The organism is Streptomyces turgidiscabies Car8, assembly GCF_000331005.1.
Lineage (GTDB): Bacteria > Actinomycetota > Actinomycetes > Streptomycetales > Streptomycetaceae > Streptomyces > Streptomyces turgidiscabies.
In genome coordinates, this window is the sequence record NZ_AEJB01000006.1 from 1 (window position 1) to 57369 (window position 57369).

At 71.5% G+C, this 57369-nt stretch carries 45 protein-coding genes and 3 pseudogenes (1 of these 48 only partly in view); 20 read left to right on the top strand and 28 right to left on the bottom strand.

Features of this window, described 5'->3' with window-relative positions; all coding sequences use genetic code 11:
• Positions 1–55 precede the first annotated feature (55 nt).
• Together STRTUCAR8_RS00165 and STRTUCAR8_RS00170 are read right to left on the bottom strand one after the other, a co-directional pair.
• A complete protein-coding gene (locus tag STRTUCAR8_RS00165; RefSeq protein WP_006373337.1) occupies positions 56–259 on the bottom strand; it encodes a cold-shock protein in 204 nt (67 codons plus the stop codon).
• 161 nt (positions 260–420) lie between these two features.
• Positions 421–1329: a sugar kinase gene (locus tag STRTUCAR8_RS00170; RefSeq protein WP_006373336.1), complete on the bottom strand. Its 909-nt coding sequence runs from the start codon at positions 1327–1329 to the stop codon at positions 421–423.
• Here STRTUCAR8_RS00170 and STRTUCAR8_RS00175 point away from each other — a divergent pair.
• Positions 1307–1558 (top strand): IclR family transcriptional regulator C-terminal domain-containing protein, encoded by a 252-nt coding sequence (locus STRTUCAR8_RS00175; RefSeq protein ID WP_006373359.1) that lies wholly within the window; start codon positions 1307–1309, stop codon positions 1556–1558. The two genes, STRTUCAR8_RS00170 and STRTUCAR8_RS00175, sit on opposite strands and share 23 nt — an antisense overlap.
• A gap of 180 nt (positions 1559–1738) precedes the next feature.
• Here STRTUCAR8_RS00175 and STRTUCAR8_RS00180 read toward each other — a convergent pair whose 3' ends face one another.
• The gene (locus tag STRTUCAR8_RS00180) at positions 1739–1936 is read right to left on the bottom strand and encodes a hypothetical protein (RefSeq protein WP_006373365.1); all 198 of its coding nucleotides are present in this window, start codon (positions 1934–1936) and stop codon (positions 1739–1741) included.
• 223 nt (positions 1937–2159) lie between these two features.
• On the opposite strand from STRTUCAR8_RS00180, the pseudogene STRTUCAR8_RS00185 reads away from it, so the two are divergent.
• Positions 2160–2855: pseudogene (locus STRTUCAR8_RS00185) on the top strand (DUF4142 domain-containing protein).
• Positions 2856–2865: 10 nt separating this feature from the next.
• Here STRTUCAR8_RS00185 and STRTUCAR8_RS00190 read toward each other — a convergent pair.
• Positions 2866–4557: a glycoside hydrolase family 13 protein gene (locus STRTUCAR8_RS00190; protein ID WP_006373350.1), complete on the bottom strand. Its 1692-nt coding sequence runs from the start codon at positions 4555–4557 to the stop codon at positions 2866–2868.
• Between the two features lie 357 nt (positions 4558–4914).
• On the opposite strand from STRTUCAR8_RS00190, the gene STRTUCAR8_RS00195 reads away from it, so the two are divergent.
• Entirely contained in the window at positions 4915–5862 is a 948-nt protein-coding gene (locus tag STRTUCAR8_RS00195; RefSeq protein WP_006373338.1) for an LAETG motif-containing sortase-dependent surface protein, read from the top strand.
• A 106-nt stretch (positions 5863–5968) separates the two neighbouring features.
• Here the strand turns inward: STRTUCAR8_RS00195 and STRTUCAR8_RS00200 are convergent, their stop codons facing one another.
• Both STRTUCAR8_RS00200 and STRTUCAR8_RS00205 read right to left on the bottom strand, forming a co-directional pair.
• On the bottom strand, positions 5969–6919 hold the full coding sequence (locus STRTUCAR8_RS00200) for a nucleoside hydrolase (RefSeq protein ID WP_044471372.1): 951 nt from the start codon (positions 6917–6919) through the stop codon (positions 5969–5971).
• 309 nt (positions 6920–7228) lie between these two features.
• Positions 7229–8860, bottom strand: a pseudogene (locus STRTUCAR8_RS00205) (nuclease/transposase family protein).
• A 79-nt stretch (positions 8861–8939) separates the two neighbouring features.
• Here STRTUCAR8_RS00205 and STRTUCAR8_RS00210 point away from each other — a divergent pair.
• Positions 8940–9995: a hypothetical protein gene (locus tag STRTUCAR8_RS00210; protein WP_006373352.1), complete on the top strand. Its 1056-nt coding sequence runs from the start codon at positions 8940–8942 to the stop codon at positions 9993–9995.
• Positions 9996–10049: 54 nt separating this feature from the next.
• Here STRTUCAR8_RS00210 and STRTUCAR8_RS00215 read toward each other — a convergent pair whose 3' ends face one another.
• The gene (locus STRTUCAR8_RS00215; protein WP_006373332.1) at positions 10050–10772 is read right to left on the bottom strand and encodes a GAF and ANTAR domain-containing protein; all 723 of its coding nucleotides are present in this window, start codon (positions 10770–10772) and stop codon (positions 10050–10052) included.
• Positions 10773–11049: 277 nt separating this feature from the next.
• Between STRTUCAR8_RS00215 and STRTUCAR8_RS00220 the strand changes: the two genes are divergently transcribed.
• Positions 11050–11685 (top strand): hypothetical protein, encoded by a 636-nt coding sequence (locus STRTUCAR8_RS00220; protein WP_044471383.1) that lies wholly within the window; start codon positions 11050–11052, stop codon positions 11683–11685.
• Positions 11686–11787: 102 nt separating this feature from the next.
• Here the strand turns inward: STRTUCAR8_RS00220 and STRTUCAR8_RS00225 are convergent, their stop codons facing one another.
• From STRTUCAR8_RS00225 to STRTUCAR8_RS00255, 7 genes are all read right to left on the bottom strand, one after another.
• The gene (locus tag STRTUCAR8_RS00225; protein ID WP_006373318.1) at positions 11788–12447 is read right to left on the bottom strand and encodes a hypothetical protein; all 660 of its coding nucleotides are present in this window, start codon (positions 12445–12447) and stop codon (positions 11788–11790) included.
• Complete coding sequence (locus STRTUCAR8_RS00230; RefSeq protein ID WP_234372490.1) at positions 12444–13067, bottom strand: RNA polymerase sigma factor; 624 nt, start codon at positions 13065–13067, stop codon at positions 12444–12446. Before STRTUCAR8_RS00230 ends, STRTUCAR8_RS00225 begins: the two co-directional genes overlap by 4 nt.
• 68 nt (positions 13068–13135) lie before the next feature.
• Positions 13136–13900 (bottom strand): TIGR03943 family putative permease subunit, encoded by a 765-nt coding sequence (locus tag STRTUCAR8_RS00235; protein WP_006373320.1) that lies wholly within the window; start codon positions 13898–13900, stop codon positions 13136–13138.
• Entirely contained in the window at positions 13897–14943 is a 1047-nt protein-coding gene (locus STRTUCAR8_RS00240; protein WP_006373329.1) for a permease, read from the bottom strand. The genes STRTUCAR8_RS00235 and STRTUCAR8_RS00240 overlap by 4 nt, the downstream gene beginning before the upstream one ends.
• Before the next feature lie 103 nt (positions 14944–15046).
• Positions 15047–16390, bottom strand: coding sequence for a helix-turn-helix domain-containing protein (locus tag STRTUCAR8_RS00245; protein WP_044471374.1), 1344 nt, complete (start codon positions 16388–16390; stop codon positions 15047–15049).
• A 315-nt stretch (positions 16391–16705) separates the two neighbouring features.
• Positions 16706–17365 carry a Uma2 family endonuclease gene (locus STRTUCAR8_RS00250; RefSeq protein WP_006373362.1) on the bottom strand — a complete coding sequence of 220 codons (660 nt, stop codon included), beginning with the start codon at positions 17363–17365 and terminating at the stop codon, positions 16706–16708.
• Between the two features lie 116 nt (positions 17366–17481).
• Positions 17482–18975 carry an NCS1 family nucleobase:cation symporter-1 gene (locus tag STRTUCAR8_RS00255; protein WP_006373368.1) on the bottom strand — a complete coding sequence of 498 codons (1494 nt, stop codon included), beginning with the start codon at positions 18973–18975 and terminating at the stop codon, positions 17482–17484.
• Between the two features lie 239 nt (positions 18976–19214).
• On the opposite strand from STRTUCAR8_RS00255, the gene STRTUCAR8_RS00260 reads away from it, so the two are divergent.
• The 3 genes and pseudogenes from STRTUCAR8_RS00260 to helR all read left to right on the top strand — a co-directional run bounded on the left by STRTUCAR8_RS00260 (position 19215) and on the right by helR (position 23157).
• Positions 19215–19463: a hypothetical protein gene (locus STRTUCAR8_RS00260; protein WP_006373360.1), complete on the top strand. Its 249-nt coding sequence runs from the start codon at positions 19215–19217 to the stop codon at positions 19461–19463.
• 190 nt (positions 19464–19653) lie between these two features.
• Positions 19654–20843, top strand: a pseudogene (locus STRTUCAR8_RS00265) (glycosyltransferase).
• Between the two features lie 97 nt (positions 20844–20940).
• On the top strand, positions 20941–23157 hold the full coding sequence (helR, locus tag STRTUCAR8_RS00270; protein ID WP_006373317.1) for an RNA polymerase recycling motor ATPase HelR: 2217 nt from the start codon (positions 20941–20943) through the stop codon (positions 23155–23157).
• Positions 23158–23170: 13 nt separating this feature from the next.
• Here helR and STRTUCAR8_RS00275 read toward each other — a convergent pair whose 3' ends face one another.
• Positions 23171–23536: a VOC family protein gene (locus tag STRTUCAR8_RS00275; protein WP_006373340.1), complete on the bottom strand. Its 366-nt coding sequence runs from the start codon at positions 23534–23536 to the stop codon at positions 23171–23173.
• Between the two features lie 103 nt (positions 23537–23639).
• Here STRTUCAR8_RS00275 and STRTUCAR8_RS00280 point away from each other — a divergent pair, with 103 nt between their 5' ends.
• Both STRTUCAR8_RS00280 and STRTUCAR8_RS00285 read left to right on the top strand, forming a co-directional pair.
• Positions 23640–24605 carry a helix-turn-helix transcriptional regulator gene (locus STRTUCAR8_RS00280; RefSeq protein ID WP_006373354.1) on the top strand — a complete coding sequence of 322 codons (966 nt, stop codon included), beginning with the start codon at positions 23640–23642 and terminating at the stop codon, positions 24603–24605.
• A gap of 74 nt (positions 24606–24679) precedes the next feature.
• Positions 24680–25927, top strand: coding sequence for an MFS transporter (locus STRTUCAR8_RS00285; protein WP_006373355.1), 1248 nt, complete (start codon positions 24680–24682; stop codon positions 25925–25927).
• Between the two features lie 66 nt (positions 25928–25993).
• Here STRTUCAR8_RS00285 and STRTUCAR8_RS00290 read toward each other — a convergent pair whose 3' ends face one another.
• The gene (locus STRTUCAR8_RS00290; RefSeq protein ID WP_006373363.1) at positions 25994–27220 is read right to left on the bottom strand and encodes a helix-turn-helix domain-containing protein; all 1227 of its coding nucleotides are present in this window, start codon (positions 27218–27220) and stop codon (positions 25994–25996) included.
• A gap of 167 nt (positions 27221–27387) precedes the next feature.
• Here STRTUCAR8_RS00290 and STRTUCAR8_RS00295 point away from each other — a divergent pair, with 167 nt between their 5' ends.
• Positions 27388–27993: a hypothetical protein gene (locus STRTUCAR8_RS00295; RefSeq protein WP_006373348.1), complete on the top strand. Its 606-nt coding sequence runs from the start codon at positions 27388–27390 to the stop codon at positions 27991–27993.
• A gap of 987 nt (positions 27994–28980) precedes the next feature.
• On the opposite strand, the gene STRTUCAR8_RS00300 is transcribed toward STRTUCAR8_RS00295, so the two are convergent.
• From STRTUCAR8_RS00300 to STRTUCAR8_RS00320, 5 genes are all read right to left on the bottom strand, one after another.
• Positions 28981–29730 (bottom strand): phosphoribosyltransferase, encoded by a 750-nt coding sequence (locus STRTUCAR8_RS00300; protein WP_006373321.1) that lies wholly within the window; start codon positions 29728–29730, stop codon positions 28981–28983.
• Between the two features lie 13 nt (positions 29731–29743).
• Positions 29744–30628 (bottom strand): DNA-processing protein DprA, encoded by an 885-nt coding sequence (locus STRTUCAR8_RS00305; protein WP_006373356.1) that lies wholly within the window; start codon positions 30626–30628, stop codon positions 29744–29746.
• Between the two features lie 168 nt (positions 30629–30796).
• Positions 30797–31117 (bottom strand): transcriptional regulator, encoded by a 321-nt coding sequence (locus STRTUCAR8_RS00310; protein WP_006373343.1) that lies wholly within the window; start codon positions 31115–31117, stop codon positions 30797–30799.
• A complete protein-coding gene (locus STRTUCAR8_RS00315; RefSeq protein WP_044471375.1) occupies positions 31114–31605 on the bottom strand; it encodes a hypothetical protein in 492 nt (163 codons plus the stop codon). The genes STRTUCAR8_RS00310 and STRTUCAR8_RS00315 overlap by 4 nt, the downstream gene beginning before the upstream one ends.
• A gap of 117 nt (positions 31606–31722) precedes the next feature.
• Positions 31723–35550, bottom strand: a complete 3828-nt coding sequence (locus tag STRTUCAR8_RS00320) for a WD40 repeat domain-containing protein (protein WP_044471376.1) — start codon at positions 35548–35550, stop codon at positions 31723–31725.
• A gap of 204 nt (positions 35551–35754) precedes the next feature.
• Here STRTUCAR8_RS00320 and STRTUCAR8_RS00325 point away from each other — a divergent pair, with 204 nt between their 5' ends.
• On the top strand, positions 35755–36978 hold the full coding sequence (locus STRTUCAR8_RS00325; RefSeq protein WP_044471377.1) for a glycoside hydrolase family 64 protein: 1224 nt from the start codon (positions 35755–35757) through the stop codon (positions 36976–36978).
• Here the strand turns inward: STRTUCAR8_RS00325 and STRTUCAR8_RS00330 are convergent.
• On the bottom strand, positions 36971–40747 hold the full coding sequence (locus tag STRTUCAR8_RS00330; RefSeq protein WP_044471385.1) for an nSTAND1 domain-containing NTPase: 3777 nt from the start codon (positions 40745–40747) through the stop codon (positions 36971–36973). The genes STRTUCAR8_RS00325 and STRTUCAR8_RS00330 overlap by 8 nt on opposite strands.
• Before the next feature lie 246 nt (positions 40748–40993).
• Here STRTUCAR8_RS00330 and STRTUCAR8_RS00335 point away from each other — a divergent pair, with 246 nt between their 5' ends.
• Positions 40994–41791, top strand: a complete 798-nt coding sequence (locus STRTUCAR8_RS00335) for an NPP1 family protein (protein WP_006373319.1) — start codon at positions 40994–40996, stop codon at positions 41789–41791.
• A 143-nt stretch (positions 41792–41934) separates the two neighbouring features.
• The gene (locus STRTUCAR8_RS00340; protein WP_006373326.1) at positions 41935–43179 is read left to right on the top strand and encodes an amidohydrolase; all 1245 of its coding nucleotides are present in this window, start codon (positions 41935–41937) and stop codon (positions 43177–43179) included.
• Between the two features lie 40 nt (positions 43180–43219).
• On the opposite strand, the gene STRTUCAR8_RS00345 is transcribed toward STRTUCAR8_RS00340, so the two are convergent.
• Entirely contained in the window at positions 43220–44656 is a 1437-nt protein-coding gene (locus STRTUCAR8_RS00345) for a hypothetical protein (RefSeq protein ID WP_006373325.1), read from the bottom strand.
• 108 nt (positions 44657–44764) lie between these two features.
• On the bottom strand, positions 44765–46048 hold the full coding sequence (locus tag STRTUCAR8_RS00350) for a PP2C family protein-serine/threonine phosphatase (RefSeq protein WP_006373346.1): 1284 nt from the start codon (positions 46046–46048) through the stop codon (positions 44765–44767).
• Positions 46049–46169: 121 nt separating this feature from the next.
• On the opposite strand from STRTUCAR8_RS00350, the gene STRTUCAR8_RS00355 reads away from it, so the two are divergent.
• Entirely contained in the window at positions 46170–46601 is a 432-nt protein-coding gene (locus STRTUCAR8_RS00355) for a hypothetical protein (protein WP_006373342.1), read from the top strand.
• Positions 46602–46656: 55 nt separating this feature from the next.
• Here the strand turns inward: STRTUCAR8_RS00355 and STRTUCAR8_RS00360 are convergent, their stop codons facing one another.
• Entirely contained in the window at positions 46657–47103 is a 447-nt protein-coding gene (locus STRTUCAR8_RS00360; RefSeq protein ID WP_006373347.1) for a hypothetical protein, read from the bottom strand.
• Between the two features lie 178 nt (positions 47104–47281).
• Between STRTUCAR8_RS00360 and STRTUCAR8_RS00365 the strand changes: the two genes are divergently transcribed.
• Positions 47282–48220, top strand: coding sequence for a hypothetical protein (locus tag STRTUCAR8_RS00365; protein WP_006373361.1), 939 nt, complete (start codon positions 47282–47284; stop codon positions 48218–48220).
• Between the two features lie 227 nt (positions 48221–48447).
• Here the strand turns inward: STRTUCAR8_RS00365 and STRTUCAR8_RS00370 are convergent, their stop codons facing one another.
• Positions 48448–49815 carry an aminotransferase-like domain-containing protein gene (locus STRTUCAR8_RS00370; protein ID WP_006373330.1) on the bottom strand — a complete coding sequence of 456 codons (1368 nt, stop codon included), beginning with the start codon at positions 49813–49815 and terminating at the stop codon, positions 48448–48450.
• A 194-nt stretch (positions 49816–50009) separates the two neighbouring features.
• Here STRTUCAR8_RS00370 and STRTUCAR8_RS00375 point away from each other — a divergent pair, with 194 nt between their 5' ends.
• Entirely contained in the window at positions 50010–50711 is a 702-nt protein-coding gene (locus STRTUCAR8_RS00375; RefSeq protein ID WP_234372501.1) for an alpha/beta fold hydrolase, read from the top strand.
• 24 nt (positions 50712–50735) lie between these two features.
• Positions 50736–52682: an FUSC family protein gene (locus STRTUCAR8_RS00380; protein WP_006373353.1), complete on the top strand. Its 1947-nt coding sequence runs from the start codon at positions 50736–50738 to the stop codon at positions 52680–52682.
• A gap of 131 nt (positions 52683–52813) precedes the next feature.
• Here STRTUCAR8_RS00380 and snpA read toward each other — a convergent pair whose 3' ends face one another.
• Positions 52814–53479, bottom strand: a complete 666-nt coding sequence (snpA, locus tag STRTUCAR8_RS00385) for a snapalysin (RefSeq protein ID WP_006373334.1) — start codon at positions 53477–53479, stop codon at positions 52814–52816.
• 212 nt (positions 53480–53691) lie between these two features.
• On the opposite strand from snpA, the gene STRTUCAR8_RS00390 reads away from it, so the two are divergent.
• Complete coding sequence (locus tag STRTUCAR8_RS00390; protein WP_044471379.1) at positions 53692–54633, top strand: LysR family transcriptional regulator; 942 nt, start codon at positions 53692–53694, stop codon at positions 54631–54633.
• Positions 54634–54664: 31 nt separating this feature from the next.
• Here STRTUCAR8_RS00390 and STRTUCAR8_RS00395 read toward each other — a convergent pair whose 3' ends face one another.
• A complete protein-coding gene (locus tag STRTUCAR8_RS00395) occupies positions 54665–56764 on the bottom strand; it encodes a PhoX family protein (protein WP_006373344.1) in 2100 nt (699 codons plus the stop codon).
• 333 nt (positions 56765–57097) lie between these two features.
• Between STRTUCAR8_RS00395 and STRTUCAR8_RS00400 the strand changes: the two genes are divergently transcribed.
• On the top strand, positions 57098–57369 hold the start of the coding sequence (locus tag STRTUCAR8_RS00400) for a VWA domain-containing protein (RefSeq protein WP_006373323.1). Its footprint extends 1453 nt past the window's final position; the window shows 272 of its 1725 coding nt (coding positions 1–272); it begins with the start codon at positions 57098–57100; the stop codon falls past the right edge of the window.

The window sequence follows — 57369 nt, forward strand, 5'->3', positions numbered from 1 at the left end:
CGGCCACAATCACGTGGTTTGCCGGTCCACTAGTGGACCGCCAGGTTCACGCGGATCAGGCGGGGAGGATGTTCTCCGCCTGCGGGCCCTTCTGACCCTGCGTGACGTCGAACGTCACCTTCTGGCCCTCGTGGAGCTCACGGAAGCCCTGGGTGGCGATGTTCGAGTAGTGGGCGAAGACGTCGGCGCCGCCGCCGTCCTGCTCGATGAAGCCGAAGCCCTTTTCCGCGTTGAACCACTTCACGGTACCGGTGGCCATGTCAAATCTCCTTGGGGCATGCTCGGGGGCCCGCACCGTGCGGACCCCGCGTCGCCGCAATGATCGCCCCGCCGGAACTAACACCGGAAATCTTTGGGAACCACAACTGCAACTGAAAACTACGCTAGCACAGAACCTGGCCCCACGGACGTGCGGCAATGTCACACGTCCGGCGGGAATAGCCGCGCAAGCTCACCCAGGTCAGGGGCCATGGGGACGTCCTCGCGGGTGCCAAGGGTGAGCGCGGCCATCCGGTGCCCCAGTCGTAGCCCCGCCGTGGCGTCCCGATCTTCGAGGAGGGCGGCGAGGTATCCGGCTGCGAAGGCGTCGCCCGCGCCGACCCGCTCGACGACGCGGGAGACGGGGGTGGGTACGAAGGTCTCCGTGCCGTCCTCCCCGTACGACGTCGCTCCGTGTCCGGCGTCCTTGACGACCATCACGCGGGCCGGGCGCAGCAGGTCCCGGATCTCCTCGGGTTTGCCGGTGTCCCAGAGCGTCTCGGCCTCGTCGCGGCCGACGAAGACGATGTCCGCGGCGCGGGCCGGCTCCAGCAGGGCGGCGGGGGCCGCGTCGGCGGGGCGGTGGCGCCAGAGGGCGGGGCGGTGGTTGACGTCGAAGGAGAAGAGGGGGCCGGGTGCCGCCCGCCGGACGACGAGGGCGGTGAGCAGTTCGGCGCAACTGTCGGAGAGGGCGGCGGTGATGCCGGAGAGGTGCAGCAGCCGGGCCGAGGCCAGCAGGGGGAGGCGGGCCAGGCCGGGGCCCATGAGGGTGGCGGCGGAGTCGCGGCGGTAGTAGTAGGAGCGGGTGCCGTCGGCGGTGGGGTCCTTGAAGTAGACGCCGGTGGCCCGGTCGGGGTCGATCTCGGCGGCGGACACGTCGACGCCCCGGCCGGCGAGGTCGTCGAGGACGCGCCGCCCGAACGGGTCCGACCCGACCCGGCCCACCCAGGCCGCCCGCTGCCCGAGGGCCACGAGCCCACAGGCCACGTTGGACTCGGCCCCACCGACGCCCAGGGAGAGATACGTCTGTTGGTCGAGCGGCGCCGAAATGCACGAGGAACTGGCCCGCATCCGGGCCGACGGCTACGCCGTCGACGACGTCGAGAACGAGCAGGACATCCGCTGCGTGGCGGCCCCCGTGTACGACCACAAGGGCGAGGTCTCGATCGCCGTGAGCATCTCGGGCCCGGCGGCCCGCGTCACCCGCGACCGCCTCCCCGAACTGGGCGCGCTGCTGTCGGCGGCCACCGGGACGATCACGGAGAGCCTGGGCGGGGCGGTGCGAGCAGCGGAGGCGTGAGAGTACCGCGGGGCGGGGACCGGGGAGGGGCAGGATCTTCCCGGCCGGTGCTTCAGGGCGAGGCCCGGTGCGAGTCAGGTCGTGTTTCCCACCTGTCGACCGGTCTCGGGCCCACGGATCTCGGGCGGTTCGCCGGACGTCCTTGCGCCTCCCGGTGCAGGGAGCGGGGCGACAATCCCGTCAGGAACCGTCGTCCCCGGAGTCCTGCCCGCTCGAATTACGGCTGGAACGGGACGACTTGCGCAGCACCTCACCCGCCGTCAACGTCACCTGGGCCACCCCCCGCACCCAGCGCGGCCCGCCCCGCGACGCCCACACGACACACACGCATCCGCCGGCGACCAGCACGAGAATGCCGATCAGTACGAGTATCTCCACGTTCTTCCCCCGCTCCAGGGCCCTCGGTGTCCGGGCCCGCGACACCCGACATCCTGTCAGTTCATGACACCGACGGGATCCGGCTTCATGGCACACCTTTTGCGCAGGCCATACGGAGACGAAAGGTTCCGGCCGCCGCTCCTCGCCGTATAACTCCTCGACGACTCCCGTCGCTTCAGGAGGCAAGGTGCGATTCACCCGGAGATCGACCGGCACCCTTTTCGTGGGTGGCGCGCTGGGTCTGACCCTGGCCGCGCTCGCCTATCCCGCGATGCTCGGTGTCCAGACCGTGTCCAGTTCTCCCACCCGGATCATCGCGCAGACCTCGGCCGGCCCGTTGACGGAGGCCGATCGCGACTTCGTGGTGAAGGTGCGGGCGGCCGGGCTCTGGGAGTACCCGGTCGGGCAGATGGCGATCGCGAAGGGGACCTCACCCGCGGTCATCACCGCCGGGCAGCATCTCGTCTCCGGGCACGCGGCGCTCGACGCGACAGTGCGGCGGATCGCTCCGCAGCTCGGGATCACCATTCCCAACCTGCCCAGTCCGCAGCAGCAGGGGTTCATCGCCACGCTGACCGGTGACAGCAAGGGAACGCAGTTCGACAGCGACTTCGCCAACATCCTGCGCATCACCCACGGGTCGATCTTCAACACCGTCGCCAAGATCCGGTCGACCACCGAGAACACCCTGGTCCGCGCCCTCGCCGATCAGGCCAACGTCACCGTCTCGACCACATCACGGTCATGGAGAAGACGGGGCTCGTCAATTCAACACGGTGCTCTTCCAGGAGACCACCCCGCCGAAGCTGCCCGCTCAGACGTCACCCCGCCCGTCCCCGTGCCGGGCGCCCCGACCGTCGTCCTCACCCCGCCGCCGGACGTCGCCGGTTATCCGGCGCCCAGTCCCACGGCGGGATGAGCGCGGTCGACTAGAACAGATCCTGGCGGCCGCCGAGCCAGACCGTGGTGTCCGGGCCCAGCCGGCCGTCCGGCTCCAGTGGCGCGCTGCTCAACAGGACGTCCCCGGGCGGTAGTTCGACCGGCGTCGCCGTCAGGTTCGTCACGCAGCGCCAGTCGTCCGTGCGAGTCAGGTCGAGGACACCGGGGGCCGATTCCGCGGCCCAGGTCAGGGCCTCGCCGTCCAGCAGACGGCGGCGCAGGGCGAGGGCCGTGCGGTACAGCTCCAGGGTCGAGCCCTCGGCCCCGTCCTGTGCCTCGACGGCGTACGACGCGAAGACCGGCGGCTGCGGCAGCCAGGCGCCGCCCGCGCCGAACCCGTACGACGGGCCGGTCGTCGTCCACGGCAGCGGCACCCGGCAGCCGTCGCGGCCCTTGCTCGTGTGCGCCGTCTGTTCCCAGATCGGGTCCTGGAGGGCCGCGGCGGGCAGGTCGGCCACCTCGGGGAGGCCCAGTTCCTCGCCCTGGTAGACGTACGACGAACCCGGCAGCGCCAGCATCAGCAGCGTCGCCGCCCGGGCCCGGCGCAGGGCGGCGGCCTCGTCGACCGGCGGGGCGGCGCCGTCCGACAGGAGCCAGGCGTTCAGGTCGGTGCCCGCCGGGAGCGCGAGGCGGGAGGCGTGGCGTACGACGTCGTGGTTGGAGAGGACCCAGGTGGCCGAGGCGCCCGCCGAGCGGGCCGTGGCGAGGGAGTCCGTGATGACCCGGCGCAGTTCCTCGGCGTCCCAACCCGCCTGCAGGTACTCGAAGTTGAAGGCCTGGCCGAGTTCGTCCGGGCGGGCGTACAGGGCGCGGCGGGCGCCCGGGACCCAGGCCTCGGCGACCGCCATGCGGGGCGGGCTGTAGGCGTCGAGGATCTTGCGCCAGTCGCGGTAGATCTCGTGGACCTCGTCGCGGTCGAAGAAGGGGTGGGTGCCGGGCGGGAGAGCGGCGAGGGCCTGCTCGCCGCTCAGTTCCGGGGCGCCGAGATCCCGTAGCGGCATGTCGAGGTCCTTGGCGAGGGCATGGGCGACGTCGATGCGGAAGCCGTCCACACCCCGGTCGGACCAGAAGCGGAGCGTGGTGCGGAAGTCGGCGCGGATCTCCTCGTTGGCCCAGTTGAGGTCGGGCTGTTCGGGTGTGAAGAGGTGCAGGTACCACTGGCCGTCGGGCGCCTGGTCCCCGGTCACCCGCTGCCATGCGCTGCCGCCGAACACGGACTGCCAGTCGGTGGGCGGCAGCTCGCCGTGCTCACCGCGCCCGTCCCGGAAGACGTAGCGGTCGCGGGCCGGGGAGCCGGGCGCCGAGCGCAGTGCCTCCTCGAACCACACATGCCGCCGGGAGGTGTGGTTGGGGACGATGTCGACCATCACCTTGAGGGCGAGACGGTGCGCCTCGGTGACCATCGCGTCGAAGTCGTCGAGGGTGCCGAGCCGGGGGTCGACGTCACGGTAGTCGGCGACGTCGTAGCCGCCGTCGGCCAGTTCGGAGGGGTAGAAGGGGGAGAGCCAGAGGGCGTCCACGCCCAGCGCGCTCAGATGCGTCAGACGCTGGGTGACGCCCTTCAGGTCGCCCAGTCCGTCGCCGTCGGCGTCGGCGAAGCTGCGCGGGTACACCTGGTAGAAGACGGCCTGACGCCACCAGTCGGGGTCCCGGGAGGAAAGGTCAAGAGTCGGTTCGGGCACTCGTCGTCTCCTAGCTGTGGCTCTTCTCCGACGGACCTCCAGCGGATCCCCGACGGAGATCCGGCGGAGATCCGTCGGACGACAAACCCAAACTGTCCACTTCGCCGGGAACGTGAACCCACGCGCCCCCGGAACACACCCTTCCTTGTGTGGCGAAATGGTGATTAAGCGCGAACATCCTTTGCATTCCACCAAGTTGACACCCCGGTCCGCACGATTCACGATGTGCAAACGCTGTGGCGCATGTGACCAATGGGCCTGGCGTTCCTTCGACCACACTCCCCCGGTACTGCCCGGCAGCAACGCGCTGCCCTCCCGCCGTACCCGGGTTCTCGCACACGCGAAGATGGGATCCGCATGTCCATACTGAGTCGTGTCACCGCCCTCCACCTCCTGGGAACGGGCGCGGCCACACTCGCCCTCTGCGCGGCCTCCGCCTCGGGGGCCTGGGCCACCGGCACGCCCGGCGGTGACGGCTGGGGCTCCAAGACCGGCGGCTACAAGCCCGGCGCCGGCGCGGGCACGAAGACCGAGACCGACCGCTGCCAGTTCTCCCTCGACGGGAAGAACTTCTTCGACTCGGTCCGCGTCGACGACCAGAACCTCAAGCCCACCGAGGACGGCAAGATCCACGTCCAGGTGCGCACCGCCGGTGACGCCAGCACCTGCACCGCCTCCCTCGCCTCCTACATCGCCCACGGTCCCACCTTCGCCACCTCCGGCCTCCAGGTGTTCGTCGACTTCGACACCGTCACGGTCATGCAGGGCCAGACCGACTCGCTCGACATCGCGGTGCCGGACGCGGGCTGCTTCGCGCAGATCGACCTCTACCGCGGCAAGGTCAAGTTCGACGGCGACCTCGACGCCAACGACGGCTTCGAGCACGGCGACCTGCCCAAGGGTCCGGACCGCCCGGTCATCAAGGACAAGCTGATCGCCGCCTGGAACGGCGGTACGAAGGACTGCACGACCACGCCTCCGCCGGCCGAGGAGACCCCGGGCACCCCGACCCCGACGCCTCCGGTCGAGGAGACCCCCGGTACGCCGACTCCCTCCGAGCCGGTGTCCGAGACGACCCCGCCCGCCTCCGAGACGCCGTCGACCCCGACGCCGTCCGAGTCGTCCCCGGAGTCCACCCCGCCGGCCACGCCGGCCAGCCCGGACAGCAGCCAGCCCCCGCTGGCCGAGACCGGCGGCGGCAGCGCCACCGGCCCGATCGCGGGCGGCGCCGCGGCGCTGCTGATCGGCGGCGCGGCGATCGTGATGGCGACGAAGCGACGCAAGGCTGGTCGCGCCGGTTCGTGATCACCCCTACAGGCACGCGTGCCTGTAGACCCGTAGGCCCGTAGGTGTACGTCCGCCCCGGTGTCGCTCCTCGCGAGCGGTACCGGGGCGGCGTCGTTTCCCATGCCTAGCGGATCTCCACCGTCTTCAGATACAGCTCCACGTACCGGTCCACGTCGATGTCCAGCGCCACGTCCACCAGCGGTCGCGCACGGACGCCGTGGTGGATCTCGGACTCGCCGGGGCGCGGTCTGCGGTCGACGATCGTCTGTCCCCGGGCCGGGCCTGGGGCGAGGGAGACCTCGACCGGCAGCAGGCTGGTGGTCAGCCCGGCCGGGTCGGCGACGGCGCAGACGGCGCCCGCGTCGCCGAGGCCGCCGGTGGGCGTGGGGTCACCGGTGACGGCCGGGTCGCGGTGGGCGAGCAGCTCACCGGCGAGCCGCGCCCCCGGTTCCGCGCTCCCGCGCAGCCGCTGGACATCGGCCCACGGCACGACGACGCGCCGGAAGACGTCCAGGCCGTACATCGTGATCGGCACCCCGGCGGTGAGGAGCACGGCGGCGGCCTCCGGGTCGTGCCACACGTTGAACTCGGCGACGGGAGTGGCGTTCCCGACCTCCACCGCGCCGCCCATGAAGACGATCCGCTCGATGTTGGCCGTCACCTCGGGGTGCGTACGCAGGAGCAGGGCGATGTTGGTGAGCGGGGCCATCGGAATCAGCGTGACCGGGCGCTGCGAGCCGAGGATCTCGCGGCGCAGCAGGGTCACCGCGTCCACGTCGACGGGCCTGCGGGTGGTGGGCGCGGTCAGGCCGAGGTCGCCCAGGCCGTCCCGTCCGTGCACATGGGCGGCGGGCCGCGCGGGCTCGATCAACGGCCGCTCGGCCCCGCGCGCGACGGGCACATCGGGGGCGCCGGCCTGGTCGAGGACGGTGAGGGTGTTGCGTACGACCTGGTCGACGTCCGTGTTCCCGGCGACACAGGTGACGGCGCGGAGGTCGATTCCCGGGTGCCGTACGGCGAACAGCAGGGCCAGGGCGTCGTCGACGCCGGTGTCGCAGTCGATGATGACGGGCACGGGGAGATCTGCACTCCCTTGCGCGGCAAGGGCATGGGGCTCGGTGTGGGTGTGGGTCGTGGGTTCCGCAGTCGTCACGGTGAGGGCTCCTTTCCCGGCTGCACAGGTTCGCAGAGTTCGGGCCGTTCGCCGCCTCGTTCCGCGCCCCCGGAAGATCGTCGTCGCCATGGGCGGACAGCGCCTGGGCCGCCGGACTCCGCAACCCGGCCATCCGCTCACCCGTACGGCCCGGCTCACTGGCGGTACCGCGCGCGCAATGGTGCCGTCGGGGGGAGACCTGATGTACCGGCACCTCTGGAGGAACCGTTGCTAAAGACTGAGCGGGAGTGAGTCCTGTTGCCAGATCTCATGCTCGGCCGAACGCCCCGGACGGTGTTGGGCGTTCTGGTTGCCCGCGTTCGCTCCGCGTCCGGGCGGCACGGATCGTGTCCGTGGTCCGGGAATGCGGGGGCGGGTTCCCTCACGCCCAGGAACACCTGGTCCGGCCTGGACGGTCCGATGCCCCACCGCATCACTCCGGTGCTGTGGGGGCGGTGTCGTCCGTCGCAGGATCGGGTGTCCCTGGGCGCGCCTTCCGATCGCCACGGCAGCAGCATCATGGCGAGTCGTCTTACGGGTGGTCGTGGTGAGGGGTTTCTGCCAGTGCTGGGCACCCCACCGGCTGGTGTAGGCGGGGTCGACGGCGATGACCGCGATACCCGTCTGGTCGGCCATCGAGGCCAGCCGGGCACGCAGTTTCCCGGTGGGCATGCCGGAGATCAACTGCCGGAAGCGCTTCCTGCGCCCGTGCTTCTCCCGGGTCTTCTCCGCCGTGAAGTCCAGATCCTCGACCGCGATCGCCTTCACACCACACGTGCGGGCCCAGTACAGGAGACCGGTGAGGGCGTGGCGGACCTGCGCGTCCCGATGCTCGGCGGTACCGGACAGGTCGTAGAAGAAACGGCGCGGGCTGCCGGTCGGGTTGCCATGGGTGTCGAGGCGCCAGGCGGCGAGGTGATCGGCGTTCATGTCGACACCGATCACGCCGTGGGCGAGCGCGGCCTCCATCGGCACGGTCGGGGTGGGCGGGATCTGCCAGGACGCGGTCAGGTACCAGCGGTCCCGGCCGGTATCCAGGTGGATGCGGTAGGCGATCGCCCGGTTCGCCGCGACACGGTCCGCCCACTCGCCGCCCCGGTGCGCGAACGTGACCCGGCAGGCCAGGACGTACCGGCCGCGCGGGGCGTTGGCCAGATGTGCGAGCGGCGCGGGGAGTTTGATGCTCACCTCGCCGTCGGGGCTGATATGGATCGTCTCGTTGCCGTAGCGCTTGCCGGACTCCCCGTCCGCCTGACAGAACCAGCGCTCCGCCTCCCAATCCGTGCGCCACTCCTCCTCGGCGAGCTGGGCGGTGTCCAGGTGGTGTCGGCTGCGGGCCAGTCGCTTGCCGCCGCGCACGACGTGCACGACTCCGGCCTCGCGGTCGGCGCGGGCAGCGGCCAGCCGGTCTTCCAACACACGCAGCCGCCGGGACTTCGCATGCCACTCCCGCCGCGACCGGTAGCCGCCCGGGGCGTGTTTCATTCCCTTCTGCCCGATCGGCAGCGACAGCCGGTGCCCGATGATGCGGACGCCCGCTTCCAGAGTCTGGAGGTGGGCCAGCTGGCTGCGGCGGGCCAGCGCCCACTGATCGTGCGTGCCCTTGGTGATACTGCCCGCCCACCGCGACGACGAGAACGGCGTCAACTCCCGCTTACGCACCGCCCACGCCTCACCGGAATGCTCCAGGCCATTCCGACAGCGGGCGTTGAGGTCCTTCGAAGCCAGCGACCCCAGATGCGCGCCGACCAGGCGCAGCACCTGGTCATCGTCCGGAGTCAGGTCCTTGAGGCGGGTTCGGACTGCCACGCCACTCGGACCGGACACGACGAACGGCGCCGCCATACTCCTCAGCTCAGCCATCCCGCCACCCCCGCCCAAAACCCACCCGCCGATCCCGTCGATATGGGAACGAGCACCACTCGCAAAGGTCACGCATTCGATGAAAGAACGTCAGTTCCCCACTTCATTCGCGGTACGTCTGCTCGCCTCGGCCCTCGGAATGGGCACCCTCCTGACGATGGCCGCGTGCACGCACGACGGGTCCCACGCCGGGGGCGGCACGGGACTCAGGCAGGCCAGAGCCGCCGCCTCGCCCACCCCCGCGCAGCACGCCTCCGCCTCCCCGACCGCCCCGCAGGCCCTCACCGACGCCCAGGCCCGGGGCGCCCTTCTCACCGACGCCGACCTCGGGGCGCCGTGGACTCCCAGCGAGGGCGCCGCGCTCTGGCGGGACGCGCTGCTCAAGGCGACGGCTGACAACGCCGACTGCGGACGTCTCCTCGACGCCGTGTACACGGAGGAACTGGTGGGCGAACCGGCCGGCGCCCGTGCCGTCGCCGGGTTCGACGACTACGACGAGGGCTCCCAGCTCCGCTACCAGGTCAGCGCCGCCCACCGCGCCGACGTCGACGAGCGGCTCGCCTGGCTGAGGACGATGCCGCAGAAATGCGCCCGCTTCACGGCGGTCGGCCCGCGCGGCGCCCGCCAGGAGGTGCGGGTGAAGGAGGTCCGGCTGCCCGATGCGGGGGACGCCAGGCAGGGGCTGCGGCTGTCGACGAGGGGCGAACTGGACGGCGCCCCGGCCACGCTCACCCTGGATCTCGCCGCCGTACGGGTCGGCGACGACGCGATCGTCCTCACCAACGGCGGCCTGGCGGAGCCCCGCACGAAGTACACGGCCCGCGCCCTCCAGGTCGGCGCCGAACGCCTGAAGCAGACCAGGAAGGACACCCCGGTCCCGCCACAGACACCGGTGCGGGACGAGAGCCAGAGCCCCGGTCCCAGCCAGAGTCCGACGCCGACGCCGAGCCAGAGCCCGACGCGGGGGCCGGTCCAGCCCGCGCCCCGGCCTCAGCCCCAGGAGCGGCAGAGCGAGGGCAACGGGCAGGGACAGGACTCGGGGCAGGCACAGGAGCAGGAGCAGGAGCAGGAGCAGGGCCAGAATCAGGATCTGGATCTGGACCAGGGGCAGGAGACGGACGAGGACCTGTACTGACCCGCGCCGCGGACGCCGACGCCCCCCCACCTCGCCCCACACCACCCCTGCGGCCTACCCCCTGTCGAGCCGCCTCCGTCGTCCCACCACCTCCCGCGCCACCGCGAGCACCGTGCGGCCGTGGGAGTAGGCGTGCGCGCGAAGACGCGCCAAGGCCTCGCCGGCGTCGACGCCGAGCTGGACCATGATCATCCCGGTGGCCTGGTGGATCTCGTCATGGTCCGCGACCAGGCCGCCCAACCGGGCCGTCCTGAACAGGTCCGTCAGCGACACCGTCACGATCCTCGCCACACGACCGGCCGTCCCCAGCTCGCCGGGTGTCAGCTCCCCGACGGTGTCGCGGTAGAGGTCCAGCGTGCCCACGCAGATCCGGCCACTGCCGAGGGGCAGCGCGTACACCGCGCACACGCCCAGTTTGCTCGCCTCCTGGGCGAAGACCGGCCAGCGGCGCACGTCCCGGCCGGACGTCAGATCGGACGCGAGCACGGGAACGCCGGAGGAACCGGCACGCTGGCAGGGCCCGTCGCCCAAGGTCGCCTGTATCTCGGCCAGTTGGGCAGCCCGCGCGTCGGTCTCGGTCAGCCGTACGGGCACGCCGTCGGCGCGCAGGGACACACTCGCGCCGGTCACCGGCAGCAGTTCGACGGCGACATCACACAGGCGCCGGGGAATGTCGCCGGGTCGGGAGCCCCGTACCCGCTCGACGATCGCGTCAGCCGTCCGCCCAAGATGCCGGTCATGCCCGTCGTGCCGACCGTCCCCGAACCGCACGGTCATCGCCTCCCGTCGCCCTTCGAGTCCGTCAGGCGTCCCGGGTACCCACGGCAGCTTCTTTACGCATGCACACGCTGTTGTAAATGGATCACCCTCCATCCCGCAGGGGGTGGGAAGGGGCGGCGGGGTGTACGTAACACCACCCCACATCGGCCGCTCAGGCCCAGGGACGAAGCGCGCCGCGACCGGCACGATCCCTTACATGAACGAGACGACGAAGACACAGCAGTCAACCCAGCAGACCGCGCGGCAGACCACGGGCACGCCCCACGCGACCGGCATGAGCGAGCGGACCGCGCGTCGCCTGACCGGCGTCGCGGGTATCGCCACCGCCGTCGCCCTGATCGTCGAAGTGCCCCTGTACTTCGTCTACTCGGGCCCACCCCCGGACGCGAACGTCCTGGCCCGCCTCCTGGTCGGGATCATCGCGCTGGCGTTCCTGATCGTCTTCGTGACGAGCTTCCGCGAACTGGTGAGGAGGGTGAACCCGGCCTACGAGTGGGCGGCCTCGCTGGCCTACTCGACGGGCCTCGTCTACGCGACGATCACCCTGGTCTCCATGGGCCTGGAAGCCGGCGCGGTGATCGCCACCGACCACTCGATCGACCCGACGATCGAGGTGAACGGCACCTACATCCTCTACGGCTCGATCAGCCGCCTCCTGCTCGCTCTCTTCCTGGCGGCGACCGGATACACGATCGCCCGCACGAACCTCCTCCCCCGCTGGACCACCCGCTCGGCGTACGTCCTGGCAGGCATCAACCTGGCCTTCGTACCGTCCCTGTTCTTCGGCAACACCCCGGCCCACTTCTACGCGGCGAACGGCTGGGGCACGACAGCCCTGATGGGCGCGATCCTCAGCTACTGGCTGCTCGCCCTGGGTATCTCGACATACCGCAGCGGCGCGAAGCGCTGAGACTGGGGTTCTTGGACTGAGACTCCCTCAACTGCCTTGCCCCGTAAGGACATCGCGGCGCCCGCCTCCCTGGCAGGGCGCCGCGGCACGTACGGGCGTGCGTCAGTTCGCAGGGGCCCCGAAAGCCTGCTGGAACATGGTCCTCGTCTCGGCCGTGGCCACGCTCGTGCCGCCGCAGATCGGGACGGCGCCGTCGTCCGCGGTCACCAGGTACTGGGTGCCGACCTCGAAGATCGTGGCCTCCGCGTTTCCCTCGTCGCTGGTGAGGCGGACCTCGTCGGGGCGGTCGGCGGTGCCGGTGGTGGCGCGGTACCAGTGGTCGACCGTCAGATCGACGCGGTCGCCGCGCTTGGCGGTCACGGTGCCCTCGAAGGCGAGTTGGTGGCTGAGCAGGAACTGCAGCGTGGGTGCCGCGCACTTGGCCGAACCGCTGTCCGCCAGCGTGAGCGTCAGGGGCTGGGACCGGGTCCGGGGCGCGGCCGTCACCGTCCCTGAGCCGGTCGTGTCCCTCGTCGCGTCTCCGCCGTTCGCGGCGACGCCCCAGGTGACACCGCCTCCCACCACCAGCAGTGCGGCGAACGCCAGCGCCGGGACGAGCCGGCGGCGCGGCCCTGCGCCCGCCGTGCTCGTACGCGTGTCCGTAGATGCGGTGTCGGTGTTCATCGTGGCCTCCACAAGACGGGTGACGTCGGGTCGCGGAGCCTTCGAGGTCAGTGCCGGGTCCGTGGCCTTCAGGTGGGCCAGCAACTCGTCGTCGTTCATCGACTGCTCCTTCCGGGTCCGTTTCCGGTACCGGTTCCTTGTCCTTCGTCCGTCTCATGTCCGGGGTGCGGGCGGGTCTTTCGCTCCAGCTGGACCGCCAGTCTCTTCTTCGCCCGGTGCAGCCTGATGCTCACGGCGTTCGCGCTCAGACCGGTCACCTCGGCGATCCGGCTCGGTGTCAGTTCCTCGTACGCCCACAGGAGGACCACCTCCCGGTCCAGCGCGCGGAGTTGGGCGAGCGCCGCGTGCAGAGCGGTGTGGTCGGCGTCCCCCGTCTCCACCGTCTCCCGCGCCGTGCCCGCCGCCGTCCACGTCAGGCGTTCCAGGAGGGAGCGTCTACGCCGGTCCGCGCGGCGGGCGTTGGCCAGGCAGCCGCGGGCCACGCCGTAGCACCAGGGCAGTACGGCGTCGGAGTCGGGGACGCGCCCCGACGCCTCCAGACCCGGTACGTCCTCGATACGGCGCCACAGCACCAGCAGAGTCTCCGAGAGGACGTCGTCGACCTGGTCGGGCTCCGCGCGCCGCAGCAGATAGCGGTGCAACGGCTCCGTCACGACGTGCGCCAGCGCCTCGAAGCGGGCCCGCTGATCCCGGGTGGCCCTCTGTTCCGTCTCCGTCATGGATTCCACGACCTGCCTTGTCCGGCACCCGTGGAATCCTTTCACCACGGCTCAGTCCCGCGCCGCGGTCATCGTTTCTCGTACGGATTCGACGGCTCCGCGACCGTCCGTACCGACCCCGCGTCCAGCACCGGTGGCCAGGCCGCGTCCGAGCCCAGCTTCCCCTTGGGCACCCAGGTTCCGGTGACCGTGACCCAGGTGTCCGTCACCGGGGCGTCGGCGTCGCGTATCTCGACCTTGCCCGTCGAGGCGTCGGCCGCGCAGCAGGAGACGAGGAGGCGGGTGACGTACCAGGTGCCGTCGTCCCCGTGGGTGACGAAGCCGGTCAGCCGGACGGTACGGCCCTTCAGGGACCGCCCGCTGTCGAAGATCGCGCGTGAACCGAACTCGCCGACCGTCAGCTCCAGCGGATCCCCGGCGGGCAGCGCGGGGAACGTACCCACGCCCTGCGCGGCCCGCTGAGCCGCCTCGCGGTCGGCGCTGTACGAGCCCAGGGCGGGCGGCGGGAAGAGGAGCAGCGCGAGGGCGGGAAGCGTGAGCAGCCAGGCGACCCGGGGGCCGTGTCCATGCCGGTGACCATGACCGTCGTGATCCCGGCCGTCATCGTCACCGTCGTGCTCGTCGTGTGCGTCGCGCTCGGGATCCTCCGTCTCGCCCCGCCCCCGTGCCACGGCGGCCACCACCCCCAGCACCACCAGCGCCACCCCGGACACCACCAGGTACGGCCGCAGCCCCTCCTGCACGTATCGCAGATACAGCTCGCTGAACAGCGAGATCCGCAGCACCGCGCCGCCCGTCAGCAGCAACAGCACGGCACCCCCGTACCGCCTCACCACAACCACCACCCGACGACGACACTGCTGCTCACCGCGACCACCCACGTCACCGACGAGAACCGGACGGCGAAGGACCGGCCGAAGGTGCCCGCCTGGAGGGCGATCAGCTTCAGGTCGACCATCGGGCCGACCACCATGAAGGCGAGCCGGGCCGTGGGGGAGAAGCCGCTCAGGGAGGCCGCCACGAAGGCGTCGGCCTCGCTGCACACGCACAGGACGACGGCCAGTACGGCGAGCAGCAGCACGGCGAGCCACGCCGAGCCGGTGAACACGTCGAGCACGGACCTCGGGACGACGATGTTGAAGGTCGCCGCGGCCCCCGCGCCCAGTACGAGGAAGCCGCCCGCGTGCAGGAAGTCGTGCTGGAGGCCGGCCGAGAACCCGCGCCAGCCGGAGGGCTCGGAGGCCGACGACCCGCCCACCGGTGTGGGCTTCCGCAGCCACTCGTCCCGCCCGAACCTCGCCCACAGCCAGCCCATGACCACCGCCGTGACCAGGGAGGCCACCAGCCGCCCGAGCACCATCCTCGGCTGCCCGGGGAACGCGATCGACGTCGCGACCAGCACCACGGGGTTGATCGCCGGCGCGGAGAGCAGGAACGCGAGCGCGGCGGCCGGGGCGACCCCGCGCCGCATCAGGCTCCCCGCCACCGGCACGGACGCGCACTCGCAGCCGGGCAGGACGACCCCGGCAGCGCCCGCGATCGGCACGGCGAGCGCCTGGTTGCGCGGCAGCAGCCGGGTGAACACCCGCTCCGGTACGAACGCCCCGATCGCCGCCGACACCACCGTGCCCAGCAGCAGGAAGGGCACTCCCTGCACCACGACCGCCGTGAACACCGTCCACCAGGCGGCCACGGGGGGCGTGTAGAGGTCGAGGGCGAGGGTCGGCCCGAGTACGGAGGCGACGGTCGCGATGGCGAGCAGCGCGGCGCCGCCCACGACGGCGTACACGAACGCGCGGACGGCGAACCGCAGCCCGTCGGCGACGCTCCACCCGCCGCCGGACTCCCCGTACCCTCCGCCGTGCTCGCCGTTCACGCGCTCGTACCGTCCCGGTCGAAGACCCACATAGCCAGATGCCCAAATGCTCACAGTTCCGGCCGAAGGCTAACCGCCCGCGCTGTGCGCTGCCCCCGATCGGTCAAAGAGGAGGCTGTGCGGGCGCCGGGCCCAGGGTCGTGGTGCCGGGGGCCGTACGATGCCCCAGCCCTGTCCGGTACGCGTCGAGCGCCGCCTCCACCCGGCCCGTCCGGCGCAGCAGATCGCCGAGCAGCCGGCACAGGTCGGCGAGGTCTCCGGCGGCGCCCGCGCGCTCCAGGACGCTGAGGGCGCGGACGTAGTGCTCCTCCGCCCGGTCCGTGTCGCGGGCGTCCTCGGCGATGATGCCGAGCAGCCGGTGGGCGGCGGCCGAGTGCACGGCGCCGCGCTCCGACGACAGGTCCCCGAGTACGTCGTGCAGCAGCGCCGCCGCCTCGTCGGACTTGCCGCGCCGATGCAGTACGTCGGCCAGCTCGACCGTGACCTGACTGCTGTAGAGGGCGGCGCGCTTGGCGGACAGCATGGCGTGCGCCTCCCGCAACTCGGCTTCGGCGCGGGCGAGTTCGCCCTGCTGGGCGTAGAGATACCCGCGCATCCAGTGGCAGTTGGCCAGCTCCGTACGGATCTGCAGCTGCCGGTACAGCTCGGCGGCCTTCGCCAGCGAGGCGTCGGCCTCCGCGTACCGTCCCTCGGCGAGCATCGTCCGGGCCACCTGTCGGTGCATACGGGCGATGAGCGCCGGATCGCGCACCTGCGGCGCGAGCGCGAGGGCCAGTTCGGCGGCCTGGGCCGCGCGCGCGTGGGCGCCCATGTCCATGTAGGGGGCGATGGAGCTGGCGTAGAGGGGGAGGAGAGCGTCCGGGTCGTGCAGACCGCTGCGGTTCAGCTCGTCGATCGTCGACTCCAGAAGGTATACGGAGTAACGGAGTTCACCGGCGAGATAGTGCGCGACGGCCCGTCCGCGCAGAGCGGGGACCCGGCCGGTGAGGGGCTCGTCGGCCAGACACCGTTCGGCCTGCTCGAAGTACTCCTGGGCGGCGCCGAGATCCCCGGTCTCCACTCCGCACTCGCCGAGCCCGAGCAGTGCGGCGGCCTCCTCCGCGAGGAGCCCGAGCCGCGCGGCCTCCTCCCTCAGCTCCCGGTACTGCTTGGCCGCCGCCTCGGTCTCGCCGGTGGCGAGGGTGCGCTGGGCGTCGGTGAGCCGGAGTCGGACGTCCGTGGCCAGATGGGCCGGACGCCCGGTCACGATCTCCTCGTACGCCACCCCGAGCCGCTCGGCGATGTGCCGCAGCGCCTCGTCGGAGGCCCGCACACGTCCGGCCTCCAGGGTGGAGATGTAGGCGGGTGTGTAGGCGGGCTCCGCCAACTGCCTCTGTGTCAGCCCCTGCTCGATACGCAGCCGCTGCACCCTGCGCCCGATGACTTCCGGGTCGTCGCGCTCCACCATCGCCAACTCCCCTGCGCCCACTTGCCGTTGAGGTCCGTCAAGCTCTACGTTAAGCCACGGGTTAAGCGTGCTTAATACGTCGCTGTCATTGCAGGGTTGCGAGGTTGCCGTGTTCTCACACGCCAGAGCGATCTGCGCGGCGATCGTCGCCGCCGCCACACTCATCCTCGCCGCGAACGCGGGCCCGGCCCGGGCGGCGGAGCCACACCGGACGGGGCCCGTGCACGAAGCGGAGTGGGCGCAGGGTCGGCCCGGGTAGGGAAGCGTCGGTTCCGGCCCGTCAGAACGGCTCCGGCACTACTTTCAATCGACTACTCAGAACTCAGCCGTGTCCAGCTCGAACCCCAGGGGCGCGGGCAGGGGCACGGTCAGGCCCAGCTTGTGCTTCAGGCTCTTGGCGTAGTCGTCGCCGGACGGCTCGGAGTACACCAGCACCTCGCCCTCCTCCCGGTCGATCAGCAGATAGACGGGGATGTCGGCACGGGCATAGCCGAGGATCTTCTTGTCACGGTCGCGTGCGGCGGTCGAGGTCGAGGTGACCTCGGCGACCAGAAGCACGGAGGCCGTACCGTGCCACTCCTCCTCGTCGTCGAAGCTGCCCTTGGGAGCGACGACAAGGTCGGGGATGACATGTCCGGTCTCGGAGGCTCCGGGAACATTCAGGCCGATGCCGGTGTAGCGGCCCAGCCCCTTGTCATGGTCCCGGACCTGCCCGCTGAGCTCCGACACGATTTCCTCGTGCTCCCCATTCGCCGGTGGCACCACGTAGATCTCCCCTTCGACCAGCTCCACACGCCAGCCCTCAGGGGCAGCCGTACTGAACAGCTCGAAGGCCTGCTCGACGCTCGCGCCGCCCAGGTACTCACGCATGCGTGCCTCGTAGCGCTCGCCGTCGGGATCATCAGGATCGTCGTACGGGCCGTGAATGGCCTCGCCCTGGTAACCCGGCATGATGATCGGCTCCGCCGTCGCCATGTCAGACCTCCTTCGCTCAGCGCGACAGTCCCAGAGTAGACCGGCGGCCCGAATACGGAATCCGGAGCCATTCACTCGAACGAGCGTGCTGTTACGTTTCCGCAGGCCGCCCGCTGTCAGACCGCGGGCTCCTCGGAAGCCACCAGCCGGCTCCTCCCACCGCTGACCCCGAAGTAGATCGTCCCCGCGACCAGCACCCCGATGAACCACGAGTACGGTCCCAGCGCCGCCCCGTAGCCCGCGGGCCCGTATGTCGGCAGGATGCTGGAGAAGATCGCGCCGACCGCCGCCGCCGCGAAGGCGCGGATGTTCCAGCCGCCCTGGAAGCGGAACTCGCCGTCCTCCCTGTAGAGGTCGGGGACGTTCAGCTGGGCCTTGCGGAGAAGGTAGTAGTCGACGACGACCACGCCGAAGATCGGGCCCATGGTCGAGCCGATGGCGTTGACGAAGCTCGGGGCGTTGTCCCAGGGGTGGAGGGGGTAGAGGAGGAGGGCGATGACTGCGGCGATCAGGCCGCCGCGCTTGAAGGTGATGTGCTTCGGGGCCACGTTGGCGAAGTCGAAGGCCGGGCTGACGAAGTTGGCGACGACGTTGATGCCCAGGGTCGCGACGGCGAACGTCAGAGCGGCCAGCAGGACGAGGAACGCGCTGTCGAACTTCGCCGAGATCGCCGCCGGTTCGAGGATGACCTCGCCGTACACCTTGCTGGCGGAGGCAGTTGTCATCGCCGCGACCAGCGAGAACAGGATCAGGTTGACCGGCAGACCCCAGACGTTGCCCTTCTTCAGGGTCTTCTCGTCCGGCGCGAACCGGGCGAAGTCCCCGAAGTTCAGGAACAGCGCGGCGAAGTACGTCACCCAGGTCGCGGCGATGGCCGCTATCGCGGCGAACGAACCCGGCGTCACGTCCAGGCCGGTCGCGCTCTTCGCCAGGGCCGCGAGGTCCTTGGCCGGCATGTCGACGGTGAAGGACAGCGTGCCCGCCTTGACCGACAGGACCACGGCCAGCACCAGCATCATCAGCCAGACCGCCGGGCCGGCGAAGTCCTGGAAGCGGCGGACCGTCTCCATGCCCTTGCTGATGATCAGCAACTGGGCCGCCCAGACGGCGAGGTAGCAGATGACCTCCAGCCCGCTGTGGTCGAACAGGCGGGTCGTCTCGTGCAGGTGCTTCGGACCGTCGTACCGCACCAGGAACGCGACGATCGCGCCCGCCGCCGCGCTGGTCTGGGCGCCGTACCAGAAGGTCGCGACCACGGCCCGGACGAGGGCGGGGACGTTCGCGCCGAAGGTGCCGAAGGAGGCGCGGGCCAGGACGGGGTAGGGGACGCCCGTCCGTACGCCGGCCTTGCCGATCAGCGTCATCAGGTAGTAGATGACCAGCGATCCGACGCCGATGCCGATCAGGAACTTGAAGGTGTTACCGGCGACCAGGAACAGACTGGCGGCGAGGAAGTAGCCGTAGAGACTGTGTACGTCCGAGGTCCAGACGTTGAAGATGCTGAACGCGCCCCACTTGCGCTCGGTGGCCGGGGCGAGGTCCTCGTTGTAGAGGCGGGGGGAGTAGTCCTCCCTGCCCGTGCTCTCCGTGGGTCTGACCGTGTCCGTCATCGGGGTCTCTTCCTGCGCGGGTCGCCACGATGGCGCCGGATGGCCTAAAGAGAACGGGCCGGATGTTTCCCCCAAATGCCACGCACGTAACTGCCCTGTCAATGGAAGTTCCCTTCCACTGAGCGAAACGGGACCGTACCGATGACCCCCCATGTCCGGCCGTAAGGGGCGATGTCAGAATCGGCCGGACCAGGAGGGGGATCAGGGGCGGATCAGAGGCGGACCAGGGGGACGACGGCATGAACGAGAAGAACGAGAAGAACGTGCAGAAGCAGAGGCACAGGATTCCGCTGGCCCTCGTGGCCCTCACGCTCTGCTGCGTAGCCGTCGCCCGCTTCCTGGTCACCATGATCTTCGACTTCTCCGTCGACAACCTGATCGACGGGCTGGTGAGCCTGGTCGTCCAGACGGGGGTGACCACCGCGCTCGTCATGGTCGTCGTGCTGCTCCGGAGACGGAGGCAGAGGCAGCGGGGCGTGCAGGGCTGAGCCGCACAAACAAAAAAGCAAGGAGTCCTGAACTCCTTGCCATAGTCAATGTATAGCGCACCGGGGGGCTTGCGGCAAGGCCCCCGTCGTGCCGCAGAATCTCCGGCCTAGGCCGGAATTCGCGGAAACGGGGAGTCTCGAAGTGCGTGTTTTGTTGTCGACCTACGGGTCGCGCGGGGATGTCCAGCCCATGGCCGCGCTCGCCCTGGCCCTGCGGGAACTCGGTGCGCGAGTGCGGGTGTGCGCGCCCTCGGACGACGAGTTCGCGAAGCTGCTGGCCGAGGTCGGCGTGGAGTTCGTGCCGGCCGCCGAGCCGGTGCGCACGCTGGTCACCGGGACGGCTCCGATGACACCGGAGGCCCTGCCGCAGCGCGCCGCCGCGTTGACCGCCGCGCAGTACGAGGCTGTGGTGGCCGCCGCCGAGGGATGTGACGCGGTGGTGGCGACAGGGCTCGTCCCGGCGGTGGGCGCGGCCCGGTCGGTGGCCGAGAAGCTCGGCATCCCCTTCTTCTACGTGGCCTACTTCCCGACCATGCTCCCGTCGCCCCACCACAGGCCGCACGCGCTGCCCGGCCGCCCGTTCCCGCCGGACGAGACCGACAACCGCGTGCTGTGGGACCTGACCGCCGAGAGCTTCGACGTCCTGTACGGGCCGGGACTCAACACCCACCGGATGTCGATCGGCCAGCCCCTCGTCGACGACACCCTCCGCCATGTCTTCACCGACCGGCCGTTGTTGGCGGCCGACCCGGTCCTGGCTCCGTGGCCGAAGTCCGACCGCCCTCCGGACGCGGGCGATCTGGACGTCGTACAGACCGGCGCGTGGATCCTGCCCGACGAACGGCCCCTGCCCACCGACCTGTCGGCGTTCCTGGCGGCCGGCGAACCGCCCGTGTACGTGGGCTTCGGCAGCATGCCCATGCGGGAGTCGGCCGATGTCGCCCAGGTGGCCGTCGAGGCGGTGCGCGCGCAGGGGCGGCGCGTCCTCGTCGGGCGGGGCTGGGCCGACCTCGCCCTGATCGACGACCAGGACGACTGCCTCGCCGTCGGCGACGTCAACCACCAGGCACTGTTCCCCGGGTGGCCGCCGTCGTGCATCACGGCGGCGCGGGTACGACGACGACTGCCGCCCGCGCCGGGGCACCCCAGGTCGTCGTACCGCAGCTCGTGGACCAGCCCTACTGGGCAGCCAGGGTCGCCGAGTTGGGCATCGGCACGGCGCACGACGGTCCGACGCCGACGTTCGCGTCCCTGTCCGCCGCGCTCGGTGTCGCCCTGGCCCCCGAGACCCGCGAGCGGGCCGCCGCCGTCGCCGCCAAGATCCGCACCGACGGCGCGACGGTTGCCGCGAAGCTGCTGCTCGACACGGTCGGCCGGTAGTCAGGACGCCGCACGAACACCTGCACACCTGATCGCCTGATCGCCTGATCGCCTGATCGCCTGATCACCAGCGCCTCGTAGCACCGGAGTTGATGACGTGACCCCCCTGACCACCACCAGCGTGTTCGACCTTCCCGACCGTCTCTCCGCCAAGGCCGACCCGAAGCTGATCGCCCGCGACGAGCGGCACTTCGCCGCCATCGCGGAGTGCCTGGAGCAGACGATCGCCGAACTGTCCGACCGTCTCGACGCGGAGCGCAAAGCACCGGGCGGCACCGGCCGCGACGCGATGGACCGGGACACCGAGATCCACCGCATCACCTCCCGTCTGCGCGCCCTGCGCCGCTTCGGCCTCGACCTCTGCCTCGGGCACATGGTCGACGCGGACGACCCCGAGCAGTCCGTGTACGTCGGACGGCTCGGCCTCACCGACAGCACCGGCCGGCGGCTGCTGCTCGACTGGCGCTCCCCCGCCGCCGAGCCGTTCTTCGGCGCCACCCACGGCAACCCGATGAGGCTGGCGAGCCGCCGCCGGTACCGCTGGACCGACGGCCGGATCAGCGACTACTGGGACGAGGTGTTCACCCCGGACGGGCTGGACGGGCACGCCGCCGCCCTCGACGACCAGTCCGCCTTCATCGCCAGCCTCGGCAGCAACCGTTCGCCGCGCATGCGTGACGTGCTCGGCACCATCCAGACCGACCAGGACGCCATCATCCGCGCCGGTTCGCGGGGCGCGCTCGTCGTCGACGGCGGCCCGGGCACCGGCAAGACCGTCGTCGCCCTGCACCGCTCGGCCTACCTCCTCTACGCCGACCCGCGGCTCGGTCACCGCCGTGGCGGCATCCTGTTCGTCGGCCCGCACCGGCCGTATCTGTCGTACGTCGCCGATGTGCTGCCCAGTCTCGGTGAGGAGGGCGTGCAGACGTGCACCCTGCGGGACCTCGTCGACGAGGGGGCCACGGCGGGGGTCGAGGCCGACCCGGACGTGGCCCGTCTGAAGTCGTCGGCGGAACTGGTGCGGGCGGTCGAGAAGGGCGTCCGCTTCTACGAGGAGCCGCCCACCCAGGGGATGACGGTCTCGACCCCCTGGTCCGACGTCCGGCTGACCGCCGGGGACTGGGCCGTCGCCTTCGAGGCGGCACCCGGCGTCCCGCACAACGAGGCCCGCGACCAGGTATGGGAGGAACTGCTCACGATCCTGGCGGACAAGCACGACGACGCGTTCCAGGACCCTGACAGCGACGACGGCGACGACACCACCCACGGCGTCCCGCCCGCCCGGCTCCGCAAGGCCCTCGCGCAGGACCGGGAGTTGGTCGCCGCCTTCAACCGTGCGTGGCCGCTGCTGGAGGCGACGGACCTGGTCGGCGACCTGTGGTCCGTACCCGCGTACCTCCGCCTGTGCGCGCCGTGGCTCACCCCTGACGAGGTACGGAAGCTGCAGCGCGCGGACGCCCGGGCCTGGACGGTGTCCGACCTGCCGTGGCTGGACGCGGCCCGGCTGCGGCTCGGCGACCCGGAGGCGGCCCGGCGAAGGCACCGGCACGAGAGCGTTCTCGCCGCCCAGCGCGAGCGCATGGACCAGGTGGTCGACAACCTGATCGAGGCCGCGTCCGCCTCCGGCGCCGACGGTGACGAAGGGGTGGGCCTGGTACGGATGCTGCGCGGCCAGGACGCCAGGGTCAGCCTGGTCGACGAGTCCGAACTCGCCCTCGCTGCCCAGGACTTGCTCGTCGGCCCGTTCGCGCACATCGTGGTCGACGAGGCTCAGGAACTGACCGACGCGGAGTGGCAGATGCTGCTCCTGCGGTGCCCGTCCCGGAGTTTCACCATCGTCGGGGACCGCGCCCAGGCCCGGCACGGGTTCACCGAGTCGTGGGAGGAGCGCCTCGAACGTGTCGGGCTCGACCGGATCACCCTGGCGTCCCTCAGCATCAACTACCGGACGCCCGAGGAGATCATGGCGGAGGCCGAGCCGGTCATCCGGGCCGCCCTCCCCGACGCGAACGTACCGACGTCCATCCGTAGCGGCGGCATCCCCGTCACCCACGGCCCGGCCTCGGACCTCGACCTGATCCTCGAAACCTGGCTCACCTCCCACCCCGACGGCATCGCCTGCGTCATCGGCGCCCCGAACTTCCGGCCGACACCCCGGGTCCGCTCACTGACCCCGGAACTGTCGAAGGGCCTCGAATTCGACCTGGTCGTCGTCATCGACCCGGCGAACTTCGGCGAGGGCATCGAGGGGGCGGTGGACCGCTATGTGTCGATGACCCGGGCCACTCAGCAACTCGTCGTTCTCACCAGCTAGTCGAATCCCTCTTTCAGCCCCTTGGTGCCACGCGGATACGGTTCCCGTCAGGATCAGCTGCGAGGAACGTCAGCCCGAACCCCGGATCATGAGGCTCCTGCAGGATCGTGACGCCCCTGGACTGCCACCGCTTGAAAATCGCGTTGACCTCGTCGGGCCCACCGTCGGTGGCCAGACACACCTCACTGGTACGCGGGACATCCGCTGACAGATCCTCGAACTGGCCGGACCACAGAGCGAGATCAGCGCCTGGCCCGAGGTCGAAGGTGATGAAACCCGGAGTCTCGAACGACGGCCTCATGTCGAGGAGGTCGCCGTAGAAGCGCGCTGCCGCGGGAGCGTCGTTCACATAGACGATGGACATGACGGATGTGGACATGGTTGTTCCCTCTCACAGGGGTCGTAGGGGTCGTGGGTACGCGTCCACCAGCCTGACCGGGATATGCGCCGCATCATGGCGCAATTCCTGAAAACCTCGGTGTATGACCCCAGACCGCTTCTTCTCCCTGATGCTGCTCCTCGCATCAAGGGACGCCGTGACCACACAGGAACTCGCCTCGGCGCTCGGAGTGTCCCTTCGGACCATCACCCGGGACCTGAACTGGCTCCGCGACGCCGGTCTGCCGGTGACCGCACAACGGGGCCGCCTCGGAGGCGTGACCATGCTGCCCGGGGCCGGGCTCGACCTCACACGACTCACGCCGGGCGAGCGTGATCATCTGTCACTCACCGGGCTGGACGAGAAGCAACGCGCGGAGCTCGACGCATCCGTCGAAAGCCGGCGCGCGCTCTCCAAGATCGCCGCTGCACAGCCACGCCGAGCGCATGAACTCCTGCCGCTCACCGACGTCGTGCACGTGGACAGCCGTCCCTGGCTCCGGGCCCGTACTACCGGCACGACTCCGGCTTCGCTGATCGACCCGGTGCGGCGAGGTCGCCGACTACGGATCGAGTACGACAGCCCCCGCGAATCACGCCCACGCGACCTGGTCGTGGATCCCTACGGACTGCTCGCCAAGGCCGGTACCTGGTACCTCGTCGCCGACCGTGCCCGAGTGCCACGGATGTACCGACTCGAACGGATCACGACGTGGAAGGAAGTCGACCAGCCACGACGGATCCGCGAGAACCAGACCCTGGCCACCGTCGCCGCAGCGCTCGTCGATCAATGGGAGCACAACCACGCGACAGAGGTCAGCGCCACCATCGACCACACCCAGATCGAGCGAGCGCAACGGATCTTCGGCCAACGACTCGTCCGGGACGACCACGAGGAATCCGCCACCGGCCACAAGGTGACCATCCGCTTCCTGCACCTGGAGGACGTGCGAACACTACTGCCGTTCGGGAACACCATCACTGTCCACGGCCCCACCGAAGCCAGAGCTCACCTCAGCGCCCTCGCCACCAACCTCGCCCACCACTATGCGCCGTCACCAACGACCTGACCCACAACACCTGGCCCGGTGCCAGTCCTAAAACCCGTTGATGGGCGCTCCGCCCACTCCCGACGATCAGGCGCATGTCTGACGCCCTGGCACCTCTGCGCCATCACGCGTTCCGTCACCTCTTCATAGGTACGACGGCAAACCTGCTCGGCAACGGGGTGGCGCCGATCGCCCTGGCCTTCGCCGTACTCGATGCCACTGGCTCGGTCGGCTCGCTCGGGTTGGTGGTCGGCGCCCACTCCCTCACCAGCATCCTCTTCCTGCTGTACGGCGGGGTGTTGGCGGACCGGCTGCCGCGCGGCCCGCTGCTGGTCGGCAGCAGCATGATCAGCGCCGCGAGCCAGGCGGTGACCGCCGCCCTGGTCCTCACCCACAGCGCCGCCATCCCCCTGCTCATGGTGCTCGCAGCGGTCAACGGGGCGTCAAGTTCCTGCTACCAGCCCGCGGCCCAGGCCCTGCTGCCCCAGACCGTACCGGCCGAGTCCCGCCGCGGCGCCCTCGCGCTCTCCCGGATCGCGGGCAGCAGCGCGATGATCGTGGGTGCGTCTCTGGGTGGCCTACTGGTCACCGCAATCGGCCCCGGCTGGGGCCTGGCCGTCGACGCGCTCAGCTTCGCACTCGCCGCCGCATCCTTCGCGCTGCTCCGCGTCCAGGTCGCGCCGCCCGCGCCCAGCCCCGGCCTGTTTCATGAACTGCGCGTCGGATGGAGGGAGTTCACCTCCCGCAGCTGGGTGTGGGTGATCGTGGTGGCCTTCTGCTTCCTCAACGCCGGCCTCACCGCCTCGTACACCGTCCTCGGCCCGGCCGTCGCCGACACCACCGGGATCGGCCGCACCGGCTGGGGCCTGGCCGTCGCCGCGGGCTCGCTCGGCGCGGTCGCCGGCGGCGTACTCTCGCTGCGATGGCGGCCCCGGCGCGCGATCCTCGTCGGCTGCGCACTCATGGGCCTGACGGCGACGACCCCGCTGCTGCTCGCGCTGGCCCCGTACACCTGGGTGCTGGTCGTGGCCAACTTCGTGGCGGGCGTGGGTATCGAGCAAGCCGGCGTCGCCTGGTACTCGACCCTCAACGAGCAGATACCCGAGGACCGCCTTGCCCGCGTCTACGCCTACGACGACCTCGGCTCCTACCTCGCGCTCCCACTCGCCCAGTTCGCCGCCGGACCCGCCGTACTCCTCCTCGGCCTCCAAGCCACCCTCTACGCGGCCGCCGCGCTCATCCTCCTCGCCACCCTCACCATGGTCGCCACCCCCTCCGTCCGCGCGCTCTCCCCGAAAACCGCAGAAACGCTGCCCGCCTCCGAAGATCCGGTGCCTGGCTGAGCCCGATTCTGTGCGTACACCGTCTAAGCGCTTGCTCAGCCTATGTCAGTCGAAGTTACTCATCGGTCACTCGGTCTGTCCAGAGTCCGAGTCTGTGATCCAGCGCCCTTCGGCGGAGTCGTGCACGTACGCCGACCTCCCCCTGGTCCCGCTCGTGCGGAACGGCTTCCCGCCGTCCGTGATCCGCACCGTCCCCGTACGGCCCCCGGCGCTCCACTCCAGCTCCAGGTACCAGCGGCAGTCGCAGCCCGCCGTCCGCGCGGAGACCAGCAGCTCCTCGGGGTCGGAGGAGGTGACCTTGTACGGGAAGGAGACGGCCGGGATCTTCCGGACCTCGGCGCCGGAGGCGTCAAGGCCGTCGACGGGCCTCGCGAGCGGGCGCGGTCGGTCGAGGTCCACGGCGAAGTGGCGCGGGGTGACGGCGCCGCCACAGCCGTTGTCCATGCGGTACGCGTTCCACGGCAGCGGCGCGGCGCGGTGGACCACGCGCACGTGCAGGGCATGGAGGACGACGGCGTCGGACGGGGACCGGCCCTGGACCGTGATCCGCACCAGCGCCTCCCCGCCGTGCACGGCACCGTGCGTCCCGGCCCACGCCCCGGAGTCGGCCGCGACCGGCGGCGGGGCGACCGCGCGGGGGGCCCGGTCCACGAGGTAGGTGTGCCCGCAGCCGCCCTCCCAAAGCTGGGAACCGATGCTCCAGGTGAAGGGGAGGGGGGCCGCGGTCCGCCCCGGAGCGGTGGAAGCGGGAGCGGGGGCGGAAGCCGTACGGGTGGGGTGGCCGAGCAGGGCGGCGACGAGGGCGAGCACGACGAGGGCGACGGCGGCGGCGACAAGGAGGGGAGCGGGGGCGCCACGACGGGGGCGGGCGCGGGCGCGGGCGCGGGGCGCCTCCGGCGCGGACGGATCCGCGGCGGACGGGTCCGGCGCGGTCGGGTCCGGGGCGGGGCCGGGGCCCGGTTCCGGCGCGGACGGTTCCGGGTTCGATTCCGGCGCGGCCGACACGGCCGGCACAGGCGTGGGCGCGGGCGAGGCCGCTCGGCGGCGGGCGCGGTCCGCCTCCGTCCAGGCCGCCTCCAGGGCCCGCCGTTCCTCCTCGTCCGCCCCGCACAACAGGGCGAGGCGGTCGACCACGGCGAACTCCTCCGGGACGGTCGCGCCCGAGCAGTAGCGGTGGAGGGTGGACGCGCTGACGCTCAGCCGCCGGCCCAGCGCCTCGTAACTCCTCCCGTCCCGCGCCTTCAGCGCGCGCACGAGCCCCGCGAACTCCTCGACGGCGGCGTCCTTCGGCATTCCATCCCCCTCGCCCCTGCGTCCCATCCTTCACGTCCTTGCACGTCAGCGGGGGTGGAATGGTTCCGGGACGGCTGGTGGGCGCGTGATCGTTGCAGCTGGCGGGCGCCGACCCCACGCTGGTCGAGCACTGACCGAACGAACGACCCGACGGGGGATCCACCACCATGAACAAGCTCCGCACCGCACTCGCCACCGCGGCCGCTGCCGCACTGGGCCTCGCGGCCCTCGCCGCAGCCCCGGCGCAGGCCGCTGCCCAGCCCGCCTTCCTCGCCGCCTCCCAGATGCCGCCGTCGTCGACGCCGTGGACCGCCACCCAGGTCTTCAACGGCGTCCCGGAGAACGGCGGCGTTCTCTGCGCCCCGTACAAGATCCCGGCGCAGAACACCCGCTACCGCGAGTTCAGCACCGAGCTCGACACCAACGGCGTCCAGGTCACCACCGTCGCCCGTACCGAGGCCGACGCCGTGAAGCTGGTCGACACCCTCCGCGGGGCCCTCGCCGGCTGCGGCCCCCGGCTGGAGCAGCAGAACCCGGGCCTGCAGGCCGTCAGCGCCTCCCACGGCAAGCTCGCCGTCGAGGAGGGCGCCTGGGTCTACAGCCTGGACACCGCCGACCCGCAGATCGGCATCACCGACATCCACCTGTTCTCCGTCGGCCGCGACGGCCGCACCGTCACCCTCGTCCGCTGGGGCCAGATGGGCGACCTCAAGGACGCCCCGCTGACCGCCTTCCGCACCACGACGAAGACCGCCGTCAACAAGCTCCACTGATCCGGGGGCTCCCCCGAGGGCTGACCACAGCTCGACAGCGGCGCGGCCGGAACCCGGGCGCGCCGCTGTCGTGCCCACCTGCTCCGCCGGCGACGACCACTTCCTGGCCTTCACCAGCATCGCCTGCACCCTCATCTGCTACCGCAGACTCGCCAAATGAGATGGTCTCTTACTCGCGCTCTTTGCTCCTCTTTCCCATCCAGGACCTACAGATCCATCGAGTGAGCGCTCCTACCAGGAAGGCGACGATGATCGCCCCCGTTATGTTCCCAGTACAAGACCCGCTGCGAACGCGGCGACCCCAGCCGACCGCTGTCGCGCCTCCCCGAATTGTTCCCGCCCTTGCTGCTGATCGATCATGAACGGCTCACTTCGTGATGTGGTGGCACTGACTCGCACGCCGTACCCCATTGACATAGAGATCTGCACACGCCTTTCCATAACGAGGCAGCGTCTGGGGAGAGTTGTTCCTCATCGGATCAATCTTGCACTCTTCATGCGTTCGCCCTCGGGATGTCCGATAGGGCTTGTTGTTGGTGTTGATGTACGTGAAGTCGATCCACCAGTTAAAGAACCCACTGCTCAGCGCGCCGACAAAGGCACAGTCGACGCCCCCGTTCTGGTACGTGATCTTTTTTTCCGCCGCCTCGGATGATGTGTGTGAACATGCAGCCGGTCGGAACCTTCATCGCCATGCCGCCAACGGTGTACTCGAAGGTTGGACAGGAGTCGACCCGACAGCACCGGCCTGCGCCACCGAGGGACTCGTCAGCACGAGAGCGCACGCGGCAGCAAGGGCCGTGAAAAGACTGGATCGATATAGCGCGACCATGAACAATCCCCATCTGCCGGAGAATTTATTCCGACCGAAAAGAACTCTGTCGCCGCTATCAGGTTTCTGGCCGATGGATTGGTTCACCGACTTGAGTGATCAAGAGGTAGCGAGCTGCATGTCAGATACCTCAGGCAGAGCCCGTTTCCCGCGACTCAGGCGTGGGTCCACGGCCGGATCGCACAGAGCTGCCAGGCGAAGCGGCGCAGTCGGGCCTGCTGGACGTACATGGCCGTGTCGCCGTAGCTGACGTTGAGGTGCCGCCCGAGAACAACGATGGCCACGCTTCCCGCTCCGGCGACCTTCAGCGCCGTGGACGCGGACTGGGCGTGGTTGCCGGTGGTCCAGGTGTCGTCAATGAGCAGCACGTTTTCGCCCCAGAGCGCCGACGACGTGTAGCGCCCTGCTGAAGCGGTGCGGCCGAGCGCTGATGCGCCGGGCGTCGGGGTGAGCAGGTCGCGGTAGCGGTCGCGGGTGACGCCGACGATGTCGGCGACCATCTCGCGGAGCGGATGGTCTGCGCGGCCGCTGGTACTGGGCACGGTGGTGACGGTGTCGAAGCCTGATACCGCGCAGTGGTCCGCGACGCAGTTTTCATGCAGGGCGAGAAAGCGCCATAGGACAGCCGCCAATCCCATGCGGAAGTGCTGCTGCTGGGGGCCGGCAGCGTTTTTGTACCGCCATAGCTCGTTGGCGTACTGCTCTCCCTTCAGGGCCAGGCTCAGGGGTACGACGACATCGGCGACACCCTCGCCGAGGATGTCGCCGGTCGTCTGACATTGCCGACAGCTGGGGTAGCCGGCGTTCGCCGTGCCACGGCAGACCTGACAGACACCGGGGCCGGGTAGCAGGGGATGAACGAGGAAGTTGGCATAGCGGGCGGACAGCCCGACGACGGTTGTCACCCGAGTCCGCCTGTTACGCCCAGGTGAGCTCGCCCGTGGCGGGGACGAGAGAGTCGAGTTCGTCAAAGACGTCGTCAGGACCGTCGACGACGGTGGTGTTGGGCCTGGTCGCGTACTCCCGTGCCCATTCGTGGGTCATCAGCGAGCGCATGAGGAAGACCCGTCGACCGTGCTCCAGAGCGAGGCGGGCCTGCATGCGGGCCCCGCTGCGGTACGCCGCCTCGACCACCACAGTGGCGAGACTGTAACCACTCATCACAGCATTACGCATGGGAAACGAGACCTTCGAGGGTGGAGCGTCCGGCCAGAACTGGGAGATCAGCATCCCCCGCTCGGCGATCTCCTGTTGGAGTCGTGCGTTCTGCGCCGGGTAGGAGCGCCGCAGGCCGGTGCCGATGACGGCGACTGTCCGGCCTCCGACGGCGAGAGCGGTTCCGTGCGCGGCGGTGTCGATCCCGGCGGCAAGGCCGCTGACCACCGTGACACCGCGCTCAGCGAGCCCTCCCGCAATAGCCCGTGCATGGCCGATGCCCTCCGGAGACGGAGTGCGCGTCCCGACGACCGCAACCCGGAGATCGTCACTGACAGGGGTACCGCGCAGGAACAAGAAGGGCGGCCTCTGGTGGACCAGCCTCAGATAAAGCGGATAGTCCTCGTCCAGGATCGTGACCAGCCGCATGCCCTCGTGCTCCCAGGCAACGATCTCGGCGGCGACAGACTCCAGGTCCGCGGCGGGTTCGGTGTCGAAGAGGGCGCCCTGCCCAGAGGCATCGAGCGCGTTCTCAAGTACGTCGCGTGCGCTTCCGACGGTCTCGATCTGGTCGGTGAGCTCGGACCAGGGGCGATCACCACGTCGCAGAAGTGCGACGAGGGCGGCTCGCTCCAGCTCCTGGTCCATGTCGCAAGTATAGGAAGAGCACCACGCCACTCCACCCTGGTGACGTGAATCACGTAGCTGACCCGGGCGACAGCCCCCGTGGGCCGAGGTACGGCCCACGTACACCGGGAAGACCGTCTGGTTCGAGTGTGACGCCAAGAACGGCAACAGCCCTGACTGACGCCGAGGTCAGAGAGCCGGGTCCGACGGTCCCACGATCGCCCGCAGTGCAGCCAGGTGGCCCCGGTACGCGGCGCGGCCTCGGTCGGTCAGGTGGAGCCATACGCGTTGGCGGGTGTCGCGGACGGCCTTGCGCTGCTCGACGTAGCCTGCGTCCATCAGGACGGTGACGTGCTTGCTCAACACGGAGGCGGAGAGGGCGAGTTGCTTCTGGACCAGGCCGAACTCCGCCTCGCCCGCCGCGTCCAGCAGGGCGCAGACGCGCAGCCGGTTCGGGGCGTGGATGGTGGTGTCGAAACCCGCCGGCCCGTCGTCGGCCTCGGCGCTCACGCGGTCTTCCGGTGCAGCCGGACGAAGGCGAGGTGGAAGCCGACGGACACGGCGGCGCCGATCAGCGAGGCCGCGATCAGCCACGCCGGCCGTCCCGTGACCCGGAACGCGAACGCCGACCCCACCAGCAGCGACGGCAGGCCGGCCATCAGCGGCACGGTCACCCGCTTCGGCAGCACGTCGAACCGCAGCGCCACCCCCGTCCTGTCACGCCAGGACCGGGCCGCGACGGCGAGGAGCGCCCCGTACACGGCGGTGATCGCCAGCATGACGCCGAGCCAGGCGAGGCGCGGCAGCAGCCAGTCCGACTCGGCCGCGATACCTCCGTAGGTGATCGGAAGCGCGGCGATGTAGAGCGTGAGCGTGACGAAGAACCAGGTCGGCCATGGTGTGGCCGACAGCGCCTCGGCGGAGACCCGGACGTGCTCGGTGTTGGCCAGAGCGGCACGGGCCTGTTCCGGTGTCAGACGTACCCCGTTTGTTTCCATGACGGAAAGAGTAGCCGTTGGTTTCCAGTATGGAAAGAGACGGGTTTCCGATGCGGCAACTGACCGCCGTGATCAGTACCGAGATCAGCACCGTGATCAGTACCGAGATCAATACGTTCAGGTCCCGCACACCCGCCGGAACCCCGCGTCCGGGATGTACGTCCGCCACTGTTCCCGCGTCAGGCCGTGGCCCCCCGCCCGGCCGCAGACCTCCCGTACCGCGCCCGCCGGGTCGATCGAGTAGCGCTGGAGGGGGACATGGGCGCTCCCCGCGTACAGCGTCGCGCTGTCGGGGGCGAAGGCCAGGGTCGTGATCGCGTCGCCGGGGGTGGTCAGCGTGCCGCCCAGGGGCTGGCTGGTCGGGATGTCCCACAGCTGGAGGGTGCCCTGGTCTCCGGCGACCGCCAGAGTGCGGCGGTCGGGGCTGACGGCCAGCGCGCCGACTCCCTCCGGGCCCCCTTCGAGCGCCGTCGGGAACACGCTGCGCAGGACGCCCGTGCTGCGCCGGAGTTCGCCGTCCCACAGGGCGACGCGGCCGGACCAGTCACCCGCCGCCAGCAGGGAGCCGTCCAAGGAGAAGGCCAGGGCGCCGATCCGGGCGCCCTGGACGAGGCTGGGCGTCGTGACCTTGCCGGAGGGCGGGCGGACCGCGCGGTTGTCGCCTACGAGGAGCCGGCCGTCCGGACGGACGGCCAGGGGCATGCCCTCCAGCCCCTTGAGCACGCCGGTCCTGCGGTGCCGGGCGACGTCCCAGACCTCCTCGTCGAGTCTGCCGAGGTCCGATATACGGGTGGCGTAGAGGCGGTGTCCGGCCGGGCCCGGATGCAGTCCCACGACCACGTCGACAGAGCCGGCGTTCGGCAGGGACAGGGTGGTGCGGGCAAGGTGGCGTCCGACGTCCCAGACCGTGATCGGCTGCGGCGCCGTCGCGACGCCGGGTGCGGAGATCCCGTACGCGAACGTCGTGCCGTCGGGGCTGAATCCCGTCAGGGAGAGTGTGCCCTGCGGGTCCACCGGCGTGGAGGGGTCGTCGGAGACGGGCGCGGGCGGGGACGGCAGGGGGCCCAGGTCGTGACCGTCTCGGGTGTCGAGGAGCCGGAAGCGGTAGTTGGCGCCGGTCGTGCGTTCGGCGGTGGCCAGCGTGTGACCGTCCGGGCTGAGCAGGACGCTGTCCGCCGGGTGTGCGCGCCAGACGGAAGTGGCCACCGGGCCGAGGTCGAGGGTGTGGACCGTGCGCTCCTCCAGATAGCGCAGGGCCGGACGGCGGCCGGGGACCCAGCTGAGGCCGTCCGAGACGATCTGGTTGTTCAGGGCGTGCCGGAAGACGGGGGCCGTCGTCGTGCCGTCGAGGCGCCAGACCCGGACCTCGGTGTCGTCGGCCGTCGCCAGCAGCGCCCCGTCCGGGCTGAACACGGCGGAGTCCACCCCCAGCGACGGGATGTCGGCGACCTGGCGCCCGGTGCCCGTGTCCCAGACACGCAGGCCGGTGTTCCCGCTCGTCCCGGTGGATCCGTTGCCCTCGGGGCGCCGACCGGTGTCCGAGAGAACCGCGAACCGGCCGCCGCCCCCACCCCCGCCCGCGCCCGTGCCGCCGCCCCCTCCGAACACCACCGTCGAGTTCTCGTCGCAGAGTTTGCGCGAGCGCTCCCATGAGCCGTGCACGAGACGCCGGTCGTGGAGGTCCCACAGCTGCGGTGCCCGGCCGTTCGGGCAGAGGGCCACCAGCCGGCCGTCCGGCCCCGATGCCACGTCGGACAGGTCGGCCGCGCCGTGCGTCGTGTAGAGGAGGCGGCCGTCCGCGACCGACCGCAGCTGGACCCTGCCCGCGGCGGTGGTGGCGAGGAAGGTGGCACCGTCGGGGCTGAAGCGTACGTTCGTCCAGTCCGCCGCCAGGGAGGAGCCACGGGTCCGGTGCCGGGTCGCGGTGTCCCACAGCTGGATGCTGCTCGTCCCGCCGACGGCGAGCACGCGGGCACCCGGCCCGGCGGTGACGAGGGTGTCCGCGCCTTCCCCGGGAATGCGGCCCGAGGCGGTGCGCCGGCCGGTCGCCAGGTCCCAGGTCCGCCAGTCACCGCCGTCCGAACTGAGCAGCGTACGGCCGGAGTCGAGGAGGAACCGGACGGTGTCGTCGGCCGTCGCGGGGTCGGTGAAAGTGCCCCGTTCGGGCTGGGCGAGGGAGCCGAGGAGGGCGCGCCGGGCCTCGGGCAGCGGCGAGACGCGCCAGGCCGCTACGCCCAGCAGCATCGCGGTGCGCGGGTCGGTCGTACGGAGGCCGTCGGCGACCTCGGCGATCCGGCGGGCCGCGTCGTCGGTGCGCCGCTCCTTGTTGTCCTCGGCCTGTGTCCAGGCGGCGAGGCCGATGAGGAGCGCCACCGCCAGTACGGCGGACAGCGCGCCGATGAGGGTGCGGGAGCGGCGGGCGGTCCGGGTCACGGCCCGGCGTTCCGCCTCGCGGGCCGCCAGGGCGGCCGTGAGGAACGCGCACTCCGGTGCCGTCAGCCCGCTGCGGTCGTCGGCGAACAGTTCCTCGGCGCGGACCAGGCGGCTGCCCCGGTAGAGGGCGCCGGGGTCTCGGTCGTGCTCCAGCCAGGCGCGGGCGGCCTCGGTGAGGCGCCGGTGGTGGCGCAGCCGCTCGCGGTCCTCCTCGATCCAGCCGCGCAGCCTCGGCCAGCAGGTGATCAGTGCCTCGTGGGCGAGCTGGACGCCGTCCTCGTCGACGGTGACGAGGCGGGCGTGGGCCAGCCGGTCCACCACCACGGGCACGTCGTCGCCGTTCCAGTCGTCGAGTTCGGCGCGGACCAGGGGGCGCCGGGTGTCGGCGTTGCCCTGGCCGGGCTCGATCAGGCGCAGCAGCAACTGGCGGGCGGTGCGCGCCTGGGCCCCGGACAGGCGGCCGTACACGTCCTCGGCGGTCGCGGCGATGGCGCCGAGGACACCGCCGACCGCCTCGTACCCCGCCAGGGTGAGCATGCGGCTGCGGCGGCGGCGCCAGGTCTCCAGGAGGGCGTGGGACAGCATGGGCAGCGCGCCCGGCTGGTCCTGGACCTCGTCGACGATGCGCGCGGTCAGCTCCCGTTCCACCAGCAGTCCGGCGGCCTGGGCCGGTCCGACGACCGCCTCGCGCAGCTCCTCCGCGTTCATCGGGCCGACCAGCAGACCCGCGCCGCGCAGGGCGTCGGCGAGTTCCCGGTGTTCGGCGCAGCGGGCGTAGAAGTCGGCGCGTACGGCGATGAGCACCCGCAGTCGGCTGTCCGGATTGCGGGCGGCGAGCAGCAGGTCGATGAAGTGGGAGCGCTCCCGCGTGTCACGACAGAGGGTGAAGACCTCCTCGAACTGGTCCACCACGACCCAGCTCTCCGGCTCGCCGTCCTTCGGGGTCAGCAGGTGGCCGTACGTCTGGGCGGGCCTGGCCCCCGGGGTGAGCACCCGAAGCGCGGCCGGGGCTCCGCGCCGCGCGATCTCCGCGCGCAGGTGGGGTATCAGTCCGGCCCGCAACAGCGACGACTTCCCGCTCCCGGACGCCCCGAACACGACGGCGAACCGGTGGGTGCACACCAGCTCCCGCGCCTCCTCGACGAGCCGGTCCCGGCCGAAGAAGAGGGCGTGGTCGTCGGGTTCGAAGCGGGCCAGGCCGCGGTACGGGGGTGCCGCGTCCGACGCTTCCTCGCGCGGGGTCCCGGCGGCTTCCGCGTCGGCGTCCTTCCACCGGGGTTCCCACTCGCCGAGGTCGCCGCCACAGGCCCGTACGTAACCCTGGAAGACGGTGAACGAGGGCAGTTTCCGCCCGGCCGCCGCCTCGGACAGCGAGGTCACCGAGCAGCCGGCCACCTCGGTCATCGCCCGGTACGACGGCCCGCCCGCCGCCCTGCGCAGCTCGCGCAGGTCGTGCGCGAGCCGCTGCACGGGACCGGCGCCGGGGTCCAGCGGTCTTTCGGGACGCCCCACGGGATTACCACCATCCGGATGAAAACGATGTTCAGGTGGCCAATTTACGATTCGTACCCCGGCGTCGTAAACCGCCCCTGATGTGGCGTTCACGACAGCGCCCGAAAGCAACCTTCCTGGTCTAGACCTTGACGTGCTCCGTTCACGGGAGCAGCCTGAGAGCGCTCTCAGAACGATTGGCGGAGCGACACGAGGAGGACGAACGTGTTTGCCCAAGAGAAAGTGCGGAGCGTACTGGTGCCCCTGGTCGCCGCGGCGGCCGTCGCGGCGGGGCTCACGGTGGCGGCCCCTGCGGCCCCCGCGTCAGGCGCGGAAGCCGCGGAAGCCGCGGTGCCCACGACCATCCCGCTCCAGTTCCGGAACAACTCCGGGCGCGGTGACCAGGTCTACGTCTACAACATCGGGACCCTGCTCTCGACCGGCCGGCAGGGCTGGGCGGACGCGAACGGCACGTTCCACGCCTGGCCCGTCGGCGGCAACCCGCCGACGCCCGCGCCCGACGCGTCGATCGCCGGACCGGCGAACGGGTCGTCGATGACGCTCCGGATGCCGAAGTTCTCCGGCCGCGTCTACTTCTCCTACGGCCAGAAGCTCGTGTTCAAGCTGACCACCGGCGGCCTGGTCCAGCCCGCCGTGCAGAACCCCTCCGACCCCAACGCGAACATCCTCTTCAACTGGACCGAGTACACCCTCAACGACGCCGGTCTGTGGATCAACAGCACGCAGGTGGACATGTTCTCGGCCCCCTACGCCGTGGGCGTCAGGAACACCGCCGGCACCGTCAAGAACACCGGCCATCTGAAGGCGGGCGGCTACGCAGGGTTCTTCAACGCCCTGAAGGGACAGCCCGGCGGCTGGGCCAACCTCATCAGGACCCGGTCCGACGGCACGATCCTGCGCGCCCTCTCGCCGGGCCACGGCATCGAGTCCGGCGCCCTGCCGAGCACCGTCATGAACGACTACGTGGGCCGCGTGTGGACCAAGTACGCCGGCTCCACGCTGACGGTGACCCCGTTCGCCGACCAGCCGGGCACCAAGTACTACGGCCGGGTCTCGGGCAACGTCATGAACTTCACCAACGGTGCCGGCACTGTCGTCACCACCTTCCAGAAGCCCGACGCCGACAGCATCTTCGGCTGCCACAAGCTCCTGGACGCCCCGAACGACCTGGTGCGCGGCCCGATCTCCCGCACCCTGTGCGCCGGTTACAACCGTTCCACGCTCCTCACCAACTCCAGCCAGCCCGACACGAGTTCGGCCGGCTTCTACCAGGACGCGGTGACCAACCACTACGCCCGGAAGATCCATGCCCAGATGGCCGACGGCACCGCGTACGCCTTCGCCTTCGACGACGTCGGCCACCACGAGTCGCTGGTCAACGACGGCTCACCGCAGACGGCCTACATCACGCTCGACCCGTTCAGCTGACGCACACCCGGCGGTACGCCACGTCCGGAACGTATGTCCGCCACTGCTCCCGCGAGAGCTCGGCCCTCGTGCCCGCGCGGGCGCACACCCCGGCGATGGCGCGTTCCGGGTCGACGGCGTACCGCTGGAGCGGGACGTGCGCGCTCCCCGCGTACAACGTGCCGCTGTCGGGGCCGAAGGCGAGGGTGTCGACCGGCTCGCCCGGTGTGGTCAGCGGTCCGCCCAGGGGCTGTTGGGTGGCGATGTCCCAGAGCTGGAGGGTGCCGGCGCCGCCGCCGACCGCGAGGGTGGCGCCGTCGGGGCTGACGGCCAGCGCGCTCACCGCTTCCGGTTCCGCGCCCAGGGGAGCGGGGAAGACGTTGCGCAGGATGCCCGCACGGTCGCCCAACTCCCCGTCCCACAGGGCGACCCGGCCGGTCAGGTCGCCCGCGGCGAGGTGCGAACCGTCGGGGGAGAAGGCGAGGGCGCTGATCTGTTCGCCCTGGACCAGACCCTTGCCGGTGACCTTCCCCGTCTGGAGATCCGCGGCGCGGTTGTCACCGACGAGGAGGCCGCCGCCCGGGTGCACGGTGAGGTGGCCGCTGGTGAGTCCGGTCAGGACGGTGGTCCTGCGGCCACCCGTTCCGGTGTCCCACGCCTCGTCGCGCGGGGCGCCCAGGACCGGCATCCGGGCCGCGTACAGGGTGGAGCCGCCGGGGCCCGGGGCCAGTGTGATCACCGGGGCGGCGGACTCCGGGGTCGCGAGTTCCAGGGTCGCCCGGACCCGGTCACGGGTGACGTCCCACACGGTGACGTGTTGCGGGGACGCCTCCCTGCCGAGCGCGGAGACACCGTACGAGAGCGTCTGGCCGTCGGGGCTGAACGCGAGGAGGGCCAGCGTGTCCTCGGGGACCACCGGGGTGGCGGGGTCGGCCGAGACGGGCGGGGGCGGGGAAGGGAGGGTGCGCAGGAGGCGGCCGTCGGAGGTGGCCCGGAGTTCGAAACGGTAGCGGGCGCCGGTGGTGCGTCCGGGGTTGAGTTCGGCGGTGGCGTACGTACGGGCGTCGGGGCTCACCCGTACCGCCGCACGCGCGTGGTGCCAGGCGGGGGTGACCGCCATCCCCAGTTCCAGGCAGTGGACGGCGCCGCCTTCGAGGTAGCGCAGGGTGGTGCGGCGGGCCGGGTCCCACGAAATCCCGTACAGGTGCTGGTTGTTGAGGGAGTGCCGGAACACCGGGGCCGCCGGGTCGGACAGCCGCCACACCCGGATCTCGGCGCCGCCCGCCGTCGCGAGGAAGGCGCCGTCCGGGGTGAACGCGGCCTGCCCCGCGCCCGGTTCGTCGAGGTGGGCGATCTCGCGGGCGGACGCGGTGTCCCACACCGTCACGCCGGACTCCGAGAGCGCGGCGAGCCGGTCGCCGCCGGCGCCGAACAGCAGGGCCGCCGCCTCCGCCTCCTCGCACAGGCCTCGGGCGCGGTCCCAGGGGCCGGGACGGGTGCGGTGGCGGGCGATGTCCCAGACCTGCGGGGAGCCGCCCTCGGGGCAGACGGCGACCAGGCGGCCGTCGGCGCTCACGGCCGGGGTCACCAGGCCCGCCGCCCGGCCCTCGAACAGCGTCCTGCCGTCGGTGACGGACCGCAGGCGTACCCGGTCGTCGTCGAGGTCGCTCACGACCTGGGCGCCCGCCGCGATGTCCGTGACGGAGGTGAGGGGGAGGGGGCGCGGATCGCCGGTCCAGCTGCCGGTGGCCGTGTCCCACAGGCGGATTCCGGTGTCCCCGGCGACCGCGAGGACCCGGGCGTCGGGGCCGGCCGCGACCACCTCGCCGGCCGGGAGCGGTCCGGAGCCGGTGCTGCGGGCCCCGGCAACGTCCCAGGTCCGCCAGGTGCGGCCGTCGGCGCTGAGCAGCGTACGGCCGGAGTCGGCGAGGAACCGCGCCGGGCCGTCACCGGGCGCCGGGTCGGTGAAGACGGCGTGTTCCGCCTGGGCGAGGGAGCCGAGCAGCGCCCGGCGGGCCTCCGGGAGCGGTGAGACACGCCAGGCGGCGACGCTCAGCAGCATCGCGGTGCGCGGGTCGGTCGTCCGCATCGCGTCGGCGAGGTCCGCGACCCGGCGGGCGGCGTTGTCGGTGTGGTGGCGCGCGTTGTCGGCGCCCAGGTGCCAGGCGGCCAGCCCGCCCAGCAGGGCCAGCGCCAGTACGGCGGACAGCGCGGCGACCAGCACACGGGAACGCCGGGTGGTGCGGGCGGCGGCCCGGGACTCCGCCCGCCGGGCCGCGAGCGCCGCGTCGAGGAACTCCCGCTCGGGCGGGGTGAGTCGGCCCCTTTCTGCGGCCGGTTCCCCGGCGAACAGTTCCTCGGCGCGGGCCAGTCTGCTGCCCCGGACCAGGGCGCCCGGGTCACGGTCGTGCTCCAGCCAGAGCCGGACCTCCTCGGCCAGCCGCCGGTGGTGGCCCAGCCACTCCCGGTCCGCCTCGATCCAGTCGCGCAGCCTCGGCCAGCAGGTGATCAGCGCCTCGTGGGCGAGCTGGACGCCGTCCTCGTCGACGGTGAGGAGCCGGGCGCGGGCCAGCCGTTCCACCACCACGGGCACGTCCGGGTCGGACGTCGACTCCGCCAGTTCGGCGCGGGTCAGCGGGCGCCGGGTGTCGGCGCTGCCCTGCCCCGGCTCGACCATCCGCAGCAGCAACTGCCGTGCGCAGCGCGCCTGGTCGGGAGTCAGCTGCCCGTACACCTCCTCCGCGCTCGCCGCGATCGCCCCGCGCACCCCGCCCGCCGCCTCGTACGCGGCCAGCGTCAGCAGCCGGCCCCGGCGCCGCCGCCAGGTCTCCAGCAGCACGTGCGACAGCATCGGCAGCGCGCCCGGCCGGTCGAGGACCTCGTCGACGATCCGCGCGGTCAGCTCCCGTTCGACCAGGAGCCCGACGGCCGCCGCCGGTCTGGTCACCGCCTCCCGCAGTTCGTCCGCCGTCATCGCCCCGACCAGCAGCCCGGCCCCGCCGAGCGCGTCCGCGAACTCCCGGTGCTCGGCGCAGCGGGCGTAGAAGTCGGCCCGTACGGACACCAGCACGCGCAGCCGGCTGTCCGGGGCGCGGGCGGCGAGCAGGAGGTCGACGAACCGGGCCCGCTCGGCGCGGTCGTGGCACAGGGTGAAGACCTCCTCGAACTGGTCGACCACCACCCAGCTCTCCGGCGCGCCCTCGGCCGGGCTCAGCAGCTGCCCGTACGTCTCGGCGGGCCGCTCCCCGGGCGTGAACACCCGCACCACGGCGGGGCCGGACCGCTGCCGCACCTGGCAGGCGCTCTCCTGCTGGAGGCGGGGTATCAGCCCGGCCCGCAGCAGCGACGACTTCCCGCTCCCCGACGCCCCGAACACCACCGCGAACCGGTGTTCCCGCACCAGCCGCAGGAGTTCGCCGACCAGTTCGTCCCGCCCGAAGAACAGGTCCCGGTCGTCCGAGCCGAAGGGTGCCAGCCCCCGGTAGGGCGCCGAGGCCTCCCCGTCCTCGGCGCGGGCGGCGGCCGCCACCTGTGCCTCGGCGTCCTTCCAGCGCGGCTCCCACTCACCCGGATCACCCCCGCACGCCCGTACGTATCCCTGGACCACGGCGAGGGAGGGCAGCCGCTCCCCGCGCGCCGCCTCGGACAGCGTCGCCGCGGAGAACCCGGCGGCCTCGGCCATCCGCCGGTACGAGGGTGCGCCCGCCGTCCGCCGCAACTCCCGCAGCTCATGGGCGAACCGCGGTACGGGACCGGCCTGCGGGTCCACAGGTCTCTCGGGACGCCCCATGAGCTCCACCCTCCCCATTCCTGGCCGGCACAGGAGCCACATCACAGGGAAAAACGGTCCGAGCGCCATACCTGTTCACAACAAATACGGGCGGGGCGGTGAAGACGAACTCCCGACGACGGAATTGAACAGCCTGATGAAAGGGGTGCCAGTCAACTTTCCGGCTGCCACTGTCTGTCCTGCCACGCCGGACGCACGGCTCGACCGACCGTATTCCGGCACGACAAAAGTGGAGAGCACCCGCACATGTTCAAGGCATCCACGCACAGCGGCAGGGCTTCCCGTCTCGGCCGCGCGGCGCTCGTCGCGCTCAGCGCCGGCGCACTCACCGTCGGCATCTCGACGAGCGCGTCCGCCGCGATCCTGACGCCGCTGAACGAGAACGCGGCCACCTTCCAGAAGAAGTACATGCCGCTCTTCGACTACGACTCGGACAGCTGCTTCCCCGCGGCGGCCGTCGACGCGAGCGGAAAGCTCAACGGCGGTCTCGACAACACCGGTTCGATCACCGGCGGTTGCCGGACCAACCACCTCGGCAAGGCCAACACGTACTCGCAGGGCTGGTGCAAGAACGGCTGGTGCGCGTACCTCTACGCGCTCTACTTCGAGAAGGACCAGACGCTGAACGGCGCCGACGCCTTCGGTCACCGCCACGACTGGGAGTGCGTCCTGGTCTTCCAGAAGCAGGGCGACGAGCGGCCCAGCTACCTCGCGGCCTCCCGGCACGGCGGCTTCAGCACCCACCCGATCAACGAGGTGCCGATGGACGGCAACCGCGTCAAGATCGTCTACCACAAGGACGGCGCGAGCACGCACGCCTTCCGCTTCGCCCAGTGGGGCGAGACCGCGGAGGCGTGGGGCGACGGCGGCTGGGACATGCCGGCCCTGGTGACCATGGAGAACATGGACAAGACGCCGCGCGACCAGCTGTGGAACTCCAAGTGGGGCAGCGCCAACTTCCCGCTGACCGGCAACTTCCAGAGCAACATCAACAAGGCCCGCGACGCCGACAGCCGGGCCGCCGCCGCCATCCCCGCGTTCTGACACCCGAGTTCGTGACGTCCGGGTTCGTGACACCCGGGCCGTCCTGAGCAGCCGCCGGTGGGACCAATGCTCCCCCGCCCCGTCCCACCGGCGGCACCCCCTCGTCCCTGTCCGGCTCCCGGCCACGGGCATACGCTGCCCCCGTGACCTCTCCCGCAGCCCGCACCGCGCTCGACCTCACCGCCGACCTGCCGGCCCCGGCGCTGGAGGACCTCTACCGCGACCTGCACCGCCACCCCGAACTGTCCCTCGCGGAACACCGCACGGCGGGCCTGCTGGCCGGGTCCCTCCGCGCATCCGGGTACGAGACGACGGAGGGCGTCGGCGGCACCGGTGTCGTGGGCGTCCTGCGCAACGGCGACGGCCCGACGGTCCTGCTCCGCGCCGACCTGGACGCGCTCCCCGTCCCCGAGGAGACCGGCCTCCCGTACGCCTCCACCGTCCCCGGCGTGATGCACGCCTGCGGCCACGACCTGCACGTGACCTGGCTGGCCGGCGCCGCCGAGGCCCTGTCGGCGGGCCGGGACACCTGGAACGGCGCGCTTGTGCTGGTCGGCCAGCCCGGCGAGGAGACCGGCGAGGGCGCGCGGGCGATGCTGGCGGACGGCCTCTACGACCGTTTCCCGCGCCCGGACGCCCTGCTTGCGCAGCACGCGGCGCCCGGCCCGGCCGGCCTCTACCCGCACGTCCCGGGCCTGATCATGTCGGCCTCGACGGACGTCGACGTGATCGTGCACGGCCGGGGCGGTCACGGCTCCCGCCCGGAGACGACGGTCGACCCGGTGGTGACGGCCGCCTACCTCGTCACACGGCTCCAGTCGGTCGTCTCGCGCGAGATCGCGGCCCGCGACTCCGCCGTCCTGACGGTCGGGGTGATCGAGGCGGGCACCCGGCACAACATCATCCCGGCGACGGCCCGTATCGCCCTGAACCTGCGCACCCAGTCCGACGACGTACGGGACCGCATGCTGGCCGCGATCAGGCGTATCGCCCAGGGCGAGTGCCTGGCGGCGGGCTGCCCGAGCGAGCCGGAGATCCACGTCGGCGCGACCTTCCCGCTGACCGTCAACGACGCGACGCTCGACGAGCGGGTGGCCTCGGTCCACCGTGAGGTGTTCGGCGCGGGCACGGTCTTCGACCCCGGGCCCGCCATGGGCAGCGAGGACTTCGCCCACCTGGCGACGGACCAACTCCCTTACTCCTACTGGTTCGTGACGACCACACCGGGCGAGGTGTGGAACGCGGCGGAGGGCGGCGACGACCTGATGGCGAAGCTCGCGGCGGTCCCGAGCAACCACAGCCCCCTGTTCGCACCGGACCTCTCGACGGTCGCGCCGGGGGTACGGACGCTGGTCTCGGGTGCGCTGGCGGTGCTGTCGGCGACCTAGAACCCGCCCAGGACCGGCCGAGGACCGGTCCGGATGCTGTCTAACCCGGCACGTGCTGGGCGGTCCGCGCCGCCCTCGCCGGCCTCGCGGGCTCCCCGAGCCTCTCCAGCTGCCGCTCGGCATGCCGTACGGCACCTTCGCGCCGGCCGGGCACGCGACGCCGCAACTCGACGACCACCGGCCCCAGTTCACGCGCGTCGGCGCTCTCACCGAGGCTCGTCCACTGGTGGTGGGCCCGGTCCACGGCAGCCTCGACAGCGGGCGCGTCCGGCGCCTGCCCGGCGCTGAGCCGCGTACCGGCGACGGTCAGCCACGCCCGGCAGCTCCGGGCCGGATCCCCGGCGAACATCGCGAGATCGGCCCGGACCTCGGTCCAGTGCAACGCCTCCTCGGAACCGGGCCCGTGCTCCCGAAAGGCGGCCTGCTCCCACTGGGCGGCGAACGCGTCGGCGTCACCGTGCTGTCCGGCCTGGACGGCGGAGGTGATGAAGGAGTGCGGGTCGGTGCCGTTCCCGGCTCCGGCTCGGCGTGGTGATTCCTCGGCTCCGGTAGGCATGCCCGGCCCGTCCGGTGCCTGTTCGGCTCCGGCCCACATCTCCAGCCCGTCCGGTGCCTGTTCGGCTCCGGCCGGCATCTCCAGCCCGTCCGGGGCCTGTTGAGCGCCGGTCCGCATTTCCAGCCCGTCCGGCGTTTGAGGACGAGCGCGTTCAGCGCGAACCGGGGGTCTGGGGGCGGAGCCCCCAGGTACGGATGGGACGGGTAGGGGCGGCGGGGGCGAAACCGGCCCGGCGCTCCCCGCAGCCGCCCCGGCCAACGCGTCCCAGGCCAGCACCACATCCCCGTAAGCCGCGCCCTCCGACGACAACCGCCCGAGCGCCTGCTGATGCAACTGCCCGGCAGCAGGCCGGTGCCCGCTGCGCAGAATCGTCGCGACCGTCTTCATGTACGTCGGTACGGCCACCGCCCGCCGGGGCGGCGGCGGAGCGACCCTCCCGTACACGCTCACCCCACGCCCCGCGGCGAACGCCCGCCCCGTGACGTACTGCCACGCGGCGGCGTCGGCGTGCAGGTCGAGGAAGAGCGTCGTCGTCCCCGGCGCCCGCAACCGCAGCTCCTCGGCGATCCAGTGCCAGGGGAACGCGGTGTAGCGGACCGTCGCGGGGGTCGTACGGGCCAGGGCGAGATGTGGAAGGTGCTGTTTGCGGTCGAGTTGGAGCTGCCCGGTGAGGAAGACGGTGAGCGGCCCGGGGGTCACCGCGGCGGCGCGCAGCCGGGTCAGCACGGCCTGCGGCTCCAGCGGGTCGGCGAGTTCGACGACGTTCGCCGTGTCGGTGCCGGCCAGCACGGCGGGGGCGACGGCGGCGAGGACGGGCAGCACGGACGCCGCGTCCACGAGACATCCCTTGCCCACGGGCGAGGCGGCGAGCAGCAGCGCGGTTCCGGTCGTCGAGCCGGGCGAACCCGTTGATCCGGCCATGGTCCCTCCCCTCACGTCGGTCACGCCTAGACAGCACCGTAACCGGTGCGACTGCGAAGGGGGATTGGCGGGGGATCGACGGGGGATCGACGGTACGGCTATGGCCGCCTATGGACGGCTTGTACCGGAGACAGGGTCTCCCGCCCGCACGGCGAACACCGTCGTGTCGTCGGCGAGACGCCCCCCGCTGTGCCGGAGCGTGCCGTCCCGGACGAACGCCACCAGTCGCTGCGGGTCGGCGGTGCGCGGATCGGCGGCGACGGCGTCGGCGACGCGTTCGCGCAGCGGGAAGAACGTGCCGTCGGCGTCCCGGGCCTCGGTGACGCCGTCGGTGACGAGGAGCAGGGTCTCCGTGGCTCCGAGCGGCACCCGGACCACGGACGCCAGCCCGCCGTCGCCGGGGGTCAACTCGCTGAGCCCGAGCGGAAGTCCGTCCCCCGGCGGCAGGCTCCGTACGCCGTCGGGTGACACGATCAGGGAAGGCTCGTGCCCGAAGTTGACGACCTCGACCTCGCTCTCGGCGACGAGCCCGCCGGCCGTCGCCCGCCGCTCCTCGGGGAAGCCGATGAGGACGGCGGTGGCGAACCGGTCCCCCTCGTCACGCCCGCCCTTGTCCCGGCCGCCCTTGTCGCGGTCACCCTTGTCCCGATCACCCGCGTCCTGTTCACCCTCGTCCTCGTCCCCCTCACGGCCGAGGGCGGCCCGGTAGCGGACGTGCCGCAGCATCCGTACCTCCAGGCGTTCCGCGACGGTCGCGAGTGACGGTTCGTGGTACGCGGACTCCCGGAACGTGCTGAGCAGGGCCGCCGCCGCCTCCACCGCGTCGAGCCCCTTGCCCTGTACGTCACCGATGAGGACCCGGGTGCCGTGCGGGCCGGGCTGGATGTCGTAGAAGTCGCCGCCGACCCGGGCGACGGCGTCGGCGGCGAGATACACCGCCGCGTGGTCGAGGCCGCCCCAGCCCGGCGGCAGCGGGCGCAGCACCGTACGTCGGGTGGTCTCGACGACGTCCCGCATGTGCAGCATGCGCCGCTCACCGCGCACCCGGACCATGCAGGCGAGGACGGCGAGCAGCCCGCCGATGCCGACGAGGATGAAGTCGGGCAGCCCGGTCTGGTACTGGTGGGGCCAGGCACCGTCGACGAAGACGTAGGTACCGAGGGACAGGACGGCGAAGGCGACGGTCCCGGCGACCCGGCAGAGCGCGGCGGCGATCCCGGGGACCAGCACGATCCAGGAGATGATCCGGAACTCGCCGGTGGTGTTCCAGTCGAGGACCGCGATCACGACGAGCAGCACCAGGGGCGGCACCCAGCCGACCCGGCGCCCGGCGAGGACGGGCGACGAGAAGGCGGGACCCTCGTCCGTACCCACCGGACCCACTGGGCCCACCGGCTTCATGGAATTCAGCGAAACACGGGCGGCCCCCGCTGTCGACTTGCCGGTCGACTTGCCAGGGGACCTCTCCAGGTGTGCTCTGGAGGGCGGGGGCGAGGAGAGAGGAACGACTCTCATGGCTCAGGCAACGTCCGGCATCCCCGGCAAGGCCGGGACTCCCGACATCTTCAGCGCGCGGGCCCACCTGGCCGCGAACCGGGTCCTGCCCGTCGTACTCGGGCTGGTCTACGGCTTCTGGGCCGCGGCCAACCGGCGCGGCGGCGGTCCCATCACCGGCTGGAACGTCCTGTTCGGCTTCGTGAGCGCGCTGGCGTTCATGGTGGTCCTCATGGGCGTACAGGCGGTGGCGCCGCGACTTCGGCGCGAGTTGCACGCGATGACCTGGGGCGCGTTCGCCGGGGTCGCGTTCGGGTTCATCTACAGCCAGACCGGGGCGAGTGTGCTGCGGTCGGTCGGGAACTCGCTGGTGGTCGCGGCGTCCGTGACCGCGGTGCTGTTCTATCGCTACTACACGCACGAGGACGCGGCCGGTCACCGGGTCAGCTGACCCGATGACCGGGTGATCGGGTGATCGGGTGATCGGCTCGTCTGATCAGCTCGTCTCAGCCGAAGGTGACGTTCCAGTTGAAGCTGAACGTTCCGGAGGCGCTCCAGTGGCCGTCGTCCTTCCACTCCGGGCACGGGTCGGTGCAGGTCGGCACCGACCGGTGCCCGGTGTCGATGTAGACGGCGCTCGCCCAGGCGTTGACGCCGGGCAGCCAGTACCAGTACGGGTTCCCGCGCACGGTCTGCCCGAGGACCGAGCACTCGACGCGCCCGTGGCTGCCCGGGGCGAGCCGTGCGACGACGCGCGAGTCGGTGGTCGGCTGCTGCCGCAGGTTCAGCTCGCCGGCGGAGACGACGGTGCCCCGGACCCCGGAGCGGTCGGAGCCGTGAGAGCCGTGGGAGCCCGCAGGCGCGGCGGCCATCGCCGTACCGACGGGCACGGCCAGGAGTCCGCCGGTGAACAGGGCCGCGGTCAGGGTCCGCAGAGCCGGGGTGGTGCGCATAGGTGCCTCCTCATCCCCGAAACCCCCCGTGTCGCCCGATGTCTCCCTCTCCCCAAAACCAGGAAACACCCGTTCGGGTGAACGCTCCACCGGAGGCTCCCCCGCCGAGGCTTGTCCCGCACGCCCATATGCAGTCAACCGGCTCGCGCTCCCGGCCCCCGGGCCCTTGCCTGGAGGGGTGACCCACCGTCTCCGGAGCGCCCTGTCGGCCGTCCTCATCGCCCTCGCGTGCTTCCTGCTGCCCTTCGGCGCGCTCTCGGCCTGGGCGGCGTACGGGCTCGCCGACACCGACCGTTACGTCACCACGATGGCGCCGCTCGCCCAGAACCCGTACGTCCAGGACGCCATCGCGGACAACGTCGGCGCCGGGATCGTGCACGCCGTCGACGTCGGCCCGCTCGAAGGCACCGTCAACCACTTCGTGCAGGACGCGGTGCACTCGTTCACCCGCACCGAGGCGTTCCGCACGGCCTGGGACACGGCGAACCGCGCCACCCACGAGGCCGTGCTGCGCGCCCTGCGGAACGACCCCGACAGGCAGCGCCCCTACGGCCGTTACGGCGGCGAGGCAGCCGTCACCATCGACCTCGCGCCCGTCACCGCCCAGGTCAAGCGGCAACTCACCGTCGACCACGTGCCGTTGGCGAGCCGTATCCCCGTCGCGCACACCGAGGTCGCGGTCCTGCCCGCGCAGGATCTCGTGCCGCTCCGGAAGGGTTTTCGCGTGCTCGAAGTCGCCGGTTTCTGGCTTCCGGTGGCGGCCGGCGTCCTCGCCGTCGCCGGGATCGCCCTCGCCGTCCGGCGCCGCCGGGCGATCACGGCGACCGCTCTCGGCACGGCCCTCGGCGGGGCTCTGCTGGGCGTCGCGCTGGCTGTCGCCCGCCGTCTCACCCTCACCGACCTGCCACCGGGCGTCTCCGCACCCGCCGCCGGCGCCGTCTACGACGCCCTGACGGCCACCCTCCGTACCGTCTCCTGGCTACTCCTCGCCCTCGGCCTCGTCGTGGCCCTCGGCATGTGGATCACGCAGCGCTACGCCCCCGCCGCGCGATCGCGGCGAGCGTCCGCACCGCCCGTACCAACACCCCTTCCGGAACCGACGCAAGCCCAAGTCTGACGGCATCCGACACCCGCTGCGGACCCACGGCGAAGGCGTTTCCCGGCGTGAGACCCGAAACGTGAATCACGTAGCGCTACGCCCCCGCCGCGCGATCGCGGCGAGCATCCGCACCGCCCGTACCAACACCCCTTCCGGAACCGACGCAAGCCCAAGTCTGACGGCATCCGACACCCGCTGCGGGCCCACGGCGAAGGCACCCCCCGACCTGAGACCCGAAACGTGAATCACGTAGCGCTACGCCCCCGCCGCGCGATCGCGGCGAGCGTCCCCAACGCCCGTACCAACACCCCTTCCGGAACCGACGCAAGCCCAAGTCTGACGGCATCCGGCACCCGCTGCGGGCCCACGGCGAAGGCGTTTCCCGGCGTGATGGCGATGCCGTGCGCCGCCGCCGCTGCCGTGAAGGTGTCCGCCCGCCAGGACGCGGGCAGCTCCCACCACGCGTAGTAGGCGCGCGGATCGGACCGGACGGCGCCGCCGAAGTCCGCCAACTCCCGTGCCAGCAACCGCTGTCTACGCGCCGCGTCCGCCCGCTTGGCGGCCACGAGGCGCGTCACGGTCCCGTCCTCGACCCACCGCACACCTGCCTCCAGCGCGAACCTCCCCGCGCTCCACCCACCCGACCGCACAGCCGTCGCGACGGCTTCCGCCCGGTCCGGCGGGACGACGAGAAAGCCCACGGTGAGCCCGGGCGCGACCCGCTTGGACAACCCGTCGACGACATGGGCCAGTTCGGGGACAAGGGCGGCGAGAGGCTCTCCTGCGGCGGCCGTCTCCGAGCCTGCGAGGAACGACCAGATCCGGTCCTCCACCACCGGCACGCCCAACTCCCGCACCACACCCGCGAGTTCATGCTTCCGCTGCTCACCCATCGTCACCGACGTCGGGTTGTGCAGCGTCGGCTGGACGTACAGCGCGGACAGGGGAGCGGCGCGGTGGGCGGCGGCGAGGGCGTCCGGACGCAGACCGTCCTGGTCCATGGCCAGCGGGACGAGGGTGATGCCGAGGCGGGCGGCGATCTCCTTGACCAGCGGATATGTCAGCGCCTCGACGCCGACCCGGCCCCCCGGCCGGACCAGGGAGGCGAGGGCGGCGGCGATCGACTGCCGGGCGTTGCCCGTGAACAGGACGCCGTCGGGGTCGGGCCGCCAGCCCGGGGTCGCGAGCAGCCGGGCGACCGCCGACCTGGCCTCGGCGGTACCGGTGGCGGGCGCCGGGCGGAGCGCCTCGGTGAGCACGTCTGGGCGCAGAAGGGGCGCCAGGGCCGGGGCGAGCAGCTCCGACTGGCCGGGCGCGGAAGGGTAGTTGAGCTCCAGGTTGACCGCCGTGGCCTCGGTGTTCACCGCCGGCTCGGCGAGCGCCCGCCCGGCCGGTGCGTGCGGTGCGGCCCGGACGAACGTGCCGCGCCCGACCTCTCCGACGACCAGCCCGCGCCGCACCAGTTCGCCGTACACGCGCCCGGCCGTCGAGCCCGCGATACCGCGCCGGCGCGCGAACGCCCGTTGCGGAGGCAGCCGTTCGCCGGGGCGGAGCCGTCCGGTGACGATGTCGTCGGCTATGCGGTCGGCGAGGCGTCGATAGTCGTCGTCCATGTGTCCCCCGTACCCGTTCCCTTACATTGCACCGAGCGCAAAGAGCTTATTGCACCGAGGGGTTGAGCCGATCTAGGGTCGTCCACATGCCCACCTCAACCCCTCTCGCGGCGAATACCCCTCTCACCCCTAATACCCCTCTTTCCCCGCTTGCTCCCCTTGTTCTCGTTCACGGCCATCCCTTCGACCACACGATGTGGAACCCGCAGATCGAGGCGTTCTCCTCCTCCCGCCGGGTGATCGCCCCCGACCTGCGCGGCTACGGCACCTCCCGGATGCCCCTCGACGCCGCCACCCCGCTCTCCCGGTTCGCGCACGACATCGAGGAGTTGCTCGACGAGGCGCGGGTCGAGTCGTGCGTGCTCGCCGGGCTGTCGATGGGCGGCCAGATCGTCATGGAGTGCTGCGCCCGCTTCCCGGAGCGCGTCCGGGGTGTCGTCCTCGCCGACACCTTCCCCGCGCCCGAGACACCGGAGGGACACCTCGCCCGCAACGCGACAGCCCACCGTCTGCTCGCCGAGGGCATGCGCGGGTACGCCGACGAGGTGCTGGAGAAGATGGTGTCCCCGTCCGCCGACACGGCCGTCAAGGCCCACGTCCACCGCATGATGACGGCCACGGACCCCCGGGGCGCGGCGGCGGCGCTCCGGGGCCGCGCCCAGCGCCCCGACTACCGCCCCCTGCTGACCCGGCTCACCGTCCCCGCCCTGGTCGTCGTCGGCGCCGACGACGAGTTCACCCCGGTCTCCGACGCCGAGGCCATGCACGCGGCGCTCCCCGACTCCACGCTCCACGTGATCGAGCACGCGGCCCACATGCCCAACCTGGAACGCCCGGCGGAGTTCAACGAAGCCCTGGCCGGCTTCCTGGCGGCACGCATCGACACGGCCGCCTGAAACCGGCCCGGCGATAATGGGGCCATGCCCCGAGAGTTTCCCATCGGCCTCACACCCCCCGACTGGCTGGTGCGGAACCTCCGGCCCCAGCCGGCCCCGCCCGTCAACCGCCCCGCCGTGGCCCGCGCCGCCATCGCCATGTCGCTGCCCCTGGCCGTCGGCCTCGCCACCGGCCACGCCGCCTACGGCGCCCTCGCCTCCATGGGCGCCCTCTCCGGCGTCATCGGGGACACCGCCGACGCGTACCGGATGCGCATCCTCAACATCGCGATCCCCCAGCTCTTCGGCGCGCTCGGCGTCACCCTCGGCTCGCTCGTGTTCGGCCACGGCTGGACCGCCGTCGTCACCGTCACCGGCGTGGCCCTCGTCTCCGGGATGATCTCGACGATCGGCGCGGTGGCCTCCGTGTCCGGACTGCTGCTGCTCCTCAACTCCCTGATCGGCGCCGGGCTGCCGCTGCCGGGGGCGTGGTGGCTCGCGCCGGTGCTGATGTCCGGAGGCGGACTGCTCGTCCTCGTACTGGCCCTGCTCGCCTGGCCGCTGCGGTCGGGGGTGCCGGAACGGACGGCGGTCGCGCAGACCTACCGCAAGGTCGCCGAACTGCTCGCCGCCAACGCCACCGAGGGCTACGAGGACGCCCGGTACGCCGTCACCCAGTCCCTCAACCAGTCGTACGACCTCGTCCTCGCCCGGCGCGCCCGCCACCACGGCCGCAGTCCCGAACTCGTGCGCCTGCTGGCCCAGTTGAACGCGATCACCCCGGTCGTCGAGGCCGCCCCCGCCGCCCACCAGGCCGGCCGCCCGCTGCCGCCCGAGGTCCCGCAGGCGGTCCGTCACCTCGCCGACGCCGTCGAGACCGGCTACGGCGGTCCCCTGGGGCTGGACATCCCCGCCCCGGCCGACCAGACCTCCCGCGCCGTCGAACAGGCACTGCGCCACGCCGCCGAGGTGGTCGGCAGCCGCTCTCCCGACCTGCGGACCGCCGTCGCCGACGACGACCGTCTCGGCCGCCCGGCCACCCTGCGCGCCCGCGCCGTCCGCTCGGCCCGGGACGTCGTCCTGTCGGGCGGTTCCTGGCGCTACGGACTGCGCCTCGCCCTCTGCATCGGCCTCGCGCAGGTGCTGGTCTCGATCGTCCCGGTGCCGCGCTCGTACTGGGTCGCGCTGACCATCACCTTCGTCCTGAAGCCCGACTTCGGCTCCGTCTTCTCCCGGGCGCTGCTGCGCGCCCTCGGCACGGTCGCGGGGCTGGTGATCGCGGCCGGGGTGCTCGTCCAGGTGCCGCGCGGCTGGTGGGACGTACCCGTGATCATGCTGCTCGCCACCCTGATCCCGGCGCTGACCCCACGCGGGTACGGCTACCAGACGGCCGCCATCACGCCGGTGATCCTCCTGCTCTCCGACGTCCTCAACCACCAGGGAGCCGCCCTGCTGCTGCCCCGGCTCCTCGACTCCCTCATGGGCTGCGGCATCGCCCTGGTCGCCGGGTACCTGCTGTGGCCGGAGAGCTGGCACACCCGCGTGGGTGTCCGTCTCGCCGACGCGGTCGCGGACACGGCACGCTACGTCGAATCGGCGTTCCGCGCCGACACCGAGGGCGCTGTCCGGGCCCGGATGCGGCGGCGCCTGTACCGCGATCTCTCCGTCGTCCGTACGGAGTTCCAGCGCGCCCTGACCGAACCGCCGCCCACCGGACGGCGGGCGGCGGCGTGGTGGCCCCTGGTCGTCGCGGTGGAACGCATCGTCGACGCGACGACGGCGGCCCGGGTCCACATCAAGCAGGGCGCCGAGCCACCGTCCGTGGCGGAGATCGACCAAGTCGTCGCACAGCTCCGGGAGTTGTCGGACGGACTGCGCCGGATCGAGACGCTGTACGCGGTGCGTACGGACCTCAGCGGACCGGCGGACAGCGTGCTGGAGCCACTCCGGCAGGAGGTGGCGGCGGCGAGGGCGATCACCTCACCCAAGTGATCCGCCGGGGAAAAGCCCGCGCGGACCGTCCCGTGCAGGGGGACGGTCCGCGCCCGTGGGGGGTGGGACCGGGGGTGGGATCGGGAAGTACCGGGGGTGCTGTGGGGGTACCGCGGTGCCGGGGCCGGGGACTAACGCATGGCCGTCGCGAGGCCGTTGGCCCACAGCTGGTTCACGCGGGAGCGTTCGGCCGAGTTCGGGTTGGCGTTGGTGCAGGAGGTGCCGGGACCACCGCCCGACATCAACTCGCTGCACGGGCCCGAGTAGTGGTCGGGCAGCCCGAGCACATGGCCGGTCTCGTGGGCGGTGATACGGGTCGGGTTGTACTGCTGGCTCTGCGCGTAGTCGATGAAGATGTAGCCGCTGCCGTGGCCGTCCGTGGAGGCGTACGACCCCTGGGAGCTGTTGCCCTCGCGGTAGGTGAAGTCGGCGGCGGACGCGGAGCCCGACTGCAGCTTCACGTTCGTCACCGAGCTGTTCCAGATCGAGGTGGAGCGGGCTATCTCGGCGCTGAAAGAGGGCGCGCGGGACGCGTTGTAGATGACGGTGACGGCGGCCGCCGAGCGCGGGTTCGCGGCACGCTTCTCCGCCACGGACTTCAGTACGGCCTCGAAGAACGCCTTGTTGGCGGAGGCTTCCTCGGCCGACCCGGCGTACGCGGCCTTCGCCGTGGTCACCGTGGTCGAGGTGGTCTCCGGTGCGGGGGCGGCGGATGCGGGAACCGCCGTACCCAGGGCGAGAGTTGCCAGGCTCAGGCCTAACGTGGTCGCCACGGCGGCAGACATGGGCTTTCTCATCGATGACTCCTTGTGTGGGGGATGAGTCAGTCGGTCGTATCGTGAGTGTCGGCGCCTGTGCGGCGGCTGTGATGATGGCAAGTGCCGATAGCCCGGCCCTATCACCGGCCTTGCCGGCGCCCTGGTGCGTCTGTCGGAACGCGGGATTCCGGCTTAGGCTGCGACGGCATGGACATGTGCATGCGCATGAGGCGCGGCGCGGAGCTGGTCGCATGGAGCTAGAGGTGAGGCACCTTCGGGCGCTGTGCGCCATAGCCGACACCGGCAGCCTGCACCGCGCCGCCCGCCAACTGGGCGTGGCCCAGCCCTCGTTGAGCACCCAGTTGCGCCGGATCGAACAGGAACTGGGCGGCGAGCTGTTCACCCGCACCCGGACCGGCTGCCGTCCGACACCGCTCGGCCGGGTCGTCCTGAGCCGGGCCCGTCCCCTGGTGGCGGAGATGCGCTCCCTGGTCACGGAGGCGAGGGCCGCCGCGACGGAGGGACCTCAGCTGCGCATCGGCTCGACGGCCAGCCGGGCTCTCTCGGGCTGGCTGCGCCGACTCCGACAGCGCCAGCAGGAACCGGCCCTCCGTATGGACGTCTCCGCGAACGCGCTGCTGCGCATGGTCGCCGACGGCAGGCTCGACGTGGCGTTCGTACACGAGGTCGAGGGCTGTCCGCTCAGCATCCCCGACGGCCTCCGGCTGCGCGTACTGGTCGACAGGGAACCCCAGTTCGTGTCCCTGCCCGCCGACCATCCGGCCGCCGCGAGACCCGTCGTCCACCTCTCCGAACTGGCCGACGACCGCTGGATGGCGGACGAGACGGTCGACGGCGAGTTCGACGCCGTACTGCGCATGCTGCACACCGCCGGCCTCAACCCCCGTGTCCTGCACGGCGATTACCACACCACGGCCGCGCTGGTGGCTACCGGCGAGGTCGTCACCGTCTGCCAGGCGACCTGTCTGCCCCGCCCCGAGATGGCGGTACGCCGACTGCACGGCGACCCGCTCGGCGTACGCCTGCTGCTGGCGGCCCGTACGGAGACGGAGCTGGACGGGGTGCATCCGGCGCTGGCGGAGGCGTACGAGGAGGTGGCACGACAGGCACCGGCGTACCGGGAGTGGCTGGCACAGAGGGACACGAAAACCCCGGTGCCGGCCCTCCCCTGAACCGCTTGAACCGCTGCCCGAACCGACCGGCTCAGACGCCGATGTCGCAGCCGTCCGTACGCCACACGGCGACGACCGCCGGGCGGACGATCTTCCCCGGTCCGTCGGGCCAGGTGCTGGCGGGCTTCTCCACCGAGGCTCCGTCGATCTCGCCCGGGTGCTGCACGGCGACGAGCACCTGCCGCTCCCCGATGACCGGCCCGCAGGTCTCGGCGCCGGTCGGCACGGTCAGGAACTGCTTGAGCTCACCGCGCCGAGCGCCCTTCGTCGCGACCCCGAACAGCCCGTCGTGTGAACCGAGTTGACTGCCGTCCGTGGAGATCCACAGGTTGCCGTGGCGGTCGAAGGCGACGTTGTCCGGGCAGGAGATCGGACTGACGTCGTCCTTCGGGAAGCCCGCGAAGTAGGTGGCGGGGTCGTTCGGATCACCGGCGACCAGGAAGAGCGACCAGGCGAACGAGGTGCTCTCGGCCCGGTTCCACCGCTCGGTGAGTTCGAGGACCTGCCCGTGCTTGTTGGAGTTGCGCGGGTTGGCCTCGTCGGCGGCTGCGAAGCCGGCCTTGCCCCGGTTGGTGTTGTTGGTGAGGGCGACATAGACCTTGCCGGTGACCGGGTTGGGCTCGATGTCCTCGGGCCGGTCCATCTTGGTGGCGCCGACCTTGTCCCCGGCGAGCCGCGTGAAGACGAAGACCTCCTCGGCGGTCATGCCGTCGACGTGCGAGACGGCACCCTTGGCGGTGGCGGTCGCCAGCGGGATCCACGTACCGCCGCCGTCGAACTCACCGTCGGCGGGCAGCTTCCCGCTCCCGTCGATCTCGATGGCGGGGGAGTCACCGGTGAGCTTGGCGACGTACAGCGTCCCTTCGTCGAGAAGGGAGAGATTGTGCTCGCGGACAGCGCGCGAGGCCCCGTGCCGCATCCGCTTGCTGCTCACGAACTTGTAGAAGTAGTCGAAGCGCTCGTCGTCGCCGGTGTAGACGACGGGACGCCCGTCGGAGGTCAGCCGGATGGTGGCGGCCTCGTGCTTGAAGCGGCCGAGGGCGGTGTGCTTGCGGGGCGTGGAGGAGGGGTCGTAGGGATCGAATTCGACGACATAGCCGAACCTGTGAACCTCGTTGGGCTCCTGGGCGACGTCGAACCGCTTGTCGAACCGCTCCCACTTGCGCTCGGTGGCGCCGGTACCGATGCCGTACCGCTTGTCGGTGTCCCGGGAGGCGTTGGCGAAGTACTGGTTGAAGTTCTCCTCACCGTGCAGGGTCGTCCCCCACGGCGTGGTCCCCCCGGAGCAGTTGTTGAGCGTGCCGAGAGCCTTCCGCCCGGTCGGATCGGTGGAGGTCCTGAGGAGATCCGACCCGGCGGCCGGCCCGGTGATCCGGAACTCGGTGGTGGCGGTGACACGGCGGTTGAGCGGGTGGCGGAGTACGGGGGTGAGCCTGCCGGTACGCCGGTCGCCCTCGACCACGACGGCGGACAGCCCGTGCGCGGCCCAGGCGACCTCGACCTGCTCGCGGGTCGGGTTGGCGGGGTCGTAGCCGCGGAACATCAGGATCTCGTCGGTGTACTCGTGGTTGGCGACCAGGAGCTGCTGGTTCCCGTGGAGGGGGAGCAGGGCGAGGAAGTCGTTGTTGTACCCGAACTGTCCGGCCTGCGCGGCGGCGGTCTGCTTCTCCGGGTCGAAGGCGGGGGCACCCCGGAGGATGGGCTCGCCCCAGCGGATGACCACGTTCTGGCCATACCCGCCGGGGACGGTCACGGCGTCGGCGGTGTTGGGCGCGACGGGACTGAAGCGCAGGCCACGCGGCACGGCGGAGTGGGGGGAGTGGGGGGAGTGGGGGGAGTGGGGGGAGTGGCTGGAGGGGTACGCGGCGGCGGTGGCCGCTTCCGCACCCTGGGCGCCGACGACGTTCACGGCGGTACCGGTCGCGGTGGCCACGGTGACGACAGCGGCGGCGCGCATCACGGAACGGCGACCCAGGGCACCGGCGATCACATCGCCGACGTACTCGTTGGCGCTGGTGTTGGGAACCTCGTGGAAGCAGGCGTCACCACACCGGAAACGGCAGGTCATCGCGGACCGCCCGCCGGGATGCGATCCGGACGGCGACCCGATCAACGGCAGCAGCTTGCGCACTTTACTCTCCCCTGGACTTCCCTATACGTGCCTTTGGTGTCAGCGCGACGCTAGGGGGACGGGGGTGCGAGGGTGGGGACGCCGAATGAACGAAGAGTGAACCCGTGGGAGCGGTAAGGGGGTTGGGGGTGCGGGGGAGATGTGGAAGCGACCCCCTGCGGGCCCTGGGGATGCCTGGTCGGGGGTGGGGCGCGAGGTTGGCGAAGGGGCGCCCTTGACGACCGCCGGGTTCCGTGAAAGACCCTGCCCAAGATCGCCGACTCGGCCCGCTAACCTTACGTGTCCGTCCTGGCCAGGGATTGACGGCTACAACTCACGTGAAGGGTTGCGCACATGGGCATTCTCACTCTCCTGCGGAACGCGTTCGGCAAGTCACGCAAGGGGCGTGACGCCGAGGCGGCGCCCGCGCGGGAGGCGGAGTCGTCGGTACCTCAGCAGGAGGCCACCGAACCGAAGATTCCGGCACCGTCCCCTGAACCGACCCTGACCCACTCCCCGACACCGAAGCCCACCGAGACCCCCTCGGTAGTGGACGACCTGGTCTCGGCGGCCTTCGACAACGTCACGGTCCCCAAGCCGTCAAAGCCGGTGGACGAACCGTCGAC

Coding starts and splice junctions, on each gene's coding strand:
- STRTUCAR8_RS00165 (WP_006373337.1), bottom strand. CDS start 259: ATGGCCACCGGTACCGTGAAGTGGTTCAACGCGGAAAAGGGCTTCGGC.
- STRTUCAR8_RS00175 (WP_006373359.1), top strand. CDS start 1,307: ATGCACGAGGAACTGGCCCGCATCCGGGCCGACGGCTACGCCGTCGAC.
- STRTUCAR8_RS00170 (WP_006373336.1), bottom strand. CDS start 1,329: ATGCGGGCCAGTTCCTCGTGCATTTCGGCGCCGCTCGACCAACAGACG.
- STRTUCAR8_RS00195 (WP_006373338.1), top strand. CDS start 4,915: ATGTCCATACTGAGTCGTGTCACCGCCCTCCACCTCCTGGGAACGGGC.
- STRTUCAR8_RS00210 (WP_006373352.1), top strand. CDS start 8,940: ATGAAAGAACGTCAGTTCCCCACTTCATTCGCGGTACGTCTGCTCGCC.
- STRTUCAR8_RS00215 (WP_006373332.1), bottom strand. CDS start 10,772: ATGACCGTGCGGTTCGGGGACGGTCGGCACGACGGGCATGACCGGCAT.
- STRTUCAR8_RS00220 (WP_044471383.1), top strand. CDS start 11,050: ATGAGCGAGCGGACCGCGCGTCGCCTGACCGGCGTCGCGGGTATCGCC.
- STRTUCAR8_RS00225 (WP_006373318.1), bottom strand. CDS start 12,447: ATGAACGACGACGAGTTGCTGGCCCACCTGAAGGCCACGGACCCGGCA.
- STRTUCAR8_RS00230 (WP_234372490.1), bottom strand. CDS start 13,067: ATGACGGAGACGGAACAGAGGGCCACCCGGGATCAGCGGGCCCGCTTC.
- STRTUCAR8_RS00245 (WP_044471374.1), bottom strand. CDS start 16,390: ATGGTGGAGCGCGACGACCCGGAAGTCATCGGGCGCAGGGTGCAGCGG.
- STRTUCAR8_RS00250 (WP_006373362.1), bottom strand. CDS start 17,365: ATGGCGACGGCGGAGCCGATCATCATGCCGGGTTACCAGGGCGAGGCC.
- STRTUCAR8_RS00255 (WP_006373368.1), bottom strand. CDS start 18,975: ATGACGGACACGGTCAGACCCACGGAGAGCACGGGCAGGGAGGACTAC.
- STRTUCAR8_RS00260 (WP_006373360.1), top strand. CDS start 19,215: ATGAACGAGAAGAACGAGAAGAACGTGCAGAAGCAGAGGCACAGGATT.
- STRTUCAR8_RS00275 (WP_006373340.1), bottom strand. CDS start 23,536: ATGTCCACATCCGTCATGTCCATCGTCTATGTGAACGACGCTCCCGCG.
- STRTUCAR8_RS00280 (WP_006373354.1), top strand. CDS start 23,640: ATGACCCCAGACCGCTTCTTCTCCCTGATGCTGCTCCTCGCATCAAGG.
- STRTUCAR8_RS00285 (WP_006373355.1), top strand. CDS start 24,680: ATGTCTGACGCCCTGGCACCTCTGCGCCATCACGCGTTCCGTCACCTC.
- STRTUCAR8_RS00290 (WP_006373363.1), bottom strand. CDS start 27,220: ATGCCGAAGGACGCCGCCGTCGAGGAGTTCGCGGGGCTCGTGCGCGCG.
- STRTUCAR8_RS00295 (WP_006373348.1), top strand. CDS start 27,388: ATGAACAAGCTCCGCACCGCACTCGCCACCGCGGCCGCTGCCGCACTG.
- STRTUCAR8_RS00305 (WP_006373356.1), bottom strand. CDS start 30,628: ATGGACCAGGAGCTGGAGCGAGCCGCCCTCGTCGCACTTCTGCGACGT.
- STRTUCAR8_RS00315 (WP_044471375.1), bottom strand. CDS start 31,605: ATGGAAACAAACGGGGTACGTCTGACACCGGAACAGGCCCGTGCCGCT.
- STRTUCAR8_RS00330 (WP_044471385.1), bottom strand. CDS start 40,747: ATGGGGCGTCCCGAGAGACCTGTGGACCCGCAGGCCGGTCCCGTACCG.
- STRTUCAR8_RS00335 (WP_006373319.1), top strand. CDS start 40,994: ATGTTCAAGGCATCCACGCACAGCGGCAGGGCTTCCCGTCTCGGCCGC.
- STRTUCAR8_RS00345 (WP_006373325.1), bottom strand. CDS start 44,656: ATGGCCGGATCAACGGGTTCGCCCGGCTCGACGACCGGAACCGCGCTG.
- STRTUCAR8_RS00355 (WP_006373342.1), top strand. CDS start 46,170: ATGGCTCAGGCAACGTCCGGCATCCCCGGCAAGGCCGGGACTCCCGAC.
- STRTUCAR8_RS00360 (WP_006373347.1), bottom strand. CDS start 47,103: ATGCGCACCACCCCGGCTCTGCGGACCCTGACCGCGGCCCTGTTCACC.
- STRTUCAR8_RS00370 (WP_006373330.1), bottom strand. CDS start 49,815: ATGGACGACGACTATCGACGCCTCGCCGACCGCATAGCCGACGACATC.
- STRTUCAR8_RS00375 (WP_234372501.1), top strand. CDS start 50,010: ATGTGGAACCCGCAGATCGAGGCGTTCTCCTCCTCCCGCCGGGTGATC.
- STRTUCAR8_RS00380 (WP_006373353.1), top strand. CDS start 50,736: ATGCCCCGAGAGTTTCCCATCGGCCTCACACCCCCCGACTGGCTGGTG.
- snpA (WP_006373334.1), bottom strand. CDS start 53,479: ATGAGAAAGCCCATGTCTGCCGCCGTGGCGACCACGTTAGGCCTGAGC.
- STRTUCAR8_RS00390 (WP_044471379.1), top strand. CDS start 53,692: ATGGAGCTAGAGGTGAGGCACCTTCGGGCGCTGTGCGCCATAGCCGAC.